This window comes from Arthrobacter sp. UYP6, assembly GCF_040547315.1.
GTDB lineage: Bacteria > Actinomycetota > Actinomycetes > Actinomycetales > Micrococcaceae > Arthrobacter_B.
The window spans coordinates 56,464-114,134 of sequence record NZ_JBEPPM010000010.1 but is presented as its reverse complement, the minus strand read 5'-3'; the positions used below and the strand labels follow the sequence as shown (position 1 = coordinate 114,134).

Sequence of the window (57,671 nt, the reverse complement as noted above, 5' to 3'; positions counted from 1 at the left end):
ATCGGAAAGAAGCTCGGCCTGCCGCCGCGCCTGGTCACCGTGCTTGAAGGCGAGGGGCTGGTCAACGACGCCACCGCGCTGGTGCTGCTGCGCTCGGCTATCGCCTTCAGTGCCGGCGGCATGTCCAGCATCTGGGACGGTGTGGCTGACTTCGGCTTCGCCGTCGTGGCCGCCGTCGTCGTCGGCCTGCTGGTGGGATTCACCACGGTGTACATCCGCTCCAAACTCCATGACCCGGTCCTGGATACAGCCATTTCCTTTGTGGTTCCGTTCCTGGCCTTCATTCCGGCCGAAGAGCTGGGCGCCTCCGGCGTCCTGGCTGTGGTGGTTGCCGGGCTGTACACGGGCCACCGGGCGGGAGCCGCCTTCAGCGCCCAGGCGCGGATCAATGACAGCGTCAATTGGCACACCGTCCAATTCCTGCTGGAAAACGGTGTTTTCCTCCTCATGGGCCTGGAAATCCGCTACCTGGTGGAGAACATCGATCCGGAACTGCTAACGGTGCGCGAATCGGTGATGATCGGCCTGGGCGTCACCGCCCTGCTCATCGCCATCCGCTTCATCTGGATGGGCCCGCTCATCATGCTCCTGCGGGCCAAGGTGGGCTACCAGGAGCGGCGCACCAACCGTTTCCGGGCCACACTGGACCGCTTCAAGGCGCAGGGACTGGCTGACGAACGCAGCCGCCGGCGGCACTCCCGCGGCGAAGACCTCTACCGGCGTCGGCAGGCGGACATCAAGCAGCTCCGCAGCGAAGGACTGGACTGGCGTGGCGGCGTTGTCATCGGCTGGTCCGGGATGCGCGGCGTGGTGACGCTGGCAGCAGCGCAGTCCCTGCCGGAATCCACGCCCTACCGTGAGCAGCTGGTCCTGATCGCGTTTACGGTGGCTGTGGTGACGCTGCTGCTGCAGGGCGGAACACTGCCGTGGCTCATCCGGATGCTCGGGGTCAGAGGGAGAAATGCCGCCGAAGACCAGCGTGATCTTGCCACCCTGCTGGACGAGATCAGTGACGCGGGGCTGAGGGTTCTGGAGAATCCCGCGGTGTGCCTGGACCTTGATGCGGATGTGGATCCGGATGTGGTGGAACGCGTGCGCCAAAGCACCTTCCTGCGCAGCGAACTGGCCTGGGAACGGGTTAAAGCGCTGGGTATCGGCACCTCCGCGACCCCGCAGCTGCAGTACCGCGAGCTCCGGCGCGCCGTTGTTGATGCTGAACGCGAGGCCCTGTTGACAGCACGCAGGGAAGGCCGTTTCCCGTCCCGCACCCTGGCGGATGCACAGCGGCTGCTGGATCTGGAGGAATCCCGGCTGAAGCCGCGCCTGGGCGAGCACTGACCGCAGACGCGGCGCAAAAGCGGCGCTGTGCCGGAGCGGAACTAGTCCTGGTGGAGCTGGATGTAGTTCCCGCAGCCATCGTCGAATACGGCCTGCGTGCCCATGGCGTCCGTGGCGGGCGGTCCGGTGAAACGGACACCCAGGGCGCTGAGCCGCTCCATTTCCGCCGCCATGTCCTCCACCCCCAGCACCACAGCGGGCAGACCCAGGTCATACACCCCGGTGCGGTAGGCCTCGGCTACGGGATTGTCGCTGGGCTCCAGCAATAATCCGGGTCCGTCGGGAATGTTGGGTGCCTGCACTATAAACAGGTTGTACTCGGGCATCACCATCAGCGGCTCAAAGCCGAGCGTGCCCGTGTAGAAGTCGAAGGCCGCTGCCGGATCGATAACGTGGATACTGCTCATCTTTACGCGCATGGGCGCAAGGCTACCGTGTCAGTCGCCCGGCACTGCAGACCGCCTCAGCGGCTTCGGCGCGGGTTACTGCCCTTAGCGTTTCCCTTACCCTTGGAACCGGCCCCACCCTTGGAACCGGCCTTGCCCCGGGCTCCGGCCCGGGCTGCTGGCTTCCCGCCGGCAGCCGCCTTGTCCCCGCTTCTGCCCTGGCGTTCCTTGGTCCGTTGCCGGGCCGTGGTCTTCTGTTCCGCCTGGACCGAGGGCTGCCGGGAACTATTGGCTGTGCGGCCGCGCACAATTCCCACAAATTCCTCGATGCCCTCATCTTGGGCATCTTCCAGCCAGGCAACCGCAATGCGGGTGGCGGGATAGCCTGTGAGCGGCCGTGCCACGACGTCGCGCCGCGCGTACAGTTTGGCCACGGCCATCGGAAGGACAAGCAGGCCAGCACCCGAAGCCACCACTTCCATTCCGACGTCGGGGCCCCCCACTTCCCGGACGTCCAGCAGGTTCTCGCCGGCCAGATCAGCCAGGTCCAGCTCGTCAAAAGCAGCGACGGCGGAGTCCTTGGCGGCGGCGACCACCGGACGCTCCTCGTAGAGGGCAATGACGCTCAGGTCTGCAGGGCGAAGAAAACCCTCCTCCGGCACACGGACAAACACCAGATCCGCGCGCCCTGCACGCAACTCCTCCAGAACCGCGTCCTCCGCGCACTGATAGGCGGAGACCTCACGGTCCTTCCGCTCTGTCCACCGGCCGATCCATTTTCCGGGCGTCACTCCGGGAACGTAGGCCAGCGTCAGCGGACGGGCTGAGCGGGTCTGGCGGGGGGAGGAATCTGTCGGCACCTTTTCAGGTTAGCCCAGAGCGCTCCTGCTTCTCTCCGCAGTGTTCCTCCGCACTATCTCGGCACGCCCCGCGGCGGGGCCCGCGCCGGATACCCTTAGAAGATGACTTCCGAGAAATCCCAATCCATGAAACCTGCCACGGCAGCCAAGAAACTGGGCATCTATCTGCCCGCAGCGCCGCAGGAGTTCCAGGACGGGCCCATCTCCCGCGCCCAGTTCGACGAGCTCCAGGCCAACCCTCCCGAGTGGCTCGTTGATCTGCGCCGCAACGGCCCCCACCCGCGTCCCGTGGTGGCCCAGAAACTCAATATCTCTATCAGCGGCCTCACCCGGTCGGGAATCACCGACGCGCTGACCACAGCGGAGATCACCGCTCTGCTTGCCGCACCGCCGGCGTGGCTCGTGGAGGAACGGGCCAGCTTTGCCGCAGTCCGCGACGAAGCCAAGCGCGTAAAGGAAGCTGAGGCCAAGAAAGCCCGTAAGGCCGCTCAGGCCGAACAGCAGGCCAATAAGCAGAGCTAGCACTGTAGTTAACAGGAGCAGGCCGCCGGGTATCCGGCGGCCTGCTCCTGTTAACGGCCGTTGCCTGCCGTATGAAGGCATAAAAAAATCACCCCGGCCTGTTAAACCGGGGTGATTCTTAGATGTGCGCGAGGGGGGATTTGAACCCCCACGCCCTTTCGGACACTGGCACCTGAAGCCAGCGCGTCTGCCGTTCCGCCACTCGCGCTAAATGGTTTCCCAAGGCAGCGTGTGCTTTCAGTCTCACGACCTTCAGCGTCTCGATTCCTCGGGAACAGCAGAATCAAGCATACCCACATTTTGGGCAAACACCTAAACGAGCGAAGCCAGCCGGCAAAAACCGCGGCAGGACGGGGATTTTCCTGCCGCCCGCTCGTCGTTCCTCCGCCCGCGAAGGGTTCCGATGCTGCCTCCGATGGACATTTCGGCGCGCGGGAACGCCGTACGCCCGTTAGGTTATTTATTGGGGGAGGCCAGTACTATCGAAGTGGACCTTAGTATCTTTGGCCTGCCTTGATACCGCTCCGAAGCCGCCCGTGGGCACAATCGAGGCGGTTACGGAGCACCCGCGGCCAGTGATGCAACCCAAATGATTCAGATAGACCAGCTACCGCCGGACAGTCCGGACAGATTCCTCGGGAAGGAGGCGAACATGGGCTTACTCGATAACGTTGAACGCGGCATCGAAAAGGTTGTGCGGGGTGCCTTCTCCACAGGCTCGTCCGGCCGGGTGGAACCCCTTGAGCTAGCCATCGCACTGCGGCGTGAGCTCGACGAGCGTTCCTTCACCGTGGGACAGGGCCGCACACTGGCACCCAATGTCTTCACCACCCGCCTGTCCGACGCAGATTTCAAGCGCGCCCAGGAATGGGGGGCTCCGCTGGCGGAGGAGCTGTGCGACGTTGTCATCAAGCACGCACGGAGCCAGTCCTACACACTTCAGGGGCCGGTGCGTGTCTCCTTCACCCGCGATTCGGCTTTGAAGGCCGGGGTGCTCGAGGTGGACTCGTCAACCGAAAAGGCCGGAGCCCCTGCCCCGCGCCCGGCAGCACCGCCTGCACCCCGGCAGGGACCGGCCCGCATGCAGCCCGTCTTGGACATCGACGGCCAGCGGTATTCGCTGAACGCTCCGTCCGTGGTGCTGGGCCGGTCCTCCGAGGCAGATATCCTCGTTGATGACACCGGCGTTTCCCGCCGGCATCTTGAAATCCGCACCGAAAACGGTGTCAGCCGCGCCATAGACCTCGGTTCCACAAACGGAAGCTTCGTCAACGGCCAAAAAGTACAAGGGGAAGCAGATCTTACGGATGGCTCCACTATCGCCATGGGTCGCACCCGCATCACGTTCCGTCTCCTGCCCGTTCGGACCGGGGGACGTTAGTGGACGGTGAATTGATCCTGACCCTGCTGCGCTACGGGTTCCTTATCCTGCTGTGGCTGATGGTCATTAGCGTTGTCGGGGCCATCCGGCGCGATCTGGTGGTGGGCAGCCGCAACCGCACCGGCACCCCGAGTGCCCGCCAGATCCGGAAGAACCCCGACCTGGAGAAACAGGTCCCCGCTCCCGCCAAGGCACCGGCACGCCAGGTTTTCGTCACGGAGGGCCCCCTGCGGGGCACAACCCTGGAGCTGGCATCCAGCCCCATCCTCCTGGGCCGCGCGCAGGAGGCAACTCTGGTGCTGGAGGACGACTATGCCTCCGGCCGCCATGCCCGCCTGTTCCCGCAGGGCAGCCGATGGTTTATCGAGGACCTTGGATCCACCAACGGCACGTTCCTCGGCGGAAGCCAGCTGACGCGTGCCCTGCCGGTCGAGCCCGGAGTTCCCATCCGCATCGGCAAGACGGTCCTTGAGTTGAGGCCTTAACGGTGGCTCTGGTCCTCAACTACGCAGCACGGTCCGATGTGGGCATGGTTCGTCTGAAGAATGACGACTCAGCCTATGTTGGCCGCTACCTCGCCGTCGTCGCCGACGGCATGGGCGGCCATGCCGGCGGCAATGTCGCGTCCGCTTCCACCGTCCTGGACCTGGTCCATCTGGACAGCGAAACTCACGACGACGAGGCGCTAACCGTACTCGCTGATGAGATTCAGGCGGCCAATTCCCTGCTCTCCGAGCTGGTGACCACCAGTCCGCAGCTTTCTGGCATGGGCACTACCGTCACCGCACTGCTGCTGAACGGGAACCATTTCGCCTTCGCGCATATAGGCGATTCCCGGGCGTACCGCCTCAAAAATGGCGTCTTCGAACAAATCAGCATCGACCACACCTTCGTGCAGCGACTCATCGACGAAGGCCGGCTGCGCCCGGAGGAAGCCGAAGTCCACCCACATAAGAATGTCCTGATGCGGGTGCTCGGTGATGTGGATGCCAGTCCAGAACTGGACCTGGCAAACTTCGAGGTGGAACCGGGCGAGAAATGGCTGCTGTGCTCCGACGGGCTAACTGCCGTTCTGCGGGACTCCGACATTGAAAACGTACTGCGGAGCACCCGGGACCTCCAGAAGTGCGTCGATATCCTGGTGGAGCTCACGCTTTCAGGCGGTTCGCCGGACAACGTGACGGTTGCGGTGCTGGAAGTCTCAGAGGTTCCTGATGATTCGGTGGTTACGTTAGAACCGGACACTGCACGCGTCCCCGTCATCGGCGGTGGTGGCACCGCGGCCCCGGCGAGCGAATCACCGGCTGTTCCCCTCACCGCCCGGGACGTCACGGATGCAGAAAAAGCCGACGACGACGAACCGGCCCGTGCCGAACTGATCCGACAGGACCTCTCCCAGCGCCCCCACGTCCTGGTTGGAGCGGCGTCGCTGGCCACCGAAACCGGGCAGATCCCGATCGTTACCAAACGTTCCGCGGAACGTCGTGCGGCCCGCATGCTCACCCACAAGGCTGCCGCACCGCACGCTGAGCCGGCTGCGGAGCCCCAGGAGAGCAAGCCGCGGCGCCGCTGGGTTGTACCCGCTTTCCTGACGCTGATGATCCTTCTGCTGGCTGCGGTTCTCTGGGTTGGCTATACCTGGACCCAGACGCGCTATTACGTCGGTTCCAGCGACAGCAACGTGGCCATCTACAACGGAGTCTCCCAGTCCCTTGGACCCATCAAGCTTTCCTCCGTCACTGAACGCACCGATATCCCGGTTGACAGTCTGCCGGAGTATCAGCGGGACCGGGTCGAAGGCACCATTCCGGCCAAAGACCTGCTGCACGCGGAACAAATTGTTGAGGATCTCAGGGGCACGGCCCGCGTGAACAGCTGTGGCCCTTCCGTATCGGCAACTCCCCTACAGGCCGAGGGAAAGCCGGCGCCCAGCCCCACGGCATCCGCCAGCCCCTCAGCCACTGCCCAGCCTTCCGCTGATCCGGAAGATTGCGGAGGACAAAAGTAATGTCAGATGTACTGACCGCGCCCAAATCGCGTCGAAACATCGAAGCCGTCCTGCTGCTATTGGCCCTCCTGGTGGGAATCGGAGCCAATATGGTGGTCGGCCTCGACCAGGACCGGGCCTTCGACTCGGATTTCTGGACCCAGGGTGCAACTCTCGTGGGACTGGTCCTGGTCTTCCACATTGTGCTGCGGTTCCGGGCTAAATATGCCGATCCGGTTATACTTCCGATCGTCACCGCACTGAACGGCATCGGCCTGGCCATGATCCACCGCCTAGACATCCCGGCGGGCGACAATGCCGCAGACCGGCAGCTGTTGTGGAGTGCCGTAGCCGTCGCAGCTGCCATTGCCGTGCTGTTCCTCATCAAGGATCACCGGATTCTGCGCCGGTACACCTATATTTCCCTGATTGTCAGCGCCATCCTACTGCTGCTGCCCCTGACACCGCTGGGCACCGAGATCAACGGCGCCCGAATCTGGATCAGCGTCGGGGTCGGTACGTTCCAACCGGGAGAAATTGCCAAGATCACGCTGGCTATATTCTTTGCGGGGTATCTATCCACCAACCGTGATCTCATCCTGCTGGCGGGACGCAAGGTCGGCCCCCTGCAGCTGCCGCGGCTGAAGGATCTTGGCCCCATGGTGGCGGCCTGGATCGTCAGTATTGGCGTCTTGGTTTTCCAGCGAGACCTCGGCTCCTCCATCCTGTTTTTCGGCCTGTTTATGGTGATGATCTACGTCGCCACGAGCCGGGTCAGTTGGGTACTGATCGGTGTTGCCCTGCTCACCGTCGGCGGCCTTGCTGCCATGCAGCTGTTCAGCCATGTGGCTCTCCGTATTGACGGCTGGATCAATGCCTTCGACCCGGAGGTCATCGATCGTCCGGGCGGCAGCTGGCAGGTGGTCCAGGGTTTGTTTGGACTTGCCAGCGGCGGGTTGTCCGGCACCGGTTTGGGGCAGGGTCGTCCGGATCTGGTCATCTTCGCCAATTCGGACATGATCATTGCCGCTCTGGGCGAGGAACTAGGGCTGGTCGGCATCTTTGCGATCGTGCTGATGTATGTCCTCCTGGTCTCCCGCGGATTCCGTGCAGCCCTGGGGACCCGGGATGGATTCGGAAAGCTGCTGGCCTGTGGCTTGTCCTTCACCATTGCCCTGCAGTGTTTCGTGGTGATCGGCGGCGTGACCCGCCTGATCCCGCTTACCGGGCTGACTACACCGTTCATGTCGGCCGGCGGATCATCGCTGCTGGCCAACTGGATCATTGTGGCCCTGCTGCTGCTGATTTCCGAGGCCGCCCGGCGTCCGGCCGCCATGGGCCCGATGACCGGCCCCATGGTGCCGGCCCTGCAGGAGGCATCAGCAAAGCCGGCCCCACGTAAACGCACACAGAGGAAAGAGGAGGTAAGCGGCTCATGAATCAAGCCATCCGGAACAGCTGGATCGTGGCCCTGTCCATGTTTGTCCTCATTCTCGGTTCGTTGACCTACGTCCAGTTTTTCGCAGCCGAAGACCTGAACACCAATCCGAACAACAACCGCACCATCTACCAGGACTTCGGCCGTAACCGGGGGTCAATCCTGGTGGACGGCGTACCCATTGCCGAGTCCTTACCCTCCGGTGACCAGTTCAATTTCCAGCGTGTGTATCACCAGCCCGAGCTGTACTCCCAGCTCACCGGATATTTCTCTCTGGTCAGCGGGGTGACTCAGCTGGAGAGCGTCATGAATGATGAACTCACCGGCACCAGCGACCAGCAGTTCCTGGACCGCATCGTGCAGCTGGTTTCCGGCAACCAGCCGCAGGGGGCATCGGTTGAGCTGACGATCGATCCCGAGCTGCAGCAAATGGCCTATGACCTCATTCCCGAAGGGCAGAAGGGCTCCATTGTCATGCTGGAGCCGAAGACCGGCAACATCCTGGCTATGGTTTCCAAGCCCAGTTATGACACCAATCTGCTGGCCGGCCATGACTCCACTGTGGTGGAGCAGAACATGCAGGAACTTCTCACGGTGGATGGATTGTCGCCGTACACCAACGCTGCCACCCAGTCGTTGCTGGCTCCCGGTTCCGTGTTCAAACTTGTTGATGCCGCAGCTGCCCTTGAATCGGGCGAGTATGACGCGGATACCCTCATCGATAACCCGGATAGCCTGCCGCTGCCGGGAACCAACATCTCCCTGCCCAACTACACCAATGGAAACTGCGGCGCCCGGTCGGAGGCGACCATCGGCTTTGCCCTGGAACAGTCCTGCAATACCGTGTTTGCCCAGATTGCCTGGGATCTCGGCGAAGAAAAGATCGTCTCGCAAGCCGAGAAGTTCGGCTGGAACACCGCCCTGCACCTTCCCGACCGCGGAATTTACAGTGTGGTCGCCAGCGGCTTCCCGACGGAGCTGGACCAGGCACAGCTGGCCCAGGCTGCCATCGGCCAGTACAGCGTCACGGCCACGCCGCTGGAAATCGCCATGATGTCCGCCGCCATCGCCAACAACGGCGTGCAGATGACCCCAAACCTGGTGCGGAATGTCCGCGCAGCCGATCTGTCCATCCTCGACGAACCGGAACCTGAAGTGCTGAACACTTCTGTCAGCCCTGAAACGGCCCGCCAGCTCACCGATTGGATGGTTGGCGTCGTAAGCAACGGCACCGCCTCCGCGGCGCAGATTCCCGGTGTGAAGGTGGCCGGCAAAACCGGCACCGCCGAAGTCCAGGACCGGGGCGATAACGCCTGGTTCACCGGGTTCGCACCGGCAGATAACCCCGAAGTAGCCATTTCCATCGTCATGGAAGACGTGGATCTGACCACCGGTGCCCAATTGACCACTCCAAGCGCGCAGAAACTCCTAGAGGCGGTGTTGAATAAGTGAGGCCTACATCGGGTATCACCTTAGGCGGCAGATTCCAGCTCACCGACCGTATCGCCATCGGCGGTATGGGTGAGGTCTGGAAGGCACGGGACCTTGTCCTGGGCCGCATTGTTGCCATTAAGATCCTCAAGGAGGAGTACACCGGGGACCCTGGATTCCTTAACCGGTTCCGGGCTGAGGCGCGCCATACCGCGCTGCTGAACCATGAGGGCATCGCCAACGTCTTCGACTACGGCGAGGAAGAAGGCTCGGCCTATCTGGTCATGGAGCTTGTCCCCGGGCTGCCGCTGTCCTCCATCATCGAACGCGACAAGAGCCTCCCTCCGGACCGCACCCTCTCCATCATCGGGCAGACCGCCACCGCACTGGCGGCAGCCCACAAGCAGGGACTGGTTCACCGCGATGTGAAGCCGGGGAACCTGCTGATTCTGCCCGACGGCCGGGTCAAGATCACCGATTTTGGCATCGCCCGCCTCGCCGATCAGGTGCCGCTGACCGCCACCGGCCAGGTCATGGGGACCGCCCAGTACCTGGCACCAGAGCAGGCCACCGGACAGCAGGCCACCGGTTCCAGTGACATCTACGCGCTTGGTGTCATCGGTTACGAGCTGCTGGCCGGCACCCGGCCCTTCTCCGGCGAATCCCAGATTGCCATTGCCCTCGCCCAGGTCAATGACACTCCGCCGCCGCTGCCCGAGAGCATACCGCTGCCGGTCCGTGCCCTGATCATGTCCATGCTGGCTAAAGATCCCGCCGACCGCCCGGCCGACGCCGAGGCACTGGCCCGCGCCGTAGCCGCCATCCGCCGTGGCGACATCGCCGCTGCGGAAGCTGCGGTCCCCGGAATGCTGCTTTTCGGCGGCGGCGACGCCACTGTGGTCAACGATGCAGTGACCGCTCCCGTACCCACTACAGGCACCTCCGCAACCCGCGCCGTGAACAGCACGCCGTCCACTTCGGCACTTCCCACCGTCGCAGGAGCAGCTGTGGGGGCGGAAGCGCCCGCCACCGGCGAAGTTGCTGCCTCCAGGGACTGGACTGATGATGAAGTCGACGACGTCGATGGAACCGGTGACGGGAACGGCGAGGACACCGATGAGGGGACTCCTGCCAAGCGCCGCAGCCCGTGGACCATCCCCCTTATAGCCCTGCTAGTACTGCTGATCGGTGCCGTGGTGGTCGCGTTCCTGGTGAACGGCAACAACGGCGATAACCCTGATCCGGCCCCGACCACTTCGCAGGCGACCAGCCCGAGTGCCACACGGACCTCTCCCGCGCCGTCGGAGACCCAACCGTCCTCCCCTTCAGAGACACCTTCAGAAAATGCTGACGAAATCACGATCAACTCCGCCAGCTATGAAGGCCGTCCCTTCAACGAAGTTGAGGCTGAACTGACCAACCTGGGTCTCGCCGTGAACGGCAATCCGACGGAGTCTTCCGACTTCCCCGAGGGCACTGTCATGGACATCAACCCGGTGGGGACCCTTACCCGCGGCACCCTGGTCACGGTTACCTACTCAACCGGGGCACCCACACCGGAAATGACCACGGTTCCCAGCGGCCTGACCGGGTTGCAGGGCAGCGAAGCTGAACAGCGGATCAGCGCAGCCGGCCTGGTCCCGGTCAACGGCGGCGCCCAGCCCTCAAACCAGCCCGCCGGAACCGTAGTGGCCGTCAATCCTTCCGAGGGAGCACCCCTCCCGCAGAATTCCACGGTCACCTACTTCACCTCGGCTGGTCCCTCCACCGCGGCCCCCGCTCCCACCGCCGCGCCTGAACCCACGGAGTCCACCGAGTCCACCGTTCCGGCGCAGCCCAACGGCACAGATCCTTCGGCCGGGTAAGCAAATATGAGCGCAGAATTCCTCAAAGGACAACCCACACTGAACACAGAACGGGTATTAAACGGCCGTTACGAGATCGGCGAGCTCATTGGGCGCGGCGGCATGGCTGACGTGTACCTGGGCCGTGACATCAGGCTGGGCCGCTCCGTTGCCATTAAGGTTCTGCGCCCTGATCTTGCCCGCGATCCGCTGTTCCAGTCCCGGTTCCGGCGTGAGGCTCAGGCCGTGGCGGGTTTGAACCACCCCTCGATCGTCAGCGTTTACGACACCGGCGACCAGGAGTCACCGGAGTCCTCGCCCGGCGAGGTGCGTCTGCCCTTTATCGTGATGGAGTACGTCCCGGGCCGGACCCTGCGGGACCTGGTCAAGGCCGGGGAAATCACCACGGAAAAAGCCGTTGACTATGCTCTGGGCGTCCTCGCAGCACTGGAGTACAGCCACCGGTCAGGCATTGTGCACCGTGATATCAAGCCCGCCAATGTCATGGTGACCGCCGACGGCGGTGTCAAGGTGATGGATTTCGGCATCGCCCGGGCCATGGCCGACTCAGCCGCCACCATGACCCAGACCCAGGCAGTGATCGGCACCGCACAGTATTTGTCGCCCGAACAGGCCCGCGGCGAAACAGTGGACGCCCGCAGCGACCTTTATTCTGCTGCCTGCCTGCTGTTCGAAATGCTCGCCGGCCGCCCCCCGTTCATCGGTGACAGTCCGGTCTCCGTCGCCTACCAGCATGTCCGGGAAGCACCGCCGAAGGCCAGCAGCTTCAACGAGAAGATTCCCGCTTCGCTGGACGCCGTCCTCGAGCGCGGCCTGGCAAAGGACCGCGCGGACCGCTATCAAGACGCCCATGCGTTCAGGGAAGCGCTCCTGAGTGCCCGAAGCGGAGTAGCAACGCCACCGGATTCCTCTCCGGCCACCAACCCAACCGAGGCCTTGACTGTTGCGCCCCCCAAGCGTGCCGCCGTCGACGTCGGTCCCATCGAGCATGAGCCCCGTACCCGGGCCATGGCCCGGGTACGCTCCGGAGGTCCGCTGACGACCTCCGCGGAAGCGAAGGACAGTCACGAGGACGACGACGGCCCGGCGGCGTTTGCCATCGGCAATGCCGGAGAACGCGATCCGGACCAGAAAGCCCGCCGGCGCGCCTGGATCACCACCCTGTGCATTGTGCTGGTGCTCCTGCTCGGGGCCGGATCCTTCCTTGCCTACAACCTGTTGAATCCCAAGGAAACGGCGCCGGTAACGGCGACGATGCCCACTATCCAGTCAAAAACGCAGACCGATGCCCTGAATATCATCATGGATGCCGGGTTTGGTCCGCCGACCATCGAGCAGCAATACAGCGACACGGTGAAGTCCGGTTTGGCTATCGGAACGGAGCCGGAAGCCGGAACCGTTGTTCCGCTGGACCGCAAGGTGGTGCTCTATATCTCCCAGGGGCCGGCAACTGTGGTCATTCCTGAGAACCTCGCCGGAATGACTGAGCCGGAAGCTCGTGACGCCCTGCGCAGCCTGAACCTCCAGGGCGGAACCACTGGTGAGGCCAACAGCGCCACCGTGCCCGCGGGCAGAGTCCTTTCCACCACCCCCGGCTTGGGACAGTCCGTTCCGGTGGGCACCTCGGTTAATCTGGTGCTTTCCACCGGTAACGTCACCGTTCCTGATCTGGTGGGCATCCCGGTGGAATCGGCGGAGGCCATTCTGGCCGATCCGGCCTACTCATTGACCGTAACCATCAATGAAGTGGAAAACGCCGTGGTGGAACCCGGCATCGTGACCGATCAAAGCATCCCCGGCGGGTCGGATGTGGAACAGGGCAGCACAATCGCCCTCACCGTTGCCAAAGCGCCTGCGGAACCCACCGCAGAACCCTCGCCCAGCGCGTCCCCGGAACCCAGCCCGTCCAAATCGGCGAAGAAAAACAGGGACGACGACTAGTAATAGCCCTGTCCAGCCGCGCTCATTGCTGCTAGCGCAGCGGGGTTTGCGCTGGAGTGGACATCAGCGGGCTGAGCGTTGCGGCGTGCGCCACGGCTCCGGCCAGGCCAAGGCCCTCCAGCCAGTTCCCCAGCATCTGGTAGCCGCCCTCGGTCAGTACTGATTCAGGGTGGAACTGGACACCGGACAGGGGTGCGCCGACGTGCCTGAGTCCCATGATGATTCCGCTTTCGGTCCGCGCTGTGACCTCGAGTTCCGCCGGAATGGTATCGGCCACCGCCGCCAGCGAGTGGTACCGGGTTGCCGTCACCGGACTCTTCAAGCCCTGGAAGACGTCCGTGCCGTCATGTCTTACCGAGGACGTCTTGCCGTGCATGAGTTCCGGGGCGTGGGTGACGGTTCCGCCGTATGCCTCGGCCAGCGCCTGATGCCCTAGGCAGATTCCGAGCATGGGTTTGTTGTTGTTCCCGCACCAGCGGATCAGTTCCACGCATACGCCGGCCTCAGCTGGTGCCCCCGGCCCCGGAGACACCAGCACGCCGTCGCGCGCGTCAGCCAACTCAATGGCCTCTGCCAGAGTGACGTCGTCGTTACGCACCACTGTGGTTTCGGCGCCCAGCTGCTGCAGATAGCCAACCAGCGTGTAGACAAAGCTGTCATAGTTGTCGATGACCAGGATTCGGATACCGCTCATGTGTTCTAGGAACCGCCAATCGTGGAGTCGGTGAGGGGACTGAGGAAGCTGAATTCGGAGAACCAGGGGAACACATAGTTCATGAGCAGGAGCACCACGCCGGCAATCAGCACCAGGGCAAGGAGGGTGCGAACCCAGAACGGACCCGGCAGGCTCCTGAAGATCCAACCGTACATTTTTAGCCTGTTCCTTCCGCGTTGTGGGCAACCTGAGGCGCAATGTCCGCCGGCGGTCCGGCAGACAACGGCTGCCAGGAATCCATCACCGCATACGCAATAATGCGTTCCTGGGCACCGAACCGCGGATTGCAGCTGGTGAGCGTCAGGAACCGTTCAGTGGGCACTGCCGTGGGCTGGGTGGGCACCGGTGCAATGACATCCACGCGGTCCGGCAGGACAATCTGGTTGTTGCGGTAGACATAGGTGTAATAGCCGTCCTTTGTCTGCACATAGATCTTATCTCCGGGTACCAGCGTGTGAATGGCGTCAAGAACCTGCCCGTGGGTCTGCCGGTGGCCGGCTACGGCAAAGTTGCCCACTTCGCCGGGCATGGCCGTGGACGGATAGTGTCCCAGCCCCAGCGAATCCAGCACTGCGGTTCCCACGCCGCTTGTGACGGGACGGGAATAGGTGTCGCCGAATCGCGGGATGTAGACCACCGCGAAGGTTCGGCCTTCCTCCTCGATAGCCGGCAGGACCGCCGGATCTCCATAGTCCGGACCGTCAGCGGCAGTCTCGGGTGCCGGTATCACCGGGCCGTCGAAGTCCTCGAAAAGGTTGCCCACAGCCTGATCCTGTTTGCGGTCCGCATCGATGTTCGTCCACCAAAGCTCCCACACCACGTACAGCACCAGGAGCAGCCCGAGGGTAATCAACAGTTCGCCGATGATCTGGATAACCAGCTGACCACGGCTGCGGCCGGGCCGTCGCCGCCGCCTGCCGCGGGAACCTGCGGGAGCAGGCGCGGCGATGCGAGAGGTGGCCACATTTACCTTTCCGTTAACCAGCACGGAGATCCGGGCTGTCGCGGGCGGCACGTATGAGCCCCGCAATTCGCTACGATGAGTACAAGGGAAACAGCCAGGTGCGGTGGCAGCCCCCAGTCAGGATACAGCCGGGCGGCAGTCCGGTGCGGCACTACTGCACCCGTGGCCCCGCCATGACCGAACACACCGGCCAGCGAGCCGGTTCCTAGGAGGATCCGTGCCTGAGTCGAAATCCCGCAAGAAGCCAGCAGCCGCAGCACCGACCCCCAAGGCCTCCTCAGCGCCGAAACCAAATCCCGTCTGGTACAAGCCGGTCATGTTCGGGCTAATGATCATCGGCCTGCTGTGGATCATCGTCTTCTACATTTCTCAGGGCGTGTACCCGGTGCCCGCGCTGGGTGCCGGAAACATCCTGGTTGGCTTCGGCGTTGCCATTGTCGGCTTCCTGATGACCACCCGCTGGCGCTGAAGGTCCTTCTGCATCCGGTGCCTCCACAGGGTGCCGTCTTGGCCTGAGCCCTTCTTCAGCTCCACATCGAGTGCCTCCCCTGCTACCGGCAGTGGAGGCACTCGTTTTTTCAAGCGAATGAAAAGACGTTGTGCACACACTGTGCACAGAGTTATCCACAGGTGTGTGTAACTTTGAGCCCACCGATTCGAAAAACCCCGGAATGGCGGGCCTGAGAGTTATCCACAGCTGTGGAATTACATGTGTGTAACTCAGTTTTGCCTCTGGATAACCTGTTCACAGCGCAGTCCCCACCCTGTGGATAACTCCTGGAGCAGCTGCAATTCCCAGATCAGCGCATGCTGCGGTCGGGTCGGGAATTCTGCCGGGTTCCGATCCCTGCGACACAGCTGGATCCTTAATCGGCGCGTATTTTCCGCCGCTTCTACAGCAGGGAGCCGGATGCATAGGCATCCGGCCCCCTCAAGTTATTAACACTGTGGGTATCCCTGTGGATAACGCGGCCGGCGTCAGGTCAGTCCCTTGGCGACTGCAAGTACGGCGGAGATCACGCACAGGAAGACCGCAATTCCGGCCAGGCCGGTGAATTGGATCAGGGACCGGTTCTTGCCTTTGGGGGCATAGACCAGAACGGCGGCGCAGGCAACACCGGTGAGCAACCCGCCTAAATGTGCCTGCCAGGCGATGTTGGGCACAAAGAAGCCCAGGGCAAAGTTGATGGCCAGCAGGATCAGCACCGATCGGACACTGGCCCGCCGCTGCAGCAGAACCACCAGCAGGGCACCGAAGAGACCAAAGATGGCGCCCGAAGCCCCAACCACAGGCTGGTTGATGGGGCTGAGCAGCAGTACACCCACCGAACCGCCCAGCGCAGAGATCAGGTACAGCAAGGCGAAGCGCAGCCGTCCCAGCTGCGGTTCCAGCCCCTGCCCCAGGAACCACAGGGCGTAGAGGTTGAAAGCGATGTGCAGGATGTTTCCGGGAGAGTGCAGGAAAGCGGAGGAGAGCATTCGCCACGGTTCAACACCCGTGTACAAGGGTGCGTACCAGAGCTCGTAGGTGAAGGGCGGGTAGAGAAACTGAACAGCGAAGAAGGCCACGCAAATGGCCATCAGGGTAATCGTGACAACAGGCTTCCCCGTGGAAACCCTGCCACCGTAAGAAGTCCGGTAGGCAGGTGACTGGCGTTGACTCTCACGGAAACAATCCACGCACTGAATACCTACGGGTGCGGCGTGCTGGCACTCCGGACAGGCCGGACGGCCGCAGCGCTGGCAGCGGATGTAGCTGACCCGGTCCGGATGACGCGGACAGACCGGCACCTGTGAGGCGGGGGTTTCAGCAGGCACTCCATACGACATTGCGTTACTCCCAGAGAGAAAATGAGTCCAGATGGACGAAAGGCCCCGGCCGAAATTTCGGCCGGGGCATCCGTGAGCTGGTTAGAGCTGTTCCACAGTGATGCTGTTGATGACAACGTCTTCGGCCGGCTTGTCACGCATATCGGTGGCGACGGCGTTGAGCTGGTCCACCAGTGCGCGGGACTCATCGTCGGCTACTTCGCCGAAGATGGTGTGTTTGCCCTGCAGCCAGGTGGTGGGCACGGAGGTGATGAAGAACTGGGATCCGTTGGTTCCGCGGCCCATCTGCACACCGGCATTGGCCATGGCCAGCTTGTACGGGGTAGAGAAGTCCAGGTCCGGGTTAATCTCGTCGTCGAACTGGTAGCCCGGTCCGCCGGTGCCGCGGCCCAAGGGATCGCCACCCTGGATCATGAAGTCCTTGATGATGCGGTGGAAGATGGTGCCGTCATACAGCGGGCGGCTGGTCTTCTCTCCGGTTGCCGGGTCGGTCCATTCGATCTCGCCGGTGGCCAGGCCAACAAAGTTCTTGACCGTCTTGGGCGCGTGGTTGCCAAAGAGGTTGACCTTGATATCGCCCATGGACGTGTGGATGGTCGCAATTGCGGTAGGAATAGCAGTCATATGCCTCATTCTTCCACGACAGCGCTGCAGAAGGGCGGAATTTGGCCGGTTCAGCGCACAGTGAAAAGTCCGCCCCGCCCGGCGCATCGATGGCAAACACTTGCCAAGTCAACGTAGGGTAAGGGTGAACCGTCACTATCCCGGGAGGTAGTTTTGAAGAAGAAGGACCGCATGGCCCGTGACTTTGAAGCCAATGTCACTGCAGGCGTAGAAACGGCACGTGACTGGGCTGTACCCAAGGTGGAGGCCGCACGTGACTGGGCAGTGCCCCGCATTGAAAAGGGCATCGAGACCGCTTCACCCAAGATCCAGGAAGGCATTAAGCGAGCCGGCGACGGCGTTGCTGCCGGAGTAGCCACGGTCACGCCCCGCATCCAGGAAGGTCTGCACAAGGTGGGTCCGAGGATCAGCCACGCAGTGGATGAAGCCACACCCCGCATCCAGCACACCCTGGACCGCGCCACTCCGGTGATCTCCGGTGCGCGCGACAAGGTGGTTGACGACTACATTCCCACCCTCTCCACCCGTATCGGCGATGCTTCGTCATCGGTAACCCGCACGCTGGGTGCCGCTTCTGTTCCGGTCCAGACGGCTGTTGCCAAGGCCACCGGTAACAAGAAGGCGCTGAAGAAGGCCCAGAAGGCAGCTGCCCAGGCAGCCAAGGAGGCCCGTAAGAACCGGAAGAGCGGTGGTAAGGGCTGGCTGATTTTCGGCATCCTTGCCGCAGCTGCCGCCGCCGGAGTTGCCGCGTGGCGCGCCTCGCGTCCGGTGGAGGACCCCTGGAAGACGCCGGCACCGGCCAAGCCCGAGACCATCAAGGTTCCGGAGCCCAAGCCTGCGTCGCCCCAGCCTGCAGCGGCTACGGCTCCCCAGCCCGCAGCACCTGCTGCCGCCGTCTCCACACCTGAGACGCCGGTTTCCAAGGCTGCCGCCAACGGCAAGGAATCCGTCAAGGAAACCAAGGAAACCGTGGCCAGCATCAAGGAAGCCGCAGAGCGTGCTGCAGCACGCAGCGGCGACAAGGTTGCCGAGGCCGCCAAGCACAGCAAGGAAGCCGCAGCCAAGGCTGCAGACGCCGTAAAGACATCCGGTGCTCATGCTGACAAGTCGGATAAGTCCACCGAGTAGTTCACCGCTTTACACCTGCGCTAAAAGAGGGCTCCCGCTTGGCGGGGGCCCTCTTTTGCATGCTGGGGAACAACCTTAGTTCTCCACATCCCCGCCCAGGGCCGGCGGTGCGGGCAGAAGGGGATCAGCCCGGCCGGACCGGCGGCCCTGGCCGGTCACCACAACGGCGAGCCCCACCAGGATCATGGCCAGTCCGGCGTATGTTCCTGCCGGCAGCTGCTCTCCCAGGAACACGGCGGCGAGGATGGCTGCGCCGGGGATTTCCAGCAAAATAATCATGGATACCACCAGCGGCGAGATCACTGCCAGCAGATGGTTGAAGACGCTGTGTCCCAGGAGCTGGGCCACCACCGTCACGGCCAGGATTCCCGCCCAGGCGGCCGGTTCAAAGGACACCAGAGGCTGGCGGAAAAGAACACAAAGAACCAGCAGGAGGATGGAGCACAGCCCATAGCAGAGTGAGGTATAGGTTCCGGTGCTCATGGTGGCCCGGGCCTTGCTTCCGGCGATGGTGTAGAGCCCGGCCAGTGCCCCTCCGGCAACGGCCAGGAGATCTCCCAGCAGCGCCTCACGGGAGAGCGCCAGGTCAAAGCCCGTGATGACGACGACGCCAAGCAGCGCCGCTCCCAGGCCGGCCAGGACACGCGGAGCCACCGGGATACCCCGAAAGACGTTAAAGAGGGCGATCCATCCCGCCTGCAGACATACCAGTGCCGTCGCCGCAGCAACCGACGTCAGCTTCAGGGATGTGATGAAACAGGCGAAGTGCAGGGCAAGGGCCACCGACGCGATGGAGATCCATTTGGCTTCGGACCGGGTCAGCCGGAAAAATCCGCCCGGGTTTCGGAGCAGTGTGGGGGTTCCCATAACCACCGCTCCCAAAGCGTTGCGCCAGAACGCAATGGCCAAAGCCGGGGCTGCGGTTGCCGCCATAATGGGGCCGGAGGCAGAAACGCCGAGGACGCCGACCACGGCTAGGAAAACGATCACCAGAGCAACAATAGTTGACCTGAGGGGGAGTCGGCCTGCACCGAGCCTATCCGGGCCGGCGGGGCTGTTAAACCAGAAAGTCCCAGCCAATACGGCTGGGACTTTCTTTCGGTGGAGGCACGGGGACTCGAACCCCGAACCCCCTGCTTGCAAAGCAGGTGCGCTACCAATTGCGCCATGCCCCCGAAGGTGAACTCATCCAGTATATCCCACCCTGACCTGCGGCGGAACCGGAATTCTTCTTTTCTGGAAATCAGTCAACCTGGTCAGTGGACGACTTCCACACGGATTTCTCCGCAGCAGTTTCCTGCCATTTTTTTGCAACAAGGATTCCTGCAACCGCTGCTACAGCTACTGCCAGCAACTTCTTCACAGTGCCTCCTTGCCTAGTGGGGCATCACCTTTCAGTGATGTTCCGTGGGCGCACCAGGACTTGAACCTGGGACCTCTTCGTTATCAGCGAAGCGCTCTAACCGCCTGAGCTATGCGCCCCGATACCTTCTCGGGCCGAGATAAAACTTTACCCCACCTCTGCCGGGAACCCAAATCGGAATCCGTTTTTCTGTTCGGCCGGCGGTTTTTAGCGCGCCGGCCGAACGGAAAATCCCAAAATAGGAGCCTTTTAGTCGTCAGTGAGAGTGACGCCGATGCCGCCCACCAGGGTGGAGGCAATGTTGTACAGCACGGAGGCGAGCATGGACAGGGCCGTCAGCAGCAGCACATTGACCACGGCGATGATCGTTGCGAAGGAGACCACCTGTCCCAGCGAAGCGAATTCCCGGAGGTCAAAGCCGCCGGATTCGCTTCCCGCGATGTCACCGAGCAGGGTATTGACCCGGTCAAAGATGCCGGTCAGGTCCAGTACCGTCCACAGCACAATTGCGGCCACCACGGTCACGACACCCAGTGCCACGGACAGCAGGAACGCCATCTTCAGCACCGACCACGGGTCGACCTTGCTGACGAGCAGGCGGGCCTTACGGGCCTTGGCCTTAGGTGCCGGCTTCACGAGCGGCTGCCGGTTGGCCGGAGCGCTCTGACCACCTCCGGGGCGCTGGGCGGGACGCGCGGGTGTCTTGACCCGGGGTCCTGCGCCCGACGCCGACCTGGGATTTGAGTTGGTCGAGCTCACTCGTTACCTCCATCTTCTGCTGACTGAGCATCCTGCTCAGCCGTTTTGTCTGTAGCCAACGGTACTTCATCCGCACTGGTGCCTACAGCCTCGGCATCGTCCTGCTGAAGTCCTTCACCGGCGCCGTCAGCACCGTCGGCGGGAACCGAATCGTCGTCGGCCTCTTCGATGCCCAGGTCCCTTTCGGAGTTGCGGGCAACCGCAATGATGCGGTCATTCTTATCCGGCTTGGCGAAAATAACACCCATGGTGTCCCGGCCCTTAGCGGGAACCCCCACCACGGAAGAGCGGACAACCTTGCCGCCCTGCATCACCACCAGGACTTCATCTTCCTCCTGCACAATCATCGCCCCGACCAGGTGCCCCCGGTCATCTGCGAGCTTGGCCACCTTGATGCCCAGACCGCCGCGACCCTGCACACGGTATTCCTCCACCGCAGTGCGCTTGGCGTAGCCGCCCTCAGTCACAATGAAGACGTAGGAATCCGCGGTGACCACATCGGCGGCCAGGAGTTCGTCATCCTCGCGGAACTTCATGCCGGTAACGCCTGAGGTGGCCCGGCCCATGGGACGAAGGGCATCGTCGGTGGCCGTGAAGCGCAGGGACTGGCCCTTCCGGGACACCAACATCAGGTCGTCGGTTTCGGACACCAGCTGGGCGGAGACCAATTCGTCGCCGTCGCGCAGGTTGATGGCGATGACGCCGGCGGATCGGTTGGTGTCGTAGTCCTCCAGCCGGGTCTTCTTCACCAGACCGCGCTTGGTGGCGAGCACCAGATACGGAGCTGCATCGTAGCCGGGCAGGTCCAGCACCTGGGCAATGTGTTCATCGGGCTGGAAGGCCAGCAGGTTTGCCACATGCTGGCCCTTCGCATCACGGCCGGCTTCCGCCAGCTCGTATGCCTTGGCGCGGTAGACCCGGCCCAGGTTGGTAAAGAACAGCAGCCAGTGGTGGGTGGTGGTCACGAAGAAGTGCTCGACGACGTCGTCCCCGCGCAGCTGCGCACCCTTGATGCCCTTGCCTCCGCGGGCCTGCTGGCGGTAGTTGTCGCTGCGGGTGCGCTTCACATACCCGCCGCGGGTGATGGTGACCACCATTTCCTCTTCAGGAATCAGGTCTTCCATGCTCATGTCGCCGTCGTAGCCCATCACAATGTGGGTGCGGCGGTCGTCGCCGTACTTGTCCGTGATCTCGCGCAGTTCTTCGCTGACAATCTGGCGCTGGCGGGATTCGGACGCGAGGATAGCGTTGTATTCGGCGATTTCGAGCTGAAGCTTGGCGTGCTGATCCTGAATTTTCTGGCGTTCCAGGGCGGCCAGGCGGCGCAGCTGCATGTCCAGGATGGCCTGTGCCTGCAGTTCGTCGATGTCCAGCAGCCCCATGAGACCGGTACGGGCCTCTTCCACCGTGGTGGAGCGACGGATCAGGGCAATGACATCATCCAGGGCGTCCAGGGCCTTGAGCAGGCCGATGAGGATGTGCGCGACTTCTTCGGCCTTGCGCAGCCGGTAGCGGGTGCGCCGGACGATCACTTCGAGCTGGTGGGTAACCCAGTGGCGGATGAAGGCGTCCAGGCTGAGGGTGCGCGGCACTCCGTCCACGATGGCCAGCATGTTGGCACCGAAGTTTTCCTGCAGCTGGGTGTGCTTGTAGAGGTTGTTCAGCACCACCTTGGCCACGGCGTCGCGCTTGAGCACGATCACCAGGCGCTGGCCGGTGCGGCCGGAGGTCTCATCGCGCATATCGGCGATGCCGGAAACCTTGCCATCCTTAACCAGCTCGGCGATCTTGATCGCGAGGTTGTCCGGGTTGGCCTGGTAGGGGAGTTCGGTGACCACCAGGCAGGTGCGGCCCTGGAGTTCTTCCACGTTCACCACGGCGCGCATGGTGATGGAGCCGCGGCCGGTGCGGTAGGCGTCCTCAATCCCCTTGTGGCCCAGGATCTGCGCGCCGGTGGGGAAGTCCGGGCCCTTGATCCGGCGGATCAATTCCTCGAGGAGGACGTCGTTAGGAGCCTCCGGGTTTTCCAGATACCACTGAACGCCGTCGGCAACTTCACGGAGGTTGTGCGGCGGAATGTTGGTGGCCATGCCCACGGCGATGCCGGAGGAACCGTTGACCAAAAGGTTCGGGAACCGCGCCGGGAGGATGGTGGGTTCCTGGTTGCGGCCGTCATAGTTGTCCATGAAATCGACGGTTTCCTCGTCGATGTCGCGGACCATTTCCATGGCGAGCGGTGCCATCTTGGTTTCGGTGTACCGGGGAGCGGCGGCGCCGTCGTTGCCGGGGGAGCCAAAGTTTCCCTGACCCAGGGCCAGCGGGTAGCGCATGGTCCAGTCCTGGATCAGGCGGACCAGGGCATCGTAGATGGCCGAGTCGCCGTGCGGGTGATACTGGCCCATGACTTCGCCCACCACGCGTGCGCACTTGTTGAACGAGCGCTCGGGACGGTAGCCGCCGTCGAACATCGCATACAGCACGCGGCGGTGCACGGGCTTCAGTCCGTCCCGCACGTCCGGCAGGGCACGCCCGACGATGACCGCCATGGCGTAATCCAGGTAGGACCGCTGCATTTCAGTCTGCAGATCGATCTGTTCAACCCGGTCTGAGAGGGTCTCTTCACTCATTGGTTGTTCCGTTCCTCAAAAGCTCTTTAAATCCGCGGGCGCAGGGGTGGCATGGTCCTAGATGTCCAGGAAGCGCACATCCTTGGCGTTCTGCTGGATGAAGTTGCGGCGGGATTCAACGTCTTCGCCCATCAGGACGGAGAAGATCTGGTCCACGGCGGCGGCATCGTCCATGGTGACCTGCAGCAGCGTGCGGTGGTCGGGGTCCATGGTGGTGTCCCAGAGCTCGGTGTAGTCCATCTCGCCCAGACCCTTGTAGCGCTGGATGCCGTTGTCCTTGGGCAGGCGCTGGTTGTTGGCCAGGCCGCGGGCCACAACTTCGTCGCGTTCCCGGTCGCTGTAGACGTAGTCATGGGCGTGGTTGGACCACTTGATCCGGTACAGCGGCGGCTGCGCCAGGTACACAAAACCGCTTTCGATCAGCGGGCGCATGTAGCGGAAGAGCAGGGTCAGCAGCAGGGTGGTGATGTGCTGGCCGTCCACGTCGGCATCGGCCATCAGCACAATCTTGTGATAACGGGCCTTCTCCACATCGAAGTCCTCGCCGATCCCCGCACCAAAGGCGGTGATCATGGACTGGACTTCGGCGTTGCCCAGCGCGCGGTCCAGGCGGGCACGCTCCACGTTCAGGATCTTGCCGCGCAGCGGCAGGATGGCCTGTGTTTCGGGGTTGCGGCCGCGGACGGCGGAGCCGCCTGCGGAGTCACCCTCCACAATGTAGATCTCGGATTTGGACGGATCCTTGGAGGAGCAGTCCTTGAGCTTGCCGGGCATGCCGCCGGATTCCAGCAGGCCCTTGCGGCGGGTGGATTCGCGGGCCTTGCGGGCTGCGAGGCGGGCCTGGGAGGCCTGGATGGACTTGCGGATCACGTCGCGGGCGGGGCCGGGGTTGCGCTCCAGCCAGTCGCCGAGCTGGTCGGTGACCACACGCTGCACAAAGCCCTTGACCTCGGAGTTGCCCAGCTTGGTCTTGGTCTGGCCTTCGAACTGCGGCTCGGCCAGCTTCACGGAAATGACAGCGGTCAGGCCTTCGCGGATGTCGTCACCGGTGAGGTTGTCATCCTTTTCCTTGATGATGTTCTTCTCGCGGGCATACCGGTTGATCAGTGACGTCATGGCGGCGCGGAAACCCTCTTCGTGGGTGCCGCCCTCATGCGTGTTGATCGTGTTGGCGTAGGTGTGGACGCTCTCCGAGTAGGCGGTGGTCCACTGCAGGGCCATTTCAACGGCCATCTTCTTGTCATTGTCTTCGGTTTCAAAGGCAATGACATCGTCGTGGATGGCTTCGTATTTCTTGGAGGAGTTCAGGTACTTGACGTAGTCCAGCAGCCCGTCTTTGTACATGTAGTCGACCACGCGGTGCTTGGGGCCGGTTTCTTCGCGGTCCTCGGCCGGAGCTGCGGCGATCTCTTCGATGTCCTCTTCAACCGTCCGCTCATCCGTGAGGACAATGCGCAGGCCCTTGTTGAGGAACGCCATCTGCTGGAAGCGGGCCCGAAGGGTTTCAAAATCGAATTCCGTGGTTTCGAAGATCGCGGGATCCGGATAGAACGTCTGGATGGTGCCCGTTGCCTCGGTCGCTTCGCCCTTTCGCAGGCCGCCCACCGGGTGTCCTCCGTCGGCGAAGGTCTGATTCCAGACAAAGCCCTGCCGGCGGATTTCGGTTTCCACGCGGGCGGAGAGGGCGTTAACCACTGAGATGCCCACGCCGTGCAGACCACCGGATACGGCATAACCGCCGCCACCGAACTTGCCACCGGCGTGCAGGATGGTCATGACCACCTGGACGGTGGGGATGTTTTCCGTGGGGTGCATATCCACCGGAATGCCGCGGCCGTTGTCCTCAACCCGGACACCGCCGTCGGCCCGGAGCGTTATGTTAATCCGGTCGCAGTAGCCAGCCAGAGCCTCATCCACGGAGTTGTCCACAACTTCGTACACGAGGTGATGCAGCCCGCGCGGACCAGTGGAACCGATGTACATGCCCGGGCGCTTCCGGACAGCTTCCAGACCTTCCAGCACGGTAATTTCGTTGGCACCGTACTCGTGCGGAGCGGCCTCTTCAGCCTCGCTGTGGTGCTCTGGCGTTACGTCAGCGTTGTCCATCTCATTGTCGTTAGCCACAGGTGCTGTCGACTCCTCAGTGTGTTGGTCAGTTTTTGACGCCTTCCCCCAGGGCAGGCGCCTCAACTTCCAATTCTACCGTGTCACCGGGGTCATTACGGCCCAAAACACCCCCTTAGCGGCCACCAAAGCAGGTTTTGAGCCCATTTCAGGCCCGTCTTTAGGTCCGGATATGGCTGGAGGGGGTTTCGGGCCGCTGAACGGCTCTGGACAACTACCGGCGAACCGCTTCCGCGCTCCGTTTTCTCGCCGTTTTCCTACCCGTATGTGTCGCGGGGGCCCCGCCCCTTGACACTGCGCAGTCCTTTACGCCAGTTCGGTGCCGCCGGCCCTATGACGTCAATTTTTGTCACCACGCCGGGACCAAGTTCCGCATCGAACCGACTGATCAGCGAGCTGCGCAGCAGCCGCAGCTGGGTGGCCCAGGCGGTAGAGTCGCAGCGAACCTGCACGGTGGTGTCCGAGAATGACTCTGGGGTGCAGTGTGAGCTGACCTCCGGTCCCACCAATTCTTTCCAGCGGGAGATCACCGAACCCACGGCAACGGGGGAATTCCATCCCCTCTCGCTGACAAAACGGTTAAAGAGCTTGCCCACGCCCTGGGGATCCCGCCCGGTGTATTCACCGGGAATGAACGGCAGAGGTGCCCTCCGCTGGCCGGCCTTGCGCCGGCTCGGGGAAATACGCTGATCGCCGCGGGACTGGGCCGCCTGGCGCATCCGGTTCAGCTGGGCCTGGGCGGCATCCTGGCGGATTTCCGCTTCCTCCCCGTCCTGGCCGGTTTCCGGCTGGTCGGCATGGCGCGGCGGCGGCAGTTCAGCCCCGGCGCCGGAATCCGAATCAGAGTGCGGGAACACTGATGCCTCCGGGAACCACGGTAACCAGTTCCCCGGCCAGGGATTCGGGAATGTCCTCCGCCACGGCGGCTGTCACCAGCACCTGCTCCGCTCCGGAAACGATCCCGGCCAACCTGCCGCGGCGCTGGACATCAAGTTCGGCAAAAACATCGTCCAGGACCAGGATGGGTCCTGCCCCCGGACTGTCATCGTCACTAATAAGCAGATAATAAGTGCCCAGACGCAGTGCCAGGGCAAAAGACCAGGTCTCACCGTGGGAGGCATATCCCTTGGCCGGAGCCTGTCCAAGGATCAGCTCCAGATCATCCCGGTGCGGTCCCACCAGGGAAACGCCCCGTTCAATCTCACGGCGGCGGTTGGCGCCAAAGGCGGCCAGGAAACGTTCCACCAGCTCGGGCTCGTTGAGGCCGTACAACTCATCCGGATCGGAATCGCCGACGACGGCGCCGTCATCGTTCACTGCCCCCTGGAGCGTTGAGCGGTACACGGCCCGGGCGGTCTTACTGCCATCCGTCAGGTCCCGGTAGGCGCTTTGCAGATGCGGCTGCAACCGCTGCAGTGCCTCAAGGCGGGCTGCGAGCAGACGCGCTCCGGCAACGGCCATGTGTTGGTCCCACACCTCCAGCGTTGCCTCGTGGGAAGAAGTGAAGCGTCCGGCGGCACGGGCGGATTTCAACAGGGCATTGCGCTGCTTCAAGACCCGCTCATAGTCGCTGCGCGTTGCTGCATGCCGCGGAACCAGGGACACAATCAGGTCGTCGATGAACCGGCGCCGGCTGGACGGATCGCCCTTGACCAGGGCGAGGTCTTCGGGCGCAAACAGGACGGTGCGGCAAATGCCAAGGATGTCCCGCGCCCGCACTGGGTTAGCCCGATTAATCCTGGCACGGTTGGCCCGCCCGGGATTCAGCTCCAGTTCCACGCTGGTGCGCTGGCTGCCGCGCACCAGCCGGGCACGCACGAGCGCCTGTTCAGCGTCAAAGGAGATCAGGGGGGCATCGTTGCTGACCCGGTGGGAGGACAGAGACGCCAGATAGCCGATCGCTTCAACAATATTGGTTTTGCCGGTTCCGTTGGGGCCCACAAAAACTGTGACACCGGGCTTAAGCTCCAGGTCAAGCTGCACATAGCTGCGAAAACCGGTCAGGGAGAGGTAGTCAATGTACAAACCCGTCCACCTTTGTCCTGTCTTCCGATTGGTCTTCCGCGGGCTTGCAGCCCGGTGTTTTTTGCTGTGCTTCCACCCTACTGCCGTGCACTACTCCGGGCTGCCGGTTTCATCGACGGCTGCCGGCGGCATGGTCGGTTCCGCGGGCCGCACACTGTGTCCGCCAAACTGGTTCCGCAGCGCTGCCACCATCTTCATGGCCGGTGAATCATCCTGCCGTGACGCAAATCTGGCATACAGCGCCGCTGTGATGACCGGTGCCGGAACTTCATTGGCTACCGCCTCCTGGACCGTCCATCTGCCTTCCCCGGAATCGTCGGCATAGCCGGCGATGCGGCTCAGCTCCGGGTCACCGTCCAGCGCATTCACCACCAGGTCCAGCAGCCACGACCGGATAACCGTGCCCTCCTGCCACGCGCGCATGATCCCCGGAACATCGGTGACGATGTCCTTGGCGCTGAGCAGCTCGTATCCTTCGGCATAGGCCTGCATAAGACCGTATTCGATCCCGTTATGGATCATTTTGGCGTAGTGCCCAGCACCCACGGCGCCGGCATGGACAAAGCTGCGCTCCCGGTCTCCCTCAGGCCTTAAGGCGTCCAGAATCGGCATGGCCAGCCTGATGTCCTCGTCGGCGCCGCCCGCCATCAGCGCGTAGCCGTTATCCTGGCCCCAGACTCCTCCGGAAACACCGCAGTCCATGTACCGGACTCCCGACAGGGCGAGCTTTTCCGCGTTGCGGATATCGTCGTCATACCGGGAATTTCCGCCGTCGATCACCAGGTCGCCGCGGGACAGCACCTCAGTTAGCTCGGTGATCACTGCATCCGTGACTGCACCGGCCGGAACCATCACCCACACCACCCGCGGGGACGGCAGTTCGGCAACCAGTTCGGTCAGCGACATGACATCGCTGACCCCCGGATTCCGGTCGAAGCCGGTGACGTCAATGCCGTTGCGGCGCAGCCGTTCGCGCATGTGGAAACCCATTTTGCCGAGTCCGATGAGGCCTATGTGCATGGCAGGTTCCTCTTTCTCGCATCCGCGGACGGGTTTCCGCGCCCCGACCTACTGGTTGGGCAACCGCACCGGCATCAGCAGGTAGCGGTAGTCTTCACGGTCATCTCCGGTGAGTTCCTCCTGGGCGGATATCACGGCGGGCTTGGGCGGCGTCGTGAACGAAAAGCGCACGTATTTGCTCGGGAAAGCTCCCAGGCCTTCGCTGAGGTAGTGCGGGTTGAAGGCAACGGTGATGTCATCCCCGATCAGGGATGCTTCCAGAGCCTCGGAGGCTTGGGCGTCTTCGCCCGTGCCGGCGTCCAGGGTGACCTGGCCGTCGGTGAAGGCCAGCCGGACCGGGGTGTTCCGCTCGGCAACCAGCGAGACACGGCGTACGGCCTCCACCAGGGCAGTGGTTTCCACTGTGGCGTGGATCGGTGTGTTGTCAGGGAAGAGCGAGCGGATCTTGGGATAATCCCCATCCACCAAAAGCGAGGTGGTGCGCCGGCCGCCGCTTTCGAAGCCGATCAGTTCGCTGTCATCGGATAAGGCGATGTTCAGGTCTCCGGCACCGCCAAGGGTCTTGGCCACTTCGTTGAGGGTCTTGGCCTTGACCAGCGCGCTGGTGGAAATTCCGGGGGTGGAGGGTTTCCAGGACAGCTCGCGCAGGGCCAGCCGGTACCGGTCGGTGGCCAGGAAGGTAATCAGATCATCTTCGATCTCCATCCGCACGCCGGTGAGGATCGGCAGGGTGTCATCACGGCTGGCGGCGATGATGACCTGGCTTACAGCCTGAGCAAAGGCATCGCCGTCCACGACGCCGCTAACCTCGGGCAGGGCCGGCAGTTCGGGATACTCGGCCACGGGCATAGTGGCGAGGTTGAAGCGGCTGTTGCGGCAGGTCAGCGTGACCTTGGATCCGTCGGTTTCAACTTCAACGGGCGCTGAGGGCAGGCTTCGGCAAATTTCGGCCAGCAGCCGTCCCGAAACCAGGATGGTGCCCTCTTCGGCAATATCGGCGGCGATCTGGAGTCGGGCCGAGATTTCGTAGTCGAAGCTGGCGATGCTCAGTGATCCGTTCTCCGCCTTGATCAGCAGGCCCGACAGAACCGGAACCGGAGGACGGGGCGAGAGGGAACGCGCTGTCCAGGTAACCGCTTCGGCCAGAACATCCCGCTCAACTCTGAACTTCACAGCAGGGTGCCGCCTTTCACAACGTACTTTTCAGTACAACCGAATCTTCATGACAAGTGAGGGAGCATCGCCGGCGCATGCGGCGCCGCAGCTTCGCCGCATGCGAACACCATCGCAGGACGGGTCGCGAATGACAACAATACTCTGTGCCAGCTTAGCGTCCGACCTACAGGAGATGCACGGTGCCGGCAGTAACTCCTGAGACCCCATCCGATCTTCGAGGAAGACATCCGATGTTCTTCCGGTGAGGGGAGGATGTTCGGTCAGGAAAGGTCAGATGTTATTTGGTGGAACTGAATTTCTTAAGGTTCGTAGTGTTAATAACTCCTGTGGATACTGTGGATAACCTAGTCGATCGGGGCGTCAAGGCGTTTTTTGCCTGTGGATAACCTGTGGGTCCCCGCTGCAGCTTCGGCGGATGACTGTGGGGAACTTTTTTGTAATTCCGCGTATCCACAGGGAAGCACTGCTATCCGGAAGTTATCCACCGGGTTATCCACACCCTTGTCCACAAATGTTAATTTCGGGCCCCTGCGGGGCTCCCGATCGCTGCAGTGCCGCGGATTATGCCTCGCGCTGCTGCTGCTTGATCCGGTTCGTCAGTTCCGTGACCTGGTTGTAGATGGCCCGCCGCTCAGCCATCAGTTCACGGATTTTGCGATCAGCATGGATCACCGTGGTGTGATCGCGGCCACCGAGTTCCTGGCCGATTTTCGGCAGCGACATGTCAGTCAGCTCACGGCACAGGTACATGGCAATCTGCCGGGCCGTCACCAGCGTGCGGGTCCGGGACTTGGAACACAGTTCCTCCAGACTGATCTGGAAGTAGGCGGCAGTCTGCCCCAGGATCGAGGCGGCCGTGATTTCCTGGGCGCCGTCGTCGGTAATCAGGTCCTTGAGCACAATCTCGGCCAGTCCCACGTCCACCTGCTGCCGGTTCAAGCTGGCAAAGGCAGTCACCCGGATTAGTGCACCCTCAAGTTCACGGATATTCGTGGAGATCTTGGATGCGATGTACTCCAGAACATCGTCCGGAGCGCTCAGGCTGTCACCGATGGCCTTTTTGCGGAGAATGGCGATGCGGGTCTCCAGCTCCGGCGGCTGCACGTCGGTGAGCAGGCCCCACTCGAACCGGGACCGCATGCGTTCCTCAAAGCCGGAGAGTTGCTTGGGCGGCAGGTCGGAGGTAATGACCACCTGCTTGTTGTGGTTGTGGAGGGCATTGAAGGTGTGGAAAAACTCTTCCTGGGTGGCATCTTTGTTGGCCAGGAACTGGATGTCATCAATGAGCAGGATGTCCACGTTGCGGTAGAGCTGCTTGAAGCTGGCACCCTCGTCGTACCGGATCGAGTTGATGAAGTCGTTGGTGAACTCTTCGGAATTGACGTACCGGACGCGGATACCGGTGTAGAGGTGGCGCGCATAATGCCCGATGGCGTGAAGTAGGTGAGTTTTACCCAACCCGGAGTCGCCGTAGATGAACAGCGGGTTGTAGGCCTTGGCCGGAGCTTCGGCCACCGCAACCGCTGCCGCATGGGCAAAACGGTTGGAGGAGCCAATCACGAAGGTTTCGAACACATATTTGGGATTCAGCCGGCCGAATTCCTGGCTGGTGCTTGGCGGGGTGGGTGAGGGAGCGCTTTCGCCGGAGGGAACCGGGCTGGGAGCCGGCTGCTCGGGTTCGGGTTCCGGATCGGCCTTTACAGCGGGGATCATGTCCGAATCAATGACAAAGGCACACTGAATGTCGGCCTGGAAGACGCCGCGCAGGACCTCATCCAAGATGTGCTTGAGCTGGGTCTGCAGTACTTCCCGGGTGAGCTCGTTCGGAACCGCCACCAGCAGAGTGGTTCCAATCAGGCCCTGCGCCTGGGCCAAAACCACGAATCCGCGCTGCCTAGGAGAGACGCGGTCATCGGTTTCGAGTGTCCGAATGACCTTGCGCCAGGAACTGCCGACGTCGTTGATTTCGTCCGTGCCCACAAAAACCTCTCGTGATCGCCCTCAGCGGTCTCAGAAAACATGGAAGCCCGAGCGGGTTTCCGGCAGTTCATCCACAGACTTATGCACAGCTGGTGGATAAAAGGCCCGAGGCCAAGCCTAAGGGATGATTTACCCCGGTGGTAGCTGAATTCCAGCTGTGGATAGGCTCTGGGACAGGGCTCACACCACCCTGTGGGTGGCTATGCTGGAGGGAGTTGTCCACAGGTGTGGATGGAACTGTATAAACAGGCCGGCGGCCTAAGGCGGGTGTCTTCGGTTTGACGGGGGGCGGTCCTGCCCCATAACGTGGAGAAGTCCTTTGTGTCTGCTATCTGCACTCATTCATGCCCATCAGGGTTCTGGGAATCAGGGTCCAGGTCCGGGTTGAGAGCAGTCAGACACATGAAATAAGCGCCGCTTGTTCTTCCCCCTTGTCGTAGCAAGCCAGCGCAACTCAGATTGTCTTGGAGTAACTACCGTGAGCAAGCGGACTTTTCAGCCGAATAACCGCCGTCGTGCCAAGAAGCACGGCTTCCGCCTTCGCATGCGTACCCGTGCAGGCCGTGGGATCCTTTCCGCACGCCGCGCCAAGGGCCGTACCGAACTGTCGGCATAAATAGCCTCAAGTTTGTCGATGCTGCCTACCCGCAGCTCCGCAACCGATTCCAGGTGGTCTGAATGTTGGCCATAGGGAACCGGGTGCGGACGTCGACGGATTTTTCTCATACTGTACGTTCCGGTGCCCGCAGTGGGCGCCGGAACGTAGTCTTATATGCGGTGAAAACGGGGCAAGGCCCTACCCGCGTAGGCTTCATCGTCGCCAAAAGCGTCGGGAACGCAGTGACACGCAACCTCGTTAAGAGAAGACTGAGGGAAGCAGCTGCCCAAAGTCTGCGTGAGTATCCCACCGGCTTCGACATTGTTGTCCGTGCATTGCCTCCGGCGGCAACGGCGTCATGGGAGGATCTCCGCTCGGACTACTTGGGAACGCTCCGCACTTGTGTGGGCAAACTCAACCGTGTTTGAACGCTTAGCCAGAAGGGGTGATCCACTGATGAGCCGCTCCGGTATACATCCGGCAGGCGCTGTTCAGACGATTGCCAAATGGGTGTGGAATCTTCCCCGATATGTGCTGATCGGCCTGCTGATCGCCTATCGAAAAACCATCTCGCCACTGTACGGACCGGTCTGCAGGTTTTTTCCTTCCTGTTCCGCCTACGCGTTGGAAGCAGTCACTGTGCACGGCGCTGTGCGCGGTACCTGGCTTGCCGCACGACGGCTTATTCGCTGCCACCCGTGGAACGACGGCGGGGTGGACCACGTCCCGCATGGAAACAGGATTTGGGACCACAACCAGGTTCCGAGGATTATTGTGCTGAATCATCCAGTGATTCCAGCCGACGAAGACAGCCGCGAAGCGGCCTGAGGAGTATAAATGGGTTTCTTCGGTACGATACTTTTCCCCTTTAAGTGGGTTGTGTCCTGGATCATGTGGATCTTCCACGAGGGCTTTGTGTTCCTCGGGATGGATGCCGCATCCGGTTGGACATGGACGCTGTCCATCATCGGCCTCGTGATCGTTATTCGGGCCGCCCTGATCCCGGTCTTTGTGAAGCAGATCAAGGCCCAGCGCGGCATGCAGTCACTGCAGCCCGATTTGAAGAAGCTCCAGCAGAAGTACAAGGGCAAAACAGATCAGCTCTCCCGTCAGGCCATGACGCAGGAGCAGATGGCCCTGTACAAGAAGCACGGCACCAACCCGTTTGCGGCCTGCCTGCCTATGCTCATCCAGATGCCGTTCTTCTTCGCCCTGTTCCAGGTCCTCAGCGGCGTGTCGAAGGCCAGCGACGACGGTACCCACATTGGCGCACTTTCGGCGGATGCCATCCAGCAGTTTGATGCCGCTTCCATCCTCGGCGCTCCGCTGTCCTCCTCGCTGCTGCACGGCGGCACCGGAGGCGGGCAGACCGCCGTCGTCATTCTGTCCATCATCATGATTGTTGCGATGACCGCCTCGCAGTTCATCACGCAGAAACAGATCATGTCCAAGAACATGTCCGAAGAAGCGCTGGCGAGCCCCTTCATGAAGCAGCAGAAGATGATGCTCTACATCCTGCCGCTCGTCTTCGGAATTGGCGGAATCAACTTCCCCATCGGTGTCCTCATTTACTGGACCACCACCAACCTGTGGACCATGGGCCAGCAGTTCTTCGTGATCCGCCGGATGCCCACACCGGGCTCCCCCGCGGCGAAGGCTATGGCCGAGCGCCGTGCCAAGAAGGGCCTTCCGATGGTGCCCCTGCTCGGTGAAAAGAAGACCGATACCGTTGAACCGGCCCCGGTAGCCACCAAGATTCAGCGTCAGCAGCCCCAACGGAAGAACAGGAAGAAGCGATGACCACTGAGCCCGTGGCGGAGTTCCCCGAAACCGTGCCGGAGTCCGCGGAAACTACTACTACTGCGGCTGCTGATGACACAGAAACGGTCCGCCCCGGGCGCCTCGAAGAAGAGGGAGACGTCGCGGCAGACTACCTTGAGGAACTGCTGGACATTGCCGATATCGACGGTGATATTGACATTGAGGTCCGCAACGGCCGGACCTACATTTCCGTGGTGGCGGAGGCAGGGGACGCGACCGGCCTGCAGCACCTTGTAGGACAGGACGGCGAGGTGCTTGAAGCTCTTCAGGAACTGGCACGGCTATCCGTTCTGACTGCCACTGACAGCAGGTCCCGCCTCGTACTGGATATCACCGGCTACCGTCGGGAGCGCAGCGCTGAGCTCCAGATCATCGCGGAGAAGGCTGCCACCCGGGCCCGGGAAAGCGGCGAGGAAGTCGCGCTTGCCCCGATGAGCGCCTATGAACGCAAGATTGTGCACGACGCCGTGGCCGACCTCGGACTTATTAGCGAATCTGAGGGTGAGGGGACCGCACGACACATTGTGGTTTCCCTGCCCGCCTCCTAGGGGCCCAACGCTGGAAACTGCACCGCAGACAAGGAATTACCACGTGGTTGAAACAACGCCCGCTGAACGCACGGCGGCGGAAAAAATTTTCGGTTCCAGGCTCGACCTGGCCGAGCGGTATGTAGAGCACCTCGCCACCTCAGGCATGGAACGGGGACTGCTGGGGCCGCGGGAAGTGCCCCGGCTATGGAGCAGGCATGTGCTGAACTGTGCTGTTGTCGCAGATTTGATTGGGGAGAACGCCCGGGTCGCAGATGTTGGCAGCGGTGCCGGCCTGCCCGGCCTCTGCCTGGCGATTGCACGCCCTGATCTGCAGCTGACTCTGATTGAACCGCTTGAGCGCCGGGTTATCTGGCTCAATGAGGTTGTGGAGGACCTTGGCCTCAACAACGTGACCGTCCTTCGCGGCCGGGCCGAACAGGTGGTCAAGGAGGTCGAGGCCGACGTCGTTACCGCCCGAGCTGTCTCTGCTCTGGCAACGCTGGCAGGCCTGACGATCCCCCTCCTCAAAGGCAAGGGGGAGGTACTGGCGATCAAAGGACGCAGCGCTGAGGAAGAAATCGCCAAGGCAACCAAGGCAATCCGCAAGCTCGGCGGCCGGGAAACAACCATTCTTACAGCCGGAGAAGACCTTCTCGAGGACCACACCACCGTGGTCCGCATTCTTGTGGGGTAGTGGGACGCAGCACTATCTTGTGCACACACCGGCTTCGATCCGGGATATTGGCCGGGCACCGGATAGGCTGGATGCACTAATGCCTATGTTTGGAAAGTGAGCATGTCCAGGTGAGTGCGCGCCGCGATTCCGCCGCAAAACGGATTCCACCCTTTGCAGCATTGGGTTCTGCCCTCTCCGCACAGTTCTCTCGGATTCAACCCCAAATGTTTGCCAGCAATCAAGAACCAGCTCCGGCTCCGAAGATAGACCCTCCGCTGCTTGAGGAGGAAATCCCCGATCCCGTGACGGCAGCTGTTGTGGCCCCTGTTGCACAAGAGCCAGTTCCCCCCGCATCATCCGTTTCCGAGCCGGAGGTTTCGGCAGAGATTGTTTCTCGTGAAACGGCGCACAGCGTTGTTACCCTGCAAACCGCGGCCGAATCGGCTCCGGGCCCCGAGGCTATCGAAGGTGGTGTATCTGACGCGGCGGTTGTGCCGTCGACGTCGGTGGACGTTATGGACTTGATGGACGAAAGCACCCCGCTTGCCCGGGAACTGGCACACGAAAACCGGCGCCGGGAGAAGCTGCGCGGACGCGTATTGCCCCGGCCCGCCGAAACGCGGATTATGACGGTGAGCAACCAAAAGGGCGGGGTCGGCAAGACCACCACAACGGTGAACCTGGCTGCTGCCCTGGGCAGCGCCGGGCTCAATGTCCTGGTGATCGATATTGACCCGCAGGGAAATGCTTCGACTGCTCTGGGAATTGACCACCGAGCCGAAGTGGAGAGCATCTACGACGTTCTCATCGATGACCTTCCGCTGGCCAACGTTGTTGCGCAGTGTCCCGACATTGCCAACCTGATTTGCGCGCCAGCGACCATCCACCTGGCCGGCGCGGAGATTGAGCTAGTTTCTCTCGTGGCGCGCGAACAGCGCCTGCGCAGGGCTATCGAGGCCTACGCCGCGGAGCGCGAACGCACCGGCCAGGAACGTCTGGACTACATTTTCATCGACTGTCCGCCAAGCCTGGGACTTCTTACGGTCAATGCGTTTGTGGCGGCCCGGGAAGTGCTGATTCCGATTCAGTGCGAGTACTACGCACTGGAGGGCCTCAGCCAGTTGCTGAAGAACATTGAGATGATTCAGAAGCATCTGAACGCTGATTTGGTTGTCTCAACCATTCTTTTGACCATGTACGACGGTCGGACGAACCTCGCAGCCCAGGTTGCCGCGGAAGTGCGGGAACACTTTCCCGAACAGGTATTGGGTGCCGTTGTTCCCCGCTCGGTGCGGATCTCGGAAGCACCCAGCTACCAACAGACGGTCATGACGTACGACCCATCCTCCAGCGGTGCTTTGTCCTACCTCGAGGCAGCGGCGGAGATTGCTCAGCGCGGTTAGACACCCTGCGTCAGCCTGCGTCGGTTTTGAAGCATTGAATCGTAGAATACAGTCACAAACAATCCATGCCGCTTGCTGTGTGCATAAGGGAAGGACATACCCATGACCGAAAAGCGTCGTGGTTTGGGGAGGGGCTTGGGAGCACTAATCCCCAGCAGCGCAGAGAGCGAGCAAGCTGCTCCGACTTCCTCGCCGTCCGGTCGTGTTGGACGTCCGGTTGACCTGTTCTTCCCGTCAGCCAGTGACAGCGTCACTGCCACGCGGCCTGCCTCCGGTCCGCGGCGTGGCAGCGGAATTAACAAGGAGGCCCTGCGCGGTCCTTCACAGAAATCCCCGGCAGTTTCTTCCCCTCGGCCCGCAGAGAAAAAGCGCACTGCGTCCGGCAATGAAAAGAACCTCGACGGTGTCATAGACACTGAGTCTTCCGCCAGGGAGCCCAGAGACTCGGATGCCGCACCCGCTCGTGCCCGCAATGTGGGTGGCAACAGCGAGTCAGCAGAGGCCGCTCAGGTCGCATCCAGGGTGGAAGGGACAACCTCAGCAGTCGGCCCAGATGGAACACTCTCAGTGCCTGAATCAATCGGCGCTGTTTCACGTGAAACACTGGTGGAAGTACCGGGTGCCACGTTCGCTGAGATTCCAGTGGACTCGATTCACCCGAACCGCAAGCAGCCGCGTTCCGTCTTCAACGAAGAAGACATGGCGGAACTCGTGCACTCGATTCGGGAGATAGGGGTGCTTCAGCCGATCGTTGTCCGGCCTTCCCTGGAGGACGATCCAGAGCACCCCTATGAATTGGTCATGGGTGAGCGGCGCTGGCGTGCCAGCCGTGAAGCAGGCCTTGAGGCTGTTCCCGCTATTATTCGGTCTACTCAGGATGTAGACCTTCTGCGGGACGCGCTCTTGGAGAACCTCCACCGAAGCCAGCTGAATCCGCTGGAAGAGGCAGCCGCCTACCAGCAGCTCCTCGATGATTTCGAATGCTCCCATGAAGAGCTGGCAGGTCGGATTGGACGATCCAGGCCTCAAATAACCAACACTCTTAGGTTGATGAAGTTGCCCCCGCTTGTACAGCGACGGCTTGCTGCGGGGATCCTCTCCGCCGGCCACTCTCGCGCACTGCTGGGGCTTGGGGATGCGGCCGAGATGGAAAAGCTGGCCCAACGCATCGTCGCAGAGGGGCTTTCCGTGCGGGCAACGGAGGAAATCGTCTCACTCAGTGACGGCCTGAGGCGTCCGACCAAGGAAGCAAAACCAAAGGTGGGTGCGCGGCATGAGCGGCTCGACTACCTTGCTACTTCGCTTTCCGACCGGTTGGATACGAATGTAAAAATCACCCTGGGTGCCCGCAAAGGCAAAGTCAGCATTGAGTTTGCGAGCGTGGACGACCTGAATCGGATCATGGGAGTGCTAGCTCCTCCCACGACGTAGGCCTCATGTCTCCTAAAGCTGGCCGCCGAGAAGGGCGGGTGTTCCACGTGGAACACCCGCCCTTCTCGCGTCTGGCCGGTACTGCTGTTTAGGCGCATCGGGGACCAGGCATCAGGTTTGCGGCGGACACTGGGCGGTTATACAAAAGTTTGACCGTAAGCTCCGATGCTTGTGACCCGGGTGAGAACCGTCTACGTTTCACGTGAAACACGGAACAGTTCCCCCTTGATAGGCGTGGAGATCGTTCCCCTGAGGGCGTTGGCCCCTTGCTGGTGCAGCTGCAGATCTGGTCTCCACGTGCGTGTTCTTCATGTCCTTAGTGCCGTTCTTCCATGGAATGGTCCACCCCAACCGGTTCATCCGCATTCCTTGGCACGCTCTGTGCAGGTAAGCTCAGTACAACTGAAATCGTCAGGCTCTTTTCTCTAGCTGCCATGGCAAGAATGGACATAAGCCTGGGTTACATGTTGAGCCACTAGACTGCGGTAGCCCGGTCTTCCTCTCGTAAGCCCTTCCTTCCCTTCCTTCCCTTCCTTTCGCGCGCAGGGCGTTTCACGTGAAACGTCGATCGACGCCAATGAAGGCGGAAAAGCACTGTGTAGGCCCCGTCCCCTCCGAGCTGTTTTTTGGATAGCGTTCAAAAGGCGCACTTTCGGCAGTCGCACTGGCGGGAGGGAGATTCCCAGCACACGTATCGGGCCGTCGATCGGCGTCCGTGCTCCGTTATTTGGTTTTAAACAATGACGGCGGTCACACGTATCCGACTTGGGGCGGCGTTGCGCTTTCTGCAGCCAAAGCCTGGTCAATACAAGTGTCAGCATCAATTGGCATTAATGAGCGAGACAGGGAAGCCTGCCATCGGTCCCAGAATTGCAGCGACCATACTTCATCAACCGCATAGTAGCGTCCGATTCAAGTAGAACGTCGCGAGCTCATCAACGATAGTGCGGGAGCTTTGGTAGTGCCAATGCGGCCCAAAGACTGCCGTAGATCGACCCACCGTAATAGTGGAGACCTAATGCAGGCGATAAGTGCCATCGACTCAGAGGACTACGTGAGGATGCTTGTTTCACGTGAAACGAAATTGCATCTCGGAGCCCTGCAAGTCGGCACCCAAGAGGTAGGGGGTCGCAAGTTAACCCGTAGTGCGGTGCTCTGCTTGAAACCGCCGGCCAGCCTTGTCGCTCTCCGAATGGAATGGACTTCCGGTAGTTACGACTCGTCTTTGGACCTCAGCGATTACTTCGAGAAGCATTCATCAGACTAAAACTTTGGTCCGGAAAAAATTGTGAGAGGAAGTGTCGGTAGCCACCGGGTCGCGGACGAACAAATACCATGTTCCCCCATTCAGCAAGGCGGGCGGGCACGCGGCCTCCTTGCCCAAGGTTCATCAGGAAGACTCGACTGGGCGGCGGCCAGCCGGCGAAGTTGCAGCTGGGTAAACAGTTGAGCGCGTGGCGCTGTTACCGCCCTGTTAGAGGCTTCCTTGGGCCGTTGGCCCACGAGTCACTTAACCGAACACTAAACGCTGTTCACTGCGGGTATTTATGGATGACGGGTGAGAGCACCATGTGCTGCTCTCACCCTGGGCTGAAGCTGTCTGCATACGACTCACAGGCTCCTATACGAACCGCCCCCACAACACATTGGTATGCCTCGAGGCTTATAGGAGGCTTGCAGACGGCGATGAGGACCTAGCGATGGGCTACCCAGTGCATTCAAGGCGGTGCTGCTGATGTGTTGTTTCAGGGAAGACCCTGCAATGTTTCACGTGGAACACCGAGCACCTACTGTGCGTAAGTGAACGGTGGAAGCTACCAATTACTGCCGGGCTACGCCCGGAGGGCTATGTGTACAGTCGCAGCTATGTCGGGCCGATTAACGATCAGAAACCCGTTTCACGTGAAACACCGTGCGTTGCATGTGGAGGAGAGACGAACCTCCTGACACCATCAGGTCGGAATAGGTGGTCGGTAATTAGAGGATGGAATGTTCGGCTGATCCCCTCCCTCACCCTCCCGCCTCCAGCCATGCAGGTCTACTCCCTCCAGACTTGGACCAAAAGGCGAGCATCTGGACCACTTAAGGTTTGGGCGGTTCTTAGGGCCTCTCGACGCGGAAACCCCTAAGCCAGGACCATCATGGACGAAGACCTCCAAGAGCGTTCCGCCTCATGGCCAAACAACAAACTGGAACCTCCGTAAAGAACCGACGGTTTATATAGGTTCTTGCGGTGTGTGCCCTTCCGCGCCACCATCCCCGTGCCGACATATCGGAACAGGTAGGAGACGTACCCGGAACAATTTCTGCGGTCAGGCGGTGCATAGGTGGCTAACTCCGGAGCCACCATTGCCGGATACTAAAGATCCCTTCGCCTGCCGGCATACCAAAGCACGGCTGGGGTTTCCGCACCTGAGCCCGCAACGACATCATCCGGGCTAAGTTCTGCACACCGAGACTCAGCGAGCCAGTTGGCCAGCACCTGCTCATAGCGCTCCGGCTCCCATGGACGTGCCTGTCAATGCCAACTCAAAACGGCCCCACCCGCCACCATGGAGGGAAAACAATTTGGCCCATTACGCAGAGACCCGCTCCCAGCTGGGGAAGGCAGGTGCGTGCAGCTTGGGACCGGCGGGATGGTGGCCGGCTCGCAGGACCTTCTATCATCCTGTAAAACCCCAAAGCAGATCTCACAGAGGATCTTAGCCTTAGCACTGAGTCGTTCTCTGCAGGCAACGGCTGGGGGATGGTGAAGCATGCGGACCAAGTCACTAACCCTCGGGGAGCGGTTGAGGCTGCTGTTGGATCCGCGGCTAAGCCGGTTCCTGGTGGCGTTGTCTGGTCGGGATGCGACCATGGGACTACGGGGGAAATACTCTCCTGCCTCAGTGGCCAGCCACGATGCGCGCGGCCGCGATTTCTCGATCGTCTGATTTCGAGGTCTTCTTCTGGCTTGCAGGACCGGGAAACTCCAGCTGATCCTCATCAAGCGAAGGGGAGACGGACGCGGCTACGAGCCGGGAGTACTGAGTCAGACTTGCCAGTTTAGTACCGCCTGGAGCAGCTCGTCCGGACGGCCTAATGCAACTCTCCCAGAGGCCATGAAACACGTTCGGTAGGTGCGCGGCGTTCGAACCCGTTATGGGGCCGATGAGGACCGAGCGCCTGCGCGAAGGCAGGGCAGCCAGCGGCGCGGCGGCGGTCTCTCCTTCCTGGTCGTTGGGGGCGGAGTAGGGCAGCCTTGAAAGGTCATCCACTTTCGTGGTGGCCCAGCGCCCTGTGCCCGCTGCCTTCCGGGATGCGGACGAGTTTCTTGATGTCCGCGTGCGCTAAGTCTCCGGATGTCTGCACTACGTCCCGCGGTGTCTGCGTTCGGTCCGCACGGGTGTTTCCCGGTAGGAAAATGCCCGGAATGAGAGGTCCTTCCTGCCTGTCAGATCGTGGGCGCTGTGCGGTCTGCTGGTGCCGGTGAGCAGCTGAAGCGTTCCGCGGCCCGGCGCAGCATCGGCCATCCGGATTCATGTAGTGTTGCCAGGCGCAGTCGTCCACCTTCGGGCGGAGATGCGTTAGCCCGGGTCGTCCTCGTCCTCGTCCTCGCCTATTTTCCTTTTCCACGCTGTTCATATCGTCCGTGAGAGTTACACCTGATCTGTAGGACAGCCCTGTCAAGAGACAGGGGAAAACGCTCCCGAACTGGCTGTCCGGGAGCATTTCCTTTGGGTGCCGGAGAGATCTGGCTGCGTGGTCAGCGTGTCATGGGCGACGGCGCGGTCAGACTGATATTCGTGTGTTGGCTACCGCGGGACGAGGTGTTCGGCTGGAGCGTATCACTGGTCTAGCAATCTCGGGCGTGCCCATTTCCGGCTGCCCATAGGTGTATCGCGAGTTTTCCCTACGCGCTGCAAGGACAACGCTTCAGGAATCCTTCCGGGTGGCTTGGGAACCAGGATCAGGACAAGAGAGCCTTTTCTCCTTCCGCGATCCTGGCCAGGGACCATCACCAGCCGGCTAATTTCCGGGCCACGGCAACCGTGGCGATCACGGGGCGTTTGTGGTGTTCAAGGTTGGTGAGCCAGCCTTGATGCAGGCGCCGGTTTCCAGGGTGTCCGCGGGCCTGTGCGGCTTCGGGTGCCAGCTACCACCGGGCCCTCATCAGGCGGGAGGGATTCGGATAGGGCCGGCGGTGGTGCCACGCAGCTTCGACCAGCAATGTCGGGCGTGGCCATTTCCGGTTTTGGTGATCGAGCCGCGGGACCGGGAGGCCCCGGAGGAATGCCCGGAGGGGGCCAGACCAAGATAGGCGCCGATGCTGGGGCCGGTGAACCGGTCCCAGTCACCGATTTCCACGGCCAACCCGAAGGCGGTCAGAGTGGAAACGCCCCGCAGGCGGCCCAGGCATCTGCACCACAGCGGTGAATTCGCTGTCCAAAGCCATGCTTGTGATGGCGGCATCCAGATCGTGGCGACGTTCATCGATGGCCTGCATCCAGTCCAGGCAGGAACGATAGGGCTGCTTCCTGATCGGTCGACGGAGTCCTGACCCCTGTGATCTCTCCCAGTTTCAACAGCCGGGCCAGGTGCAGGGCGTCATAGGCGTCTGTCTTCACCCGGTCCCCGGACGGGCGCTGGCGCTTGGGCGGCGCCGCAACTACCGTGGGGAACCCGGCTTCTTTCAGGCCCCGGGCCAACCCGAAACCGGTGGGTCCTGCCTCTTAAACAACATTGACGGGTCCGGTGTAGGATTTCTCCCGTTTCGGTGTCCCATGCGCAGCCGGCAACGGAGCGGGCATGGACATCCAAACCGACACTTATACGCTCGAACATAGCTGGAACCTCCCAGACTTCAAATGTGGCTCTGCAGATCGGCCAGGTCTGGCAGGTAACCCACGTCCTTGCTTTGAAGAGTGGAGGTTCCACCAGGGGCATGGATGGTTGGCCCTGGCATTTCCCCTCGGCATGCTTGCGGTCGTGATACGCCCTCGAATGGAATGATGGCGATGGCGATGGCTACCCGGCTTCGAGAATCCAGGAAGCGGAAACTGACGCTGCGGATTATTGCCGGGTTGCTGGCCCTCATCTCAGTGGCTCCGTTCATCCTGTGAATGCTGGGCCTCTCATCGTTCTCGGAAGTGGAAACAACATGAGGTCAGGATTGTCGGCCCTAAAGCAGGGGGCCCGCCAAGGGGTGTCCACCCGGGATTCCAGCTCGACCGGTCCCTGTTGTGCGAGGGGCCAGCAGGTCGGTGTGGAACAAGGCAGCGGCTATACCGACCGTCGGGGGGAGGGAACGGTGAACCACAACACGCGCTGCACCGGCCCTAGAGGAGCCAGCGCAACGCGTGTGTGAGACCAGGCCAAGCGGACCGGCCGGGCCAGGACTGCGGCTTAGAGGCCGGAAACCCGTCCTGCCGCCGGCTCTTCCATGGGGTTGAACTTCAGCACGTCGTCGAGGGCGAGGGTGCCCGTGGGCTGATCCTCCTCCTCCAGCAGATAGAGGCGCTGGATTCCGATCACGATGGCATCAGCCACCGTCTGCCGGAACACCGGATCGGCAAGACGTTCGGCGTCTTCGCGGTTACTCAAATAACCCAGATCCAGGCCCACCGATGGAATCCCGGAGAGCTTCAGGGTGTCCCAGGTTCGTCCGTGCACGCCCAGACTATCCATGCCGGTGCGGGCAGCCAGTTCCTTCAGGAGCAGGATGGCGGCCCGGTGGCCGATGGGGGACCGCGCCTCGCCGGTGCCCGGCAGGCCCCAGTAAAAGGCTGCAATGCCGGACGCTGCCTGCTGGTCCAGCCAGTCACAGTGGAGGTCCAGGCTGAGGCTGGGGACACTCTCGCCGTCGCCGTTGCCACCTGTGGAGGCCGAGGAACGAGAGACAACCCCGGCACCGAATTCACGCAGGATCCGCTCCACCCGCTGGCCGATGTCCGTGGCAACCAGTGCCTCGGTCAGGGGCCGGGAGGTTAAACGCTCGACGGCGTGGGGAGAGGCCAGCTCCGAGTTTCCAGTGCTCAGGGCAATCAGGCGCCCGCGCAGTGCCGCGGTGGAACGGTCCAGCCGCTCATAGTCCCGCAGCGCAAAGGCCTGGCTGGGTGTGATGGCGCGGTTGACCCGTGCCATGGCGGACATGGTGTCCGCGTCGCACACGCCGCTGCCGGGAATACCAAGATTGTGCTGCAGCTCGGCAACGGCGTAGCGGGTGCGTACGTTGAATTCGCCGTCGATATGGCCGTAGTAAAAGCCCAGGTGTGAGAGGTGCCGCTGGAGCTCGGCCACGTCGTCTCCCCGCGGTGGAGCAACACCATCCACCAGGGCAAGGGTGCGGTCCCCGAAACGGAACTGTGCTTCGGCCAGCGCGCGCAGGGTGTCGGGCCCTGCCACGCCGTCGACGATGAGGCCGCGGCTCTGCTGGAAGGACCGGACGGCGGCGTCCACATGGTCGTCAAAAAGGGTGGGGTTATTAACGGAGTCCGGAGCCAGATAGGACATGGAGATGCCGGCGTGGAGCAGCGCTTCACGAAGCGCTACAACACGCCGGCTGGCGTCCATTCTCCGCAGGGCTTCTCCTGCCGAGTGCATGGTCAGTGACCTACTTCAGGAAAGCCGCGAATTCCTGTTCCAGGACCTGCTTGGGCTTGGCGCCGATCGATGTGGCGGCAACCTCACCGCCCTGGAAGACGTAGACGGCGGGAATGGAGGTGATGCCGTACTTCGCGGCGATGGCCGGGTTGTCATCCACGTTCACCTTCACCACATCCACCTTGTCCGCGTACTGCGCAGCGATGTCGTCGAGGATGGGGGAGAGCATGCGGCACGGGCCGCACCATTCCGCCCAAAAGTCCACAATGACCGGCTTGTCTGCGGTGAGGACGTCGGCGCCGAATGAGGCGTCGGTTACATCTTTTGCGTTGCTCATGTGTTGCTCCTAACAGGTTTTACGAACATTTAGAGTGCAGCGTTCTCGGACACGGCTTCTGCCGGCGGGGTGGGTACCTCTGCCGCTGTCTTGACCGAGTCGCCAAGGTCGGCCAGATAGTGCTCGACGTCGATGGCCGCCACGCAGCCGGAACCCGAGGCGGTGATCGCCTGCCGGTAGGTGGGGTCAATGACGTCGCCGGCAGCGAAGACGCCGGGAAGTGAAGTCTTGGAGGTTCGGCCTGCGACGGCGATGGTGCCTTCGCTGGTCAGTTCAAGCTGGCCCTTGACCAGGTCAGTCCGGGGATCGTTGCCGATCGCCACGAAGACACCGGTGACGGGGAGGTTGGACTCCGTGCCGTCCACGGTGTTCCGCAACCGCAGCCCGGTGACCTTGTCCTGGCCATCGATGCCTACAACTTCGGAATCCCAGACAAAGCGGATCTTCTCGTGGCTAAGGGCGCGGTCCTGCATGATCTTGGAAGCACGCAGGGTGGAGCGGCGGTGGACCACGGTCACGGTGGAGGCAAACTTCGTGAGGAACAGTGCCTCTTCGAGGGCAGAGTCTCCGCCGCCGATGACCGCGATGTCCTGTCCCTTGAAGAAGAAGCCATCGCATGTGGCACACCAGCTGACGCCGCGGCCGGAGAGCCGCTTTTCGTCCTCGAGTCCCAGCTCCCGGTAGGCCGAACCGGTGGAGATGATGACGGAGCGGGCCAGGAAGGTTTCACCGGTTCCGATGGTCACCTTCTTGACGTCGCCGTCGAGGTCCAGGCTGGTGACATCCTCGAAGAGGATTTCAGTGCCGAAGCGGGCAGCCTGTTTCTCGAACTGGGCCATCAGATCCGGTCCCATAACGCCTTCGGGGAAGCCGGGGTAGTTTTCCACGTCGGTGGTGTTCATCAGCTCACCTCCGGCGGTAACGGAGCTGGCGATCAGCAGCGGCTTGAGGTTCGCGCGGGCCGTGTAAACGGCTGCGGTGTAACCGGACGGACCGGAACCAACAATGATGACGTCGCGTACGCCGTCGGCGGCAGCGGGGGTTTCGATGCTCACGGTTAGGTGTTCCTCTTCCTGTTGAAAACTCAAGTGATCCGGCAACAATCCTTGCGGATCCCGGTGAACCCAGGGTGCCGTTTTCTTACTTCGGGATTAGTTGGCACAACCGTTGCACGCTCCAGCTTATTCCGGGCAGCCCGTCCGGCACACGTCAGGGGATCGGGCCGGGGGCATCCCGGCCTGATCCCCTGACGTTGAGGGGTTAGGAGACGCCGATTTCTGCGATCCGCAGGCCCCAGGGGTAGGCAGCCTGCAGTCCGCTCAGGCGCGGCAACTGAGTGAAGTTGACGATCACGTACTGGGCTGTGGCCGTTTCCCCGTTTGTCTTGGGTACCGGGATGCTGGTGGTCGGGCCGGTGAATCCGGTCTCAGCAACGGTGACGGCGCCTTCCAAGGTGGGAGTGTCATTGAGCAGCACGGAGAAGCTGCCGCCGGTGCCGTTCAGCTGGGTGATGTCGATCTTGTTGATCGCGGATGCCTCTTCGAGCTCGACGACGAGCGCAAGGTTGGGAGCAAACCCGCCGAAGGTGTCGTTGGCGTAGACGTAACTTGACCAGTAGGTGGCCGGATTGCCGTCAAGGATTTCGGGAAGCGCGCCGTCATTTTCGGCATCGAGTTCGGGATTGGCAGGTACCAGACGGCTGATCCCGGCGGGCACAGGTGCCACGGCGGCCGGCGCTTCCTGCGCCGGGGCTTCGGTGGGGGCTTCCGCCGGTGCCGTGGCCGTGGGTGTCGTTTCGGTGCCTGCCTGGGGATTGTTGCTGAACTTGCCCAACGTGCTCACGGAAAGGGCGACGGCGGCCACCAGGACCAGCGTCAGGACGGCACCTACCAGGACCCGGCCCCAGGTGCGGTTGCCGCGCCCGGAAGTTTCCTCCTCGTCCTCGTCGTACTCCGCATCGTCGTCGTCCTGATAGCCGCCGCCGGAGCCTGCGCTGGCGGCGACAAGGGACTTTGGAAAGCTGGAGGGCCGGCGTGCGGGCTCTCGCTCGGGGGTATTGCCTGCCGAAGTAGTGGATGCCGAAGCATGCTGAACGTCCGTGTCCTCGTTGGCCGGTGCATCCTCGGAGTAGTCGGTTTCGGTCCAGCGTGAAACTTTGGGGTTCTGGCCGGTAGCCGGAGCACTGTCACGGACAGGAAGCCCGGATTTTGGCCGGATACCCGGCGGGGGCGGCATGGTGGCCGCTCCGGTGGCAGCTTCAGCAGGGGCATCGGCAGCGTCGCCAAACTCCAAATCGCGGGCGGCAGCGGCTTCCTCGGCGCGTGAGATTGCTGTACCCGTGCCGGCTGCGGCACCGGCCCGGCCAAACTTGGGAAGCTTCGGCAGCGGACGGCCGGACATCAGGGGCTTGCGGGGTGCACGCTCCTGAGTCTCCTCTACATACCTGTCACCGTCTTCCGATTCCGGTTCCCGGGAGCGGGGCATTCCAAAGATCTCGGAACCGAGGGTATCGGTGAAAAAAGGTTCAACAAACGGGGCATCGCGCTCAATGACCAGGTCCAGCAGGTCCACGGCGTTGGCAGTATTGGTGACCAGATAGGTGCGGCCGTCACTCACGCCAAGGTCCAGGATCTGGACGTTGCTGGCCCGTTCCCCGGTGGCAATCTCGCGGGCGCTGGAGCTGACCTGCGAGGTGTTCTCCGGCGCGGCAAGAAGAATGCTGACGGCGCGGTTGAGCACCTGGTCCACGCCGTCGAGGACCAGGTCATTCTCCGCTGAGGCGAGCACCTGGGCGGTCACTTTATAGCGCCCGCCCAGTGTTGAGCCTACGTCTACCGGCTGTGGCACGTGTTCCTCCCATGGAAACGGCAAATTACTGCGTTCTGTTTGCTGCGGACTGACCTGCTGCTTGTTTGTTGATGAGACTGCATCGCATGCTTTGTACCCATGCTACCCGCGCGGATTGGCAATTCCTTCAGCAGGCACGGGCCGTTCCGGTATGTGGATGGTGCGCCTAGCGTCCGATCTTTGCCAGGATCGGCTTGAGGAAGGCGTCGAGCTCCTTCACCTTAAGGGCACGCAGCATGAAGTAGTAGGACACTGCCATGAGTGATCCGCAGACCAGCAGGGACACCAGCGAGCCGGTCAGAGAGGACCAGGCAAAACCGTCCACCGAGTAACCCCCGAGCATTCCCAGAGCAGCGGACCCCACGGCGCCGCAGCCCAGGGCCGCAACAGTCATCCGGACATGGGCGTCGAAGATGTCCGCGGCGCCGTAGTGGCCCAGCTTCCTGGTGAGGAAGATGTGGCTGACGATGACGCCGGCAACGTTGCCCAGGGAATAGGCAAGGGCCAGACCGAAGATGACCCGGTTGGCAGGCAGGGCAGAGGCGCCGAAGGCAAGCAGGATACCGAAGACGGAGAGCATGATCTGCATGACCATGGGCGTTTTGCTGTCCTCATCGGCGTAGAAAGCGCGGTTCATGAGGAAGGTGGCGCTGAGGAACGGGGCGCTGACGGCGAGCATCACCAGCACCTGTCCTTGGACCGCAGCCGAAGCAGTGGACCCGCCGCTGAGCCACATGCTGATGGGGCCCGCGAGCACCACCAGTACGGCAGAGCAGAAGACGGTGGCCACTCCAATGGTCCGCAGCCCCGTGGCGATGGTGTCGCGGACCTGGGCCAGGTTGCCTTCGGTGAAGGCATGGGACATCTGGTTGAACAGCACTGTGGCCAGGGAAAGCGTGATCACCGAGTGCGGAATCATGTAGAACATGGAAGCAGTTTCCAGGTTCACCTGGCCGGCAATAACCTGCGGCGGATTCATGGCTGCATAGGCAGGACGGGCGGCCGTGGCGATCGTGGCAACGTTGTTGTAGATCAGGTAGGCGCCGTTGCCCACCAGCATGGTGATGATGGTCCACTTGGCGACCTTGCCGGTCTGCCGCAGACCGATGCCGCGCAGCCGGAAAGTGGGACGCAGGCCCAGCCCCAGCTTCTTCAGCGGTATAAGCAGCACGGCTGCCTGCGCGACAATGCCCAGCGTTGTGCTCCCGGCCAGAATCAGAGTGGCGGACGACGTCCAGCTCTCAGGCGAGAACTTGTTCTCTGCCTCGGTCCCCATCAGCAAGATGAACAGGATCACGCCGGCAATAGCCACCAGATTGTTGACCACCGGAGCCCACATATAGGCACCGAACCGCCCGTTGGCATTCAGCGTCTGGCCAATGATGGCGTAGGCGCCGTAGAAGAAGATCTGCGGAAACAACCAGTAGGCAAACGTAGTGGCCAGGGGAAGCTGGGACTCATCCAGCCGGGTGACCAGGGGCAGGATCCACGGCGCCGCGAAGGTAGCGGCCACAGTCAGGATGCCCAGCCCGACCAGACCCAGGGTCATGATGGAGGAAACATACTCCCGGCCGCGGTCCGGCCGTTTGCTGGCCTTGATGATCTGCGGGACCAGGACGGCATTGAACACGCCGCCGGCCAGCAGCAGGTAGATGAAGTTGGGCAGCACATTGGCGTTGCTGAAAATGTCCGACACCAAGCCGGCATTGCCAATCGCCACGGCCAGCAGTGCTGTCCGGACAAGGCCTAGGACGCGGGACATCAGGGTTCCGGCTGCCATGACCGCGCTGGAACGCGCGGTGCTGGGAGCGATTATCTTTTCGGCCATGGTTTCCCTATGTTCTCACTCCACACGTGCGGCGCTTAAACCGGAGGTCCCGGCGGCACACCGGAGTGCGGAGGGCAACGGCCGGGAACTCTCAGAGGTAGCGGGGAAGGATTTCCCGGGCAAGGTCTGCAATACGCCGCTCATTCGGGAATGAGAGCCGCTTGCCGAGCTCGGCCAGGGGGACCCAGGCAACGTCCACGGCCTCGTGGTCCGGATCGTTTTCGATGGTGAGCTGGCCGCCGGTGGCTGCCAGCAGGAAGTGGTGCACAGTCTTGTGTACCCGGTGGCCGCTGACCGTGAACCAATAGTCGATGCTGCCCAGAGCGGTCAGGATTCGTCCGTCAATCCCGGTTTCCTCGGCGATCTCACGGATGGCTGCTTCGCGGCTGTCCTCTTCGTTCTCCGGATGGCCCTTGGGCAGGCACCATTCCAGCCGTCCGCCGCGGTTGAGCCGCGCGATGATGGCCACGGGAAGGTCCGGAGAGGTGGAATCCACCACAATGCCCCCGGCGGAAACCTCTTCCACCGTAGGCAGGGAGGCATGCACCGGATGCGCGCCGGCGCCGCCCATTGACGCCGTCAACGGGGTTCGCTTGGGTGCGCTCGGTACGGGATGGGCCATAGGACCACTCTAACGATCTTTGTCCGGGGATGATGACTGTGCGGGAGCGCCCCGGAGGGGAAGCGGGAACCCTCGGCGTGTCCGGGTCCCGTGAGGCGTCTACTGTGCGTCTTCCGACCTTTTATCTGGCACGCTTAAAGCACTATGGCGCACCTTTTTGACAGTTCGGCCCTGAAAACCCCCCTCCCTTCCGTTGTTGGCGACCTCGGGGAGTTATTCCAAGACGCCGGCTACGAACTCTCCCTCGTGGGCGGACCGGTGCGGGACCTCTTCCTGGGGCGCGTCTCCCCGGACCTTGATTTCACCACCAACGCCCGTCCGGACGACATCATCGGCATTATTCGCCGCTGGTGCGACACCTATTGGGAGATCGGGCGCGCCTTTGGAACCATCGGCATGCGCAAGGGCGGCTTCCAGATAGAAATCACCACCTACCGGGCTGACGCTTATGACCCGGACTCCCGCAAACCGGCGGTGGCCTTTGGCAACAACCTCGAAGACGACCTCTTCCGCCGCGACTTCACCATGAACGCCATGGCGCTGCGGCTGCCGTCAATGGAACTGGTGGATCCGTTCGGGGGAGCGAAGGACCTGCAGGCAGGCCTCGTGCGCACCCCGGGTGCCCCCTCGACGTCGTTCTCTGATGACCCGCTGCGCATGATGCGCGCCGCCCGCTTTGCCTCCCAGCTGGAAGTGGACGTGGCGCCCGAGGTGTTCGAGGCCATGAAGGACATGGCGGGGCGCATCACGATCATCTCCGCCGAGCGCGTCCGCGACGAACTCGTGAAACTGATCAACGGCAAGGCTCCCTGGACCGGAATCGATCTGCTGGTGGAAAGCGGATTGGCCGAGCATGTTCTGCCGGAGGTGTCAGCCCTGAAGCTGGAGATCGACGAGCACCACCGGCACAAGGACGTCTACCAGCATTCGCTGACGGTGCTCCGGCAGGCCTGCAGTCACGAGACAGGGGCCGACGGAGATGTGCCGACTCCGGATTTTGTCCTGCGGTTCGCGGCACTGATGCACGACGTCGGCAAGCCCGCCACCCGCCGCTTCGAACCCAACGGATCGGTCAGCTTCCTGCACCACGACGCCGTGGGATCCAAGCTCACCGCCAAACGGATGAAAGCGCTGCGCTTTGACAATGACACCGTCAAGGCGGTGTCGCGGCTGGTGGAGCTGCACATGAGGTTCTACGGCTACGGAGATGCGGGCTGGACGGATTCCGCCGTCCGCCGCTACGTCAACGACGCCGGCCCCCTGCTGCAGCGGCTGCACCGGCTGACCCGTTCCGATGTCACCACCCGCAACCGGCGCAAGGCGGACCGCCTGGCCTTCGCCTACGACGACCTCGAAGCACGCATTGCAGCGCTCGCCGAGCAGGAGGAGCTGGCCGCGATCAGGCCGGATCTGGATGGCGAGCAAATCATGGCCCTGCTGGGTATCCGGCCGGGTCCCGTGGTGGGCCGCGCCTACCGTTTCCTCCTGGAGGAGCGGATGGAAAAGGGTCCCTCCTCGGAGGCGGAAGCTGCCCAGCTGCTGCGCAGCTGGTGGGCCGCACAGCCGGAAAATTCCGAAAACTCCGAACCCTCAGCGGCTGGTGGGGCCGAACCTGCCGATGCCTCCGGTGAACCCTCCGCTGAGAGCTCCGAAGAGGCTGCCGTCAGCGGCGGTGCCAAAATGGAGGCGGACGGAAACCCGTCCGAAGAAGCGGAAGGAAGTAAATGAGCGACGCTGAGGACTTCGGTCCGGCGGTTCCGGATACGACACCGGCAGGCACCCGACTGCCGCGGCTGTGGCTTCTGCGCCACGGTGAAACGGAGTGGTCCCGCGAGGGAAACTACACCGGTCTGACGGACATACCCCTGACGGAGGCCGGGGAGGCACAGGCGGTTGCCGCCAGGGAAAAGATCGGGGAGATCGACTTTGACCTCGTGCTGTCCTCCCCGCTGGTCCGCGCGCGGCGTACCGCCGAACTCGTGGGCTATTCGAATCCGCAGATCCTTCCCCACGCCCACGAATGGGACTACGGAGACAACGAGGGACGCAAGAGCACCCAGGTCCGGGCGGAGAACCCCGGCTATCTGATCTGGAATGACGGCGTACCCAACGGCGAAACCCTGGATCAGGTGGCGGCACGGGCGGACCGCATCATCTCGCAGGTGCAGGCCGGTTGCGGAACACCGATGGACCGGGACCCGGAGGCGGCCCCGGTGGAGAAAGTCCTCCTTGTGGCACACGGACACTTCCTGCGGATCCTAGCTGCCCGCTGGCTGGGTCTTCCGGCCGATCAGGGCCGGCATTTTGTTCTCGGAACAGCTGCGGTCTGCACGCTCGGCTGGGACAAGCACACCCCGGCAATAGTGCGCTGGAACTTTTAACAAAAAAAGAATGTAAAAAGTTTCCGTAAATGCCTTGGCACGGAGTGGAAATCTGTTGTATGTTTTATCTGCGGCCACCTTTATTGCAGGTGGATCCCGCTCTAGCGAGTAGCACCAGCACATTATTCCGGCCAGCAGTTTAGTGTCCGGTCCATCCGCAAGTCCATGCACTCATGAAAGGGAGGTGGGGTTATGATCATCCACAAATTCCTCACTGCCACGACGGCCGCCTGCCCGCAGGCCCGCACGTCCACCCCTTCGACTGCAGGGCCGGATCTCCGGCCTTTTGGACGGCGGGTGGCCGGCGCTGCGGGCGGCGGACTGACCGGACTGGCGGCCTATGGAGTGTCCTGGCACGGCTCCCTGATCCTCGGCGGCCGCGGGTAACCACGGCACGGACCGTTTCGCGGCCCTGATCCACCCTTCAAACCCCTGAAGCCCTCAGCGGTGTCCGCTGCACGGGCACCTGCTGCTGCGGCCTTGCCGCATAGCGGCGTCGGCGGGTTCGGAGGATGGCAGCGACCCCTTTCCGGCACTGTCGTGACTGCTGTGGCACCCTCCCGATATGCGGCTCCGATACTGCTTTGACCTGACCGTATTCCGGGCAGGCACTGCTGTTCTCTCCTGACATCAATTCGAAAAGCAGAATTCCTCGAATAATGCCAATCATCCGGTGCCGCTTTCCCTTGTTCCCTTGAGGGCTTTTCCCTTCTTTATGTCTTTCTTTTGCGTGCCCTAAAAGTCAGGGTGCCTTTTCCCGGAGTTTACTGTGCCCAATTTCAGCCTGCCCATTTCCCCTTCCCCTGAAGCCCCTGAATCCTTCGAACTCCCTACACCGCCGCTGCCGCCGTCAGTGGTGCCTGCCCCTCCGCCGTCGGCCACGGAAGAGAGCGAACCACCACAGCGCATCCGAAAGGAGGTATTCGTCATGTTTAACCGTCTGCTTGCGTCCTTTGCCCGGTCCGAAGCCATTCACCAGGCCCGCCTGGACCAGTGCTGGAACGGCTCCCAGTGGCATCTGATGGGACACAGCACCTGGTCGGTGAAGTAGCAACCCGAACCGACCGGGAACAAAACCGGGGGAGTCCGCGCTGTAGTTTGCGGGCTCCCCTTTTGTCCGGCTGCTGGTGCTGTTACGGCTGTAGGGCGGGTGAATCGATGTACGCAGCTGCAGCAGGAGAAGCAAGGTCACCCGGAACCGCGGAAACCATGCTCTGCGCAGTGTCGTTATAAAGTCAGTAGGGGACAAGGACACGGCTGGCCGGGAAGGGAGTGCTGTTTGCTTCAGGTAAAGCGCGTTGCGATGCTCTCCCTGCACACATCGCCCTTGGAACAGCCTGGCTCCGGCGACGCCGGGGGCATGAATGTGTACGTCCGCTCCGTTGCTGTTGAGCTGGCGAAATCAGGCGTCGAGGTGGAGATCTTCACCCGCGCCTCCGATCCGCGGCAGCCAGCGGCCGTGGAACTTGCTCCCGGCGTGACGGTCCACCACGTGGCTGCCGGTCCGCGCCGAAAGATCGCCAAGGAATCCCTGCCCGGTCTGGAAGCGGATTTGGCCTCCGGAGTCACCGATCTGCACCCCTACCCAGCCCGCCGCCGGTTCGACGTTATCCACTCGCACTACTGGGTCTCCGGCACCGCAGGCCTTGCGGTTGCGCGGGCGTGGGATCTCCCGCTGGTACACACCATGCACACCATGGCCCGGGTGAAGAACCTACGGTTGCAGCCCGGAGAAAACCCCGAGCCCCGGGTGCGGATCAACGGGGAACAGGACGTCGTGGACGGCGCCACCCGCCTGATCGCCAATACCAGCACCGAAGCAGCCGAGTTGGAGTCGCTGTACGGAGCCGATCCCCGCGCCGTTGACGTGGTGGCCCCGGGTGTGGACCTGCAGGTTTTCTCCAGCCGGAATTCCGGCGCGGCCCGCGCCCGCCTGGGCATCGCACGGAACGTGTTCCATCTTGTGTTTGCCGGCCGGATTCAGCGGATGAAGGGCCCCCAGGTGCTGGTCCGGGCCGCCGCGGAGCTGCACGCCCGCCGTCCGGACATTCCGCTGCACGTCACCATCCTCGGTGCCGGCAGCGGCTCAGAGGTACTAAATTTGCAGCCGCTGGTCGATTCGCTGGGGCTCCAAGGGCACGTTTCGCTCCATCCCCCCGTGGGCGCCCCCGATCTGGCGGACTGGTTCCGGGCGGCCGACGTTGTAGCGGTGCCCTCCTTCAGCGAGTCCTTTGGGCTCGTTGCCCTTGAAGCGCAGGCCTGCGGCACTCCCGTGCTGGCCGCCAACGTGGGCGGGCTGCCCAAGGCTGTGGAACACGGCCGCACCGGACTGCTGGTGGACGGGCATGAGAGCGGCCGCTGGTCGGCTGAGCTGGAACGGCTGTACGACGACGCCGGGCTGCGGCGTGCGCTCGGTTACGGGGCCGCCGTGCACGCTTCCGAGTTCGGCTGGAAGCGCACCGCCACTCTCACGGCGCAGAGCTACCGGCAGGCCGCCGAGCAGTTCTCCTCGCACTCCGTCCGCTGATAGCTTGGACGAACGTCACAACTGTCGGTGAAGACCATCGACGGGAACCGGAAGGACCGCAACGATGCGCGCTGCCGCTGACATATCCAGTGATTTGGAAATCTCCCGTCGGGCGGTGATGAAGCCCATTACGGAAATCGCCAGGGCGGCAGGCATCCCCGAGGAAGCCCTGGAGCTCTACGGGCGCCATAAGGCCAAAGTGGATCCGCTGCTGGTTCCCCCGCGGACGACCCGGGGCAAGGTGGTGCTGGTCACCGCCATGAGCCCCACCCCCGCCGGCGAGGGCAAATCCACTGTGACCGTGGGACTCGGCGATGCCCTGGCAAAGGCCGGAGCCAACACCGTCATAGCCCTGCGGGAACCGTCCCTGGGCCCGGTGCTGGGCATGAAGGGCGGAGCCACGGGCGGCGGCTACTCCCAGGTGGTCCCCATGGAGGACATCAACCTGCACTTCACCGGCGACTTCCACGCCATCACCACGGCCAACAACGCCCTCACCGCACTGGTGGACAACCACATCTATCAGGGCAACGAGCTGGGGATCGATCCGCGGCGCATCACGTTCCGCCGGGTCATGGACATGAATGACCGCTCGCTGCGGGACATCGTGATTGGACTGGGCGGGCCAACACAGGGCACTCCGCGGCAGGATGGCTTTGACATCACCGTGGCCTCCGAGATCATGGCCGTTTTCTGCCTCGCCCGGGACCTCGCAGACCTCAAGGCGCGGCTGGCCCGGATCACTGTGGGCTACACGTACGACCGCCGGCCGGTCACCGTCAGCGACCTCGGAGTTCAGGGGGCCCTGACGCTGCTGCTCAAAGACGCCGTCAAACCCAACCTGGTCCAAACCCTGGCCGGCACGCCTGCCCTGGTCCACGGCGGACCGTTCGCGAACATTGCGCACGGCTGCAACTCGGTGATTGCCACCGAGCTGGCCCGCACCATTGGGGACATTGTGGTCACCGAGGCCGGCTTCGGCGCGGACCTGGGAGCGGAAAAGTACATGGATATCACCTCGCGGGCCGCGGACGTGGCCCCGGACGCCGTCGTCGTGGTGGCGACAATCCGCGCGCTGAAAATGCACGGCGGCGTGCCCAAGGACCGGTTGGACCAGCCGGACCTGAGCGCGCTGGAGGCGGGGACAGCCAACCTGCGCCGGCACATTGGCAACATCCGCAGGTTCGGCCTGGACCCCGTGGTGGCCGTAAACTCCTTCACCACTGACACGCAGGAAGAGCTGGACTGGCTGCTGCGCTGGTGTGAGGGCGAGGGAGTGGCCGCGGCCGCAGCGGATGTCTGGGCCCGCGGCGGCGGCGGAGACGGCGGCGATGCGCTGGCTGCCAAGGTGCTGGCTGCACTGGAAAAACCCGCGTCCTTTCAGCACCTGTATCCGCTGGATCTGCCGGTGGAGGAGAAGATCCGCACGGTGGTCCGGGACATCTACGGAGCCGACGACGTCGAATTCGCCTTGCCTGCCCTGCGCCGGCTGGAGGAAATCAAGGCCGGGGGATGGGACTCCCTGCCCGTTTGCATGGCCAAGACCCAGTATTCGTTCTCGGACAACGCAGCTCTGCTGGGAGCGCCCACCGGTTTCACGGTGCACGTGCGGGATCTGATCCTCAAGACCGGAGCGGGATTTGTTGTTGCGCTTACCGGGGCAGTGATGACCATGCCCGGACTGCCCAAGGTGCCGGCGGCGCTGCGCATGGACGTCGCCGCCGACGGCACTCCCTCCGGGCTGTCCTAGCCCGCCGCCCTAGCCCGCCGCCCGCTTCACCGAGATAACAGACGGTGCTCTTCCCGGCGCTGGGAAGAGCATCGTCTGTCATTTCGCGTGATGGAAGGAGGGGTTAGCGCTCCACCTCGCCCCGGATGAACTGCTCCACCTTTCCCTTGGCGATGTCATCGTTGTACTGCTCCGGCGGGGACTTCATGAAATAGCTCGACGCCGAGAGGATGGGTCCGCCCACGCCCCGGTCCAGGGCGATTTTGGCGGCCCGGATCGCGTCAATGATGACACCGGCCGAGTTGGGGGAGTCCCAGACTTCCAGCTTGTATTCCAGCGACACCGGGGCATCACCAAAATTGCGGCCCTCGAGGCGGACAAAGGCCCACTTGCGGTCATCGAGCCAGGCGACGTAGTCCGAGGGGCCGATGTGCACGTCGTCGGCCTTCAGATCCGCTGACGTGTTGGACGTGACGGCCTGGGTCTTGGAGATCTTCTTGGACTCCAGCCGCTCCCGCTCCAGCATGTTCTTGAAGTCCATGTTGCCGCCCACGTTGAGCTGATACGTGCGGTCCAGGATGACGCCGCGGTCCTCGAACAGCTTGGCCATCACGCGGTGGGTGATGGTGGCGCCGATCTGGCTTTTGATGTCATCGCCCACGATCGGAACACCGGCAGCAGTGAACTTGTCCGCCCACTCCTTGGTGCCGGCGATAAACACCGGAAGAGCATTCACGAAGGCCACGCCTGCGTCGATGGCGCACTGCGCATAGAACTTGGCCGCCTGCTCCGAGCCCACCGGAAGATAGCAGACCAGGACATCCACCTTTTCGGCCTTGAGGACCTCGAGAATGTCCACGGGCTCCTCGGTGGAC

50 protein-coding genes and 3 tRNA genes (2 of these 53 only partly in view) are annotated in these 57,671 nt (G+C 62.5%); 25 read left to right on the top strand and 28 right to left on the bottom strand.

Features of this window, described 5'->3' with window-relative positions; translation table 11 throughout:
- Window positions 1-1,338: the 3' portion of a cation:proton antiporter gene (locus tag ABIB35_RS10350; protein WP_354181116.1), read on the top strand. The gene continues 393 nt to the left of window position 1, outside the view; only the last 1,338 of its 1,731 coding nucleotides appear in the window; its start codon lies beyond the left edge, outside the window; the stop codon is at window positions 1,336-1,338.
- 41 nt (window positions 1,339-1,379) lie between these two features.
- Here the strand turns inward: ABIB35_RS10350 and ABIB35_RS10345 are convergent, their stop codons facing one another.
- Entirely contained in the window at window positions 1,380-1,757 is a 378-nt protein-coding gene (locus ABIB35_RS10345; protein ID WP_354181115.1) for a VOC family protein, read from the bottom strand.
- Between the two features lie 44 nt (window positions 1,758-1,801).
- The gene (locus ABIB35_RS10340; RefSeq protein ID WP_354181114.1) at window positions 1,802-2,584 is read right to left on the bottom strand and encodes a LysR substrate-binding domain-containing protein; all 783 of its coding nucleotides are present in this window, start codon (window positions 2,582-2,584) and stop codon (window positions 1,802-1,804) included.
- Between the two features lie 102 nt (window positions 2,585-2,686).
- Here ABIB35_RS10340 and ABIB35_RS10335 point away from each other — a divergent pair, with 102 nt between their 5' ends.
- The gene (locus tag ABIB35_RS10335; RefSeq protein ID WP_354181112.1) at window positions 2,687-3,106 is read left to right on the top strand and encodes a DUF5997 family protein; all 420 of its coding nucleotides are present in this window, start codon (window positions 2,687-2,689) and stop codon (window positions 3,104-3,106) included.
- A gap of 125 nt (window positions 3,107-3,231) precedes the next feature.
- On the opposite strand, the gene ABIB35_RS10330 is transcribed toward ABIB35_RS10335, so the two are convergent.
- A tRNA-Leu gene (locus ABIB35_RS10330) sits at window positions 3,232-3,314 on the bottom strand.
- 444 nt (window positions 3,315-3,758) lie between these two features.
- On the opposite strand from ABIB35_RS10330, the gene ABIB35_RS10325 reads away from it, so the two are divergent.
- Genes ABIB35_RS10325 through pknB form a run of 7 tightly spaced genes read left to right on the top strand, consistent with a single transcriptional unit; the run spans window position 3,759 to window position 13,149 of the window.
- A complete protein-coding gene (locus ABIB35_RS10325; protein WP_354181111.1) occupies window positions 3,759-4,487 on the top strand; it encodes an FHA domain-containing protein in 729 nt (242 codons plus the stop codon).
- Entirely contained in the window at window positions 4,487-4,972 is a 486-nt protein-coding gene (locus ABIB35_RS10320; RefSeq protein WP_502915770.1) for an FHA domain-containing protein FhaB/FipA, read from the top strand. Before ABIB35_RS10325 ends, ABIB35_RS10320 begins: the two co-directional genes overlap by 1 nt.
- A 44-nt stretch (window positions 4,973-5,016) precedes the next feature.
- Window positions 5,017-6,495, top strand: a complete 1,479-nt coding sequence (locus ABIB35_RS10315; RefSeq protein ID WP_354181169.1) for a PP2C family protein-serine/threonine phosphatase — start codon at window positions 5,017-5,019, stop codon at window positions 6,493-6,495.
- Entirely contained in the window at window positions 6,495-7,913 is a 1,419-nt protein-coding gene (locus ABIB35_RS10310; protein WP_354181110.1) for an FtsW/RodA/SpoVE family cell cycle protein, read from the top strand. Before ABIB35_RS10315 ends, ABIB35_RS10310 begins: the two co-directional genes overlap by 1 nt.
- On the top strand, window positions 7,910-9,364 hold the full coding sequence (locus ABIB35_RS10305) for a peptidoglycan D,D-transpeptidase FtsI family protein (RefSeq protein WP_354181109.1): 1,455 nt from the start codon (window positions 7,910-7,912) through the stop codon (window positions 9,362-9,364). Before ABIB35_RS10310 ends, ABIB35_RS10305 begins: the two co-directional genes overlap by 4 nt.
- Window positions 9,361-11,208, top strand: coding sequence for a protein kinase domain-containing protein (locus ABIB35_RS10300; protein WP_354181108.1), 1,848 nt, complete (start codon window positions 9,361-9,363; stop codon window positions 11,206-11,208). The genes ABIB35_RS10305 and ABIB35_RS10300 overlap by 4 nt, the downstream gene beginning before the upstream one ends.
- Before the next feature lie 6 nt (window positions 11,209-11,214).
- Window positions 11,215-13,149: a Stk1 family PASTA domain-containing Ser/Thr kinase gene (gene pknB / locus ABIB35_RS10295; RefSeq protein WP_354181107.1), complete on the top strand. Its 1,935-nt coding sequence runs from the start codon at window positions 11,215-11,217 to the stop codon at window positions 13,147-13,149.
- Window positions 13,150-13,180: 31 nt separating this feature from the next.
- Here the strand turns inward: pknB and ABIB35_RS10290 are convergent, their stop codons facing one another.
- Genes ABIB35_RS10290 through ABIB35_RS10280 form a run of 3 tightly spaced genes read right to left on the bottom strand, consistent with a single transcriptional unit; the run spans window position 13,181 to window position 14,828 of the window.
- On the bottom strand, window positions 13,181-13,843 hold the full coding sequence (locus tag ABIB35_RS10290) for an aminodeoxychorismate/anthranilate synthase component II (RefSeq protein WP_354181106.1): 663 nt from the start codon (window positions 13,841-13,843) through the stop codon (window positions 13,181-13,183).
- Window positions 13,844-13,848: 5 nt separating this feature from the next.
- On the bottom strand, window positions 13,849-14,019 hold the full coding sequence (locus ABIB35_RS10285) for a hypothetical protein (protein ID WP_354181105.1): 171 nt from the start codon (window positions 14,017-14,019) through the stop codon (window positions 13,849-13,851).
- A gap of 2 nt (window positions 14,020-14,021) precedes the next feature.
- The gene (locus ABIB35_RS10280) at window positions 14,022-14,828 is read right to left on the bottom strand and encodes a class E sortase (protein WP_502915769.1); all 807 of its coding nucleotides are present in this window, start codon (window positions 14,826-14,828) and stop codon (window positions 14,022-14,024) included.
- A gap of 217 nt (window positions 14,829-15,045) precedes the next feature.
- Between ABIB35_RS10280 and ABIB35_RS10275 the strand changes: the two genes are divergently transcribed.
- The gene (locus tag ABIB35_RS10275) at window positions 15,046-15,297 is read left to right on the top strand and encodes a cell division protein CrgA (RefSeq protein ID WP_354181104.1); all 252 of its coding nucleotides are present in this window, start codon (window positions 15,046-15,048) and stop codon (window positions 15,295-15,297) included.
- Between the two features lie 509 nt (window positions 15,298-15,806).
- Here ABIB35_RS10275 and ABIB35_RS10270 read toward each other — a convergent pair.
- On the bottom strand, window positions 15,807-16,409 hold the full coding sequence (locus ABIB35_RS10270; RefSeq protein ID WP_354181103.1) for a rhomboid family intramembrane serine protease: 603 nt from the start codon (window positions 16,407-16,409) through the stop codon (window positions 15,807-15,809).
- Window positions 16,410-16,739: 330 nt separating this feature from the next.
- Window positions 16,740-17,282: a peptidylprolyl isomerase gene (locus ABIB35_RS10265; RefSeq protein ID WP_354181102.1), complete on the bottom strand. Its 543-nt coding sequence runs from the start codon at window positions 17,280-17,282 to the stop codon at window positions 16,740-16,742.
- 153 nt (window positions 17,283-17,435) lie between these two features.
- Between ABIB35_RS10265 and ABIB35_RS10260 the strand changes: the two genes are divergently transcribed.
- On the top strand, window positions 17,436-18,410 hold the full coding sequence (locus tag ABIB35_RS10260) for a hypothetical protein (RefSeq protein WP_354181101.1): 975 nt from the start codon (window positions 17,436-17,438) through the stop codon (window positions 18,408-18,410).
- A 75-nt stretch (window positions 18,411-18,485) separates the two neighbouring features.
- On the opposite strand, the gene ABIB35_RS10255 is transcribed toward ABIB35_RS10260, so the two are convergent.
- From ABIB35_RS10255 to dnaA, 12 genes are all read right to left on the bottom strand, one after another.
- Complete coding sequence (locus ABIB35_RS10255; RefSeq protein WP_354181099.1) at window positions 18,486-19,400, bottom strand: DMT family transporter; 915 nt, start codon at window positions 19,398-19,400, stop codon at window positions 18,486-18,488.
- Between the two features lie 112 nt (window positions 19,401-19,512).
- Window positions 19,513-19,585, bottom strand: a tRNA-Ala gene (locus ABIB35_RS10250).
- A 68-nt stretch (window positions 19,586-19,653) separates the two neighbouring features.
- Window positions 19,654-19,773, bottom strand: coding sequence for a DLW-39 family protein (locus ABIB35_RS10245; protein WP_354181098.1), 120 nt, complete (start codon window positions 19,771-19,773; stop codon window positions 19,654-19,656).
- Between the two features lie 45 nt (window positions 19,774-19,818).
- Window positions 19,819-19,892 (bottom strand) — tRNA-Ile (locus ABIB35_RS10240).
- A gap of 130 nt (window positions 19,893-20,022) precedes the next feature.
- A complete protein-coding gene (locus tag ABIB35_RS10235) occupies window positions 20,023-20,532 on the bottom strand; it encodes a DUF3566 domain-containing protein (RefSeq protein ID WP_354181097.1) in 510 nt (169 codons plus the stop codon).
- Complete coding sequence (gyrA, locus tag ABIB35_RS10230; protein WP_354181096.1) at window positions 20,529-23,159, bottom strand: DNA gyrase subunit A; 2,631 nt, start codon at window positions 23,157-23,159, stop codon at window positions 20,529-20,531. Before gyrA ends, ABIB35_RS10235 begins: the two co-directional genes overlap by 4 nt.
- A 57-nt stretch (window positions 23,160-23,216) precedes the next feature.
- Window positions 23,217-25,265 (bottom strand): DNA topoisomerase (ATP-hydrolyzing) subunit B, encoded by a 2,049-nt coding sequence (gyrB, locus tag ABIB35_RS10225; protein ID WP_354181167.1) that lies wholly within the window; start codon window positions 25,263-25,265, stop codon window positions 23,217-23,219.
- A 275-nt stretch (window positions 25,266-25,540) separates the two neighbouring features.
- On the bottom strand, window positions 25,541-26,140 hold the full coding sequence (locus ABIB35_RS10220) for a DciA family protein (protein ID WP_502915768.1): 600 nt from the start codon (window positions 26,138-26,140) through the stop codon (window positions 25,541-25,543).
- The gene (recF, locus tag ABIB35_RS10215; protein ID WP_354181095.1) at window positions 26,124-27,308 is read right to left on the bottom strand and encodes a DNA replication/repair protein RecF; all 1,185 of its coding nucleotides are present in this window, start codon (window positions 27,306-27,308) and stop codon (window positions 26,124-26,126) included. The genes ABIB35_RS10220 and recF overlap by 17 nt, the downstream gene beginning before the upstream one ends.
- Window positions 27,309-27,398: 90 nt before the next feature.
- Window positions 27,399-28,328, bottom strand: a complete 930-nt coding sequence (gene gnd / locus ABIB35_RS10210) for a phosphogluconate dehydrogenase (NAD(+)-dependent, decarboxylating) (RefSeq protein ID WP_354181094.1) — start codon at window positions 28,326-28,328, stop codon at window positions 27,399-27,401.
- A 48-nt stretch (window positions 28,329-28,376) separates the two neighbouring features.
- Entirely contained in the window at window positions 28,377-29,501 is a 1,125-nt protein-coding gene (gene dnaN / locus ABIB35_RS10205; protein WP_354181093.1) for a DNA polymerase III subunit beta, read from the bottom strand.
- 564 nt (window positions 29,502-30,065) lie between these two features.
- Entirely contained in the window at window positions 30,066-31,484 is a 1,419-nt protein-coding gene (gene dnaA, locus ABIB35_RS10200) for a chromosomal replication initiator protein DnaA (RefSeq protein WP_342023247.1), read from the bottom strand.
- A gap of 478 nt (window positions 31,485-31,962) precedes the next feature.
- Between dnaA and rpmH the strand changes: the two genes are divergently transcribed.
- The 8 genes from rpmH (at window position 31,963) to ABIB35_RS10160 (ending at window position 37,943) form a co-directional block, all read left to right on the top strand.
- On the top strand, window positions 31,963-32,100 hold the full coding sequence (gene rpmH / locus ABIB35_RS10195) for a 50S ribosomal protein L34 (RefSeq protein WP_056010217.1): 138 nt from the start codon (window positions 31,963-31,965) through the stop codon (window positions 32,098-32,100).
- Window positions 32,101-32,162: 62 nt separating this feature from the next.
- A complete protein-coding gene (gene rnpA, locus ABIB35_RS10190; protein ID WP_354181091.1) occupies window positions 32,163-32,510 on the top strand; it encodes a ribonuclease P protein component in 348 nt (115 codons plus the stop codon).
- A 28-nt stretch (window positions 32,511-32,538) separates the two neighbouring features.
- The gene (yidD, locus tag ABIB35_RS10185; protein ID WP_354181090.1) at window positions 32,539-32,910 is read left to right on the top strand and encodes a membrane protein insertion efficiency factor YidD; all 372 of its coding nucleotides are present in this window, start codon (window positions 32,539-32,541) and stop codon (window positions 32,908-32,910) included.
- A gap of 9 nt (window positions 32,911-32,919) precedes the next feature.
- The gene (gene yidC, locus ABIB35_RS10180) at window positions 32,920-33,882 is read left to right on the top strand and encodes a membrane protein insertase YidC (protein WP_354181089.1); all 963 of its coding nucleotides are present in this window, start codon (window positions 32,920-32,922) and stop codon (window positions 33,880-33,882) included.
- Entirely contained in the window at window positions 33,879-34,451 is a 573-nt protein-coding gene (locus ABIB35_RS10175) for a Jag family protein (RefSeq protein WP_354181088.1), read from the top strand. The genes yidC and ABIB35_RS10175 overlap by 4 nt, the downstream gene beginning before the upstream one ends.
- A 43-nt stretch (window positions 34,452-34,494) precedes the next feature.
- Window positions 34,495-35,127 (top strand): 16S rRNA (guanine(527)-N(7))-methyltransferase RsmG, encoded by a 633-nt coding sequence (gene rsmG / locus ABIB35_RS10170; protein WP_354181087.1) that lies wholly within the window; start codon window positions 34,495-34,497, stop codon window positions 35,125-35,127.
- Between the two features lie 497 nt (window positions 35,128-35,624).
- Entirely contained in the window at window positions 35,625-36,512 is an 888-nt protein-coding gene (locus ABIB35_RS10165; RefSeq protein WP_502915767.1) for a ParA family protein, read from the top strand.
- A 102-nt stretch (window positions 36,513-36,614) separates the two neighbouring features.
- The gene (locus ABIB35_RS10160) at window positions 36,615-37,943 is read left to right on the top strand and encodes a ParB/RepB/Spo0J family partition protein (RefSeq protein ID WP_354181085.1); all 1,329 of its coding nucleotides are present in this window, start codon (window positions 36,615-36,617) and stop codon (window positions 37,941-37,943) included.
- A gap of 4,152 nt (window positions 37,944-42,095) precedes the next feature.
- On the opposite strand, the gene ABIB35_RS18760 is transcribed toward ABIB35_RS10160, so the two are convergent.
- The 7 genes from ABIB35_RS18760 to ABIB35_RS10125 form a co-directional block, all read right to left on the bottom strand.
- Entirely contained in the window at window positions 42,096-42,395 is a 300-nt protein-coding gene (locus ABIB35_RS18760; protein WP_502915766.1) for a transposase, read from the bottom strand.
- A 933-nt stretch (window positions 42,396-43,328) separates the two neighbouring features.
- Window positions 43,329-44,495, bottom strand: coding sequence for a peptidoglycan-binding protein (locus tag ABIB35_RS10150; protein WP_354181084.1), 1,167 nt, complete (start codon window positions 44,493-44,495; stop codon window positions 43,329-43,331).
- Window positions 44,496-44,535: 40 nt separating this feature from the next.
- The gene (trxA, locus tag ABIB35_RS10145) at window positions 44,536-44,862 is read right to left on the bottom strand and encodes a thioredoxin (RefSeq protein ID WP_104053463.1); all 327 of its coding nucleotides are present in this window, start codon (window positions 44,860-44,862) and stop codon (window positions 44,536-44,538) included.
- Window positions 44,863-44,891: 29 nt separating this feature from the next.
- On the bottom strand, window positions 44,892-45,911 hold the full coding sequence (trxB, locus tag ABIB35_RS10140) for a thioredoxin-disulfide reductase (RefSeq protein ID WP_502915771.1): 1,020 nt from the start codon (window positions 45,909-45,911) through the stop codon (window positions 44,892-44,894).
- Window positions 45,912-46,122: 211 nt separating this feature from the next.
- Complete coding sequence (locus ABIB35_RS10135) at window positions 46,123-47,709, bottom strand: ABC transporter substrate-binding protein (protein ID WP_354181082.1); 1,587 nt, start codon at window positions 47,707-47,709, stop codon at window positions 46,123-46,125.
- Between the two features lie 166 nt (window positions 47,710-47,875).
- Window positions 47,876-49,537, bottom strand: a complete 1,662-nt coding sequence (murJ, locus tag ABIB35_RS10130; RefSeq protein WP_354181080.1) for a murein biosynthesis integral membrane protein MurJ — start codon at window positions 49,535-49,537, stop codon at window positions 47,876-47,878.
- A gap of 91 nt (window positions 49,538-49,628) precedes the next feature.
- On the bottom strand, window positions 49,629-50,159 hold the full coding sequence (locus tag ABIB35_RS10125) for an NUDIX hydrolase (protein ID WP_354181079.1): 531 nt from the start codon (window positions 50,157-50,159) through the stop codon (window positions 49,629-49,631).
- A gap of 144 nt (window positions 50,160-50,303) precedes the next feature.
- Here ABIB35_RS10125 and ABIB35_RS10120 point away from each other — a divergent pair, with 144 nt between their 5' ends.
- The 6 genes from ABIB35_RS10120 to ABIB35_RS10095 all read left to right on the top strand — a co-directional run bounded on the left by ABIB35_RS10120 (window position 50,304) and on the right by ABIB35_RS10095 (window position 56,817).
- Complete coding sequence (locus ABIB35_RS10120; protein WP_354181077.1) at window positions 50,304-51,887, top strand: CCA tRNA nucleotidyltransferase; 1,584 nt, start codon at window positions 50,304-50,306, stop codon at window positions 51,885-51,887.
- The gene (locus ABIB35_RS10115) at window positions 51,884-52,540 is read left to right on the top strand and encodes a histidine phosphatase family protein (protein WP_354181076.1); all 657 of its coding nucleotides are present in this window, start codon (window positions 51,884-51,886) and stop codon (window positions 52,538-52,540) included. The genes ABIB35_RS10120 and ABIB35_RS10115 overlap by 4 nt, the downstream gene beginning before the upstream one ends.
- Window positions 52,541-52,732: 192 nt before the next feature.
- Window positions 52,733-52,927: a hypothetical protein gene (locus tag ABIB35_RS10110; protein ID WP_354181075.1), complete on the top strand. Its 195-nt coding sequence runs from the start codon at window positions 52,733-52,735 to the stop codon at window positions 52,925-52,927.
- Between the two features lie 541 nt (window positions 52,928-53,468).
- On the top strand, window positions 53,469-53,591 hold the full coding sequence (locus ABIB35_RS10105) for a hypothetical protein (RefSeq protein WP_354181073.1): 123 nt from the start codon (window positions 53,469-53,471) through the stop codon (window positions 53,589-53,591).
- Window positions 53,592-53,819: 228 nt separating this feature from the next.
- Window positions 53,820-55,067, top strand: a complete 1,248-nt coding sequence (mshA, locus tag ABIB35_RS10100) for a D-inositol-3-phosphate glycosyltransferase (RefSeq protein WP_354181072.1) — start codon at window positions 53,820-53,822, stop codon at window positions 55,065-55,067.
- 64 nt (window positions 55,068-55,131) lie between these two features.
- On the top strand, window positions 55,132-56,817 hold the full coding sequence (locus ABIB35_RS10095) for a formate--tetrahydrofolate ligase (RefSeq protein WP_354181070.1): 1,686 nt from the start codon (window positions 55,132-55,134) through the stop codon (window positions 56,815-56,817).
- Window positions 56,818-56,920: 103 nt separating this feature from the next.
- Here ABIB35_RS10095 and ABIB35_RS10090 read toward each other — a convergent pair whose 3' ends face one another.
- On the bottom strand, window positions 56,921-57,671 hold the 3' portion of the coding sequence (locus ABIB35_RS10090; RefSeq protein WP_354181069.1) for an inositol-3-phosphate synthase. The gene runs 335 nt beyond the window's last position; the window shows 751 of its 1,086 coding nt (coding positions 336-1,086); its start codon lies beyond the right edge, outside the window; its stop codon occupies window positions 56,921-56,923.

Coding starts and splice junctions, on each gene's coding strand:
- ABIB35_RS10285 (WP_354181105.1), bottom strand. CDS start 14,019: ATGTACGGTTGGATCTTCAGGAGCCTGCCGGGTCCGTTCTGGGTTCGC.
- ABIB35_RS10160 (WP_354181085.1), top strand. CDS start 36,615: ATGACCGAAAAGCGTCGTGGTTTGGGGAGGGGCTTGGGAGCACTAATC.
- ABIB35_RS10115 (WP_354181076.1), top strand. CDS start 51,884: ATGAGCGACGCTGAGGACTTCGGTCCGGCGGTTCCGGATACGACACCG.
- rnpA (WP_354181091.1), top strand. CDS start 32,163: ATGTTGGCCATAGGGAACCGGGTGCGGACGTCGACGGATTTTTCTCAT.
- ABIB35_RS10270 (WP_354181103.1), bottom strand. CDS start 16,409: ATGGCCATTTGCGTGGCCTTCTTCGCTGTTCAGTTTCTCTACCCGCCC.
- trxA (WP_104053463.1), bottom strand. CDS start 44,862: ATGAGCAACGCAAAAGATGTAACCGACGCCTCATTCGGCGCCGACGTC.
- ABIB35_RS10335 (WP_354181112.1), top strand. CDS start 2,687: ATGACTTCCGAGAAATCCCAATCCATGAAACCTGCCACGGCAGCCAAG.
- yidC (WP_354181089.1), top strand. CDS start 32,920: ATGGGTTTCTTCGGTACGATACTTTTCCCCTTTAAGTGGGTTGTGTCC.
- murJ (WP_354181080.1), bottom strand. CDS start 49,537: ATGGCCGAAAAGATAATCGCTCCCAGCACCGCGCGTTCCAGCGCGGTC.
- ABIB35_RS10110 (WP_354181075.1), top strand. CDS start 52,733: ATGATCATCCACAAATTCCTCACTGCCACGACGGCCGCCTGCCCGCAG.
- ABIB35_RS18760 (WP_502915766.1), bottom strand. CDS start 42,395: ATGCCGCCATCACAAGCATGGCTTTGGACAGCGAATTCACCGCTGTGG.
- ABIB35_RS10290 (WP_354181106.1), bottom strand. CDS start 13,843: ATGAGCGGTATCCGAATCCTGGTCATCGACAACTATGACAGCTTTGTC.
- ABIB35_RS10265 (WP_354181102.1), bottom strand. CDS start 17,282: ATGACTGCTATTCCTACCGCAATTGCGACCATCCACACGTCCATGGGC.
- pknB (WP_354181107.1), top strand. CDS start 11,215: ATGAGCGCAGAATTCCTCAAAGGACAACCCACACTGAACACAGAACGG.
- gnd (WP_354181094.1), bottom strand. CDS start 28,328: ATGCACATAGGCCTCATCGGACTCGGCAAAATGGGTTTCCACATGCGC.
- ABIB35_RS10105 (WP_354181073.1), top strand. CDS start 53,469: ATGTTTAACCGTCTGCTTGCGTCCTTTGCCCGGTCCGAAGCCATTCAC.
- gyrA (WP_354181096.1), bottom strand. CDS start 23,159: ATGAGTGAAGAGACCCTCTCAGACCGGGTTGAACAGATCGATCTGCAG.
- gyrB (WP_354181167.1), bottom strand. CDS start 25,265: ATGGACAACGCTGACGTAACGCCAGAGCACCACAGCGAGGCTGAAGAG.
- ABIB35_RS10150 (WP_354181084.1), bottom strand. CDS start 44,495: ATGGACGCCAGCCGGCGTGTTGTAGCGCTTCGTGAAGCGCTGCTCCAC.
- ABIB35_RS10165 (WP_502915767.1), top strand. CDS start 35,625: ATGGACTTGATGGACGAAAGCACCCCGCTTGCCCGGGAACTGGCACAC.
- ABIB35_RS10125 (WP_354181079.1), bottom strand. CDS start 50,159: ATGGCCCATCCCGTACCGAGCGCACCCAAGCGAACCCCGTTGACGGCG.
- ABIB35_RS10120 (WP_354181077.1), top strand. CDS start 50,304: ATGGCGCACCTTTTTGACAGTTCGGCCCTGAAAACCCCCCTCCCTTCC.
- ABIB35_RS10095 (WP_354181070.1), top strand. CDS start 55,132: ATGCGCGCTGCCGCTGACATATCCAGTGATTTGGAAATCTCCCGTCGG.
- yidD (WP_354181090.1), top strand. CDS start 32,539: ATGAGCCGCTCCGGTATACATCCGGCAGGCGCTGTTCAGACGATTGCC.
- ABIB35_RS10305 (WP_354181109.1), top strand. CDS start 7,910: ATGAATCAAGCCATCCGGAACAGCTGGATCGTGGCCCTGTCCATGTTT.
- ABIB35_RS10325 (WP_354181111.1), top strand. CDS start 3,759: ATGGGCTTACTCGATAACGTTGAACGCGGCATCGAAAAGGTTGTGCGG.
- ABIB35_RS10310 (WP_354181110.1), top strand. CDS start 6,495: ATGTCAGATGTACTGACCGCGCCCAAATCGCGTCGAAACATCGAAGCC.
- ABIB35_RS10345 (WP_354181115.1), bottom strand. CDS start 1,757: ATGCGCGTAAAGATGAGCAGTATCCACGTTATCGATCCGGCAGCGGCC.
- ABIB35_RS10315 (WP_354181169.1), top strand. CDS start 5,017: ATGGTTCGTCTGAAGAATGACGACTCAGCCTATGTTGGCCGCTACCTC.
- ABIB35_RS10175 (WP_354181088.1), top strand. CDS start 33,879: ATGACCACTGAGCCCGTGGCGGAGTTCCCCGAAACCGTGCCGGAGTCC.